The sequence below is a fragment of the Sphingomonas sp. HMP6 genome (assembly GCF_013374095.1).
GTDB lineage: Bacteria > Pseudomonadota > Alphaproteobacteria > Sphingomonadales > Sphingomonadaceae > Sphingomonas.
The window spans coordinates 2117576-2175246 of the sequence record NZ_AP022672.1 but is presented as its reverse complement, the minus strand read 5'-3'; the positions used below and the strand labels follow the sequence as shown (position 1 = coordinate 2175246).

Sequence of the window (57671 nt, the reverse complement as noted above, 5' to 3'; positions counted from 1 at the left end):
GCGATCCAGTCGACCCCCTGGTCGACTGCGAAGGCGAGATCGCTGCGGTCTTTCTCGGTGAGCGCCGCCATCGGCAGCACGACATCGGGCACGTTCAGCCCCTTGCTGTTCGACAGCGCGCCGCCGACCACGACTTCGGTGGTGATCGTCGTCGCGTCGTGCGCGGTCACGCGCAGCACGAGCTTGCCATCGTCGAGCAACAGCCGCGCGCCGACTTCGATCGCCTCGAAAATCTCGCGGTGCGGCAATTCGACGCGGGTGGCGTCGCCGGGCGTCGTGTCGCGGTCGAGCGTGAAGGTCGCGCCTTTTTCCAGCACGGTGCGTCCGCCGTCGAACTTGCCGACGCGCAGCTTCGGCCCCTGCAGATCGGCCAGGATCGTGGTCGGACGACGGTAGATCCTTTCGAGATCGCGGATCGCCGCGATCACCGCGACCTTTGATTGCTGATCACCGTGGCTCATGTTGACGCGAAACGCATCGGCACCGGCTTCGAACAGCATGGCGATCATCTCGGGGCTGCTGCTCGCGGGGCCGAGCGTCGCCAGAATGCGTACCTTGCGCGAACGCGGAACAAACGCCTTTGTCGGGGAAGTTTCGATCATGGGGAGGTCCTGGCTTGTGCCTGCCTGCCTCTAACCCCTATCTCCGCGCGATCAACTGCGGAGCGCTACCATGGCCGATTTGGATACACTCGACGATGCGGTCGCCGCCGCCGCCTTCCGTCGGCTGGTGCGGCATTTGCGCCACCGCGACGATGCGCAGAATGTCGATCTGATGGGGCTGGCCGGGTTTTGCCGCAACTGCCTGTCGGATTGGGTGCAGGAGGCGGATGGTGGCCTGTCTAAGGACGCCGCGCGCGAGATCGTCTACGGGATGCCCTATGCGCAGTGGAAGGCCGAGCATCAGGGCGAGGCGAGCCCCGAGCAACTTCGCCGTATGACCGAGAGTGTTGCGAAGAATGCGTGACGGCGGCGCTTCGCTGCCCTAAAGCGCCCGCCTTTCACTGATTCACATGCGGGGAGCATTACCGTGAGCGAGATCATCGCCGCCGACCAATTACGCCTTCTGATCGAACGCATCGAGCGGCTCGAAGAGGAAAAGAAGGGCATCGCCGACGACATTAAGGATGTCTATGGCGAAGCGAAATCGACCGGTTTCGACACCAAGACGATCCGCCAGATCGTGCGGCTCCGGAAGATGGAAAAGCACCACCGCGACGAAGCGGAAATGCTGCTCGAAACCTACAAGCAGGCGCTCGGGCTCGTCTGAGCGTCGCCCTCTTCCGTTCGTCCTGAGCTTGTCGAAGGACTGCTTCTTCTTCTAACTGCGCCGCAGGAGAAGGGCAGGGCTTCGACAAGCTCAGCCCGAACGGCAGTTTTCAGGACCACACATGGCAGGCCATTCCAAATATAAGAACATCATGTACCGCAAGGGCGCGCAGGATAAGAAGCGCTCGGGCATGTTCTCCAAGCTCAGCCGCGAAATCACCGTCGCGGCGAAGATGGGCTTGCCCGATCCCGACATGAACCCGCGCCTGCGCATGGCGATCAACGCCGCCAAGGCGCAGTCGATGCCCAAGGACAATATCCAGCGCGCAGTCGACAAGGCAGCGAAGGGCGATACCGAGAATTACGAGGAAATCCGCTACGAAGGCTTCGGCCCCGGCGGCGTTTCGCTGATTATCGAGGCGCTGAGCGACAATCGCAACCGCACCGCCACCAACGTCCGCATCGCGATGACGCGCAACGGCGGAAACATGGGCGCATCGGGCGCGGTCAGCCATGCGTTCGACCGGATGGGCCTGATCAACTATCCGATTAGCGCAGGCGATGCCGAGAAGGTGTTCGAGGCAGCGCTCGATGCGGGCGCGGAGGACGTGTCGTCGAGCGACGACGGCCATGAAATCTGGACCGCCAACGATGCGCTTCACGAAGTCGTCACCGCGCTCACGCCGGTGCTCGGCGAACCCGAAGGCGCGAAGCTCGCCTGGCGCCCGCAAACGATGGTCGAAGTTGGCGAGGAGGATGCGATCACGCTGTTCAAGCTGATCGACGCGCTCGACGATGATGACGACGTGCAGACCGTATGGGGCAATTACGACGTGCCCGATGCTATTTTGGAAAAGCTGGGGTGACTGAAAATTCCCCTCCCGCTTGCGGGAGGGGTTAGGGGAGGGCATGTCGCGGGGGTGCCAAAACATTCCCTCTCCCAGCCCCTCCCGCAAGCGGGAGGGGAGAAGCGCCCATGCTGATCCTCGGCCTCGATCCCGGCCTTGGCACCACCGGCTGGGGCCTGATCCGCGCCGAGGGCAACCGCCTGAGCCATGTCGCCAACGGCAAGCTCAAGACCGACACCGCCGCCACGCTCCCGCGCCGCCTCGCGCATCTCGATGCGATGCTGAACGCGCTGCTGATCGATCACGCGCCCGAGGCGTGCGCGGTCGAGGAAGTGTTCGTCAACGCCAACCCGCAATCGACATTGAAGCTCGGCCAGGCGCGCGGCGTGGTGCTCTGCGCGGCCGCGCGCACGGGGCTCGAGGTTGGCGAATATGCCGCGCGGCTGGTCAAAAAGGCGGTGGTCGGCGTCGGTAATGCCGAGAAAGCGCAAGTCCACGCGATGGTGTCGCGCCTGCTGCCCGGTGTGAAAATCGACGGACCCGACGCCGCAGACGCGCTCGCGGTGGCAATTTGCCACGCGCATCATCTGGCGAGCGCGCGCGCGCTTCGTTGATTCCGGTCGTCACCCCGGACTTGTTCCGGGGCCCACCGTGCCGCATAGAAATACCCGCGGCGCTTGCGGCCCGGTGGATGCCGGAACAAGCCCGGCATGACGAATGGTGGCTGGGTTGATCGCGCATCTCAAAGGCAGGCTGGACGCGACGGGGCTCGATCATGCTGTGATCGATGTCGGCGGGGTCGGCTATCTCGTCGGCTGCTCGTCGCGCACGCTGTCCGCCATCGGCCCGGTCGGCGAAGCGGTGATGCTCCACACCGAAATGCTGGTGGCGGAGGATTTCATCCGCCTGGTCGGCTTCGCGAGCGCGTCCGAGCGCGACTGGTTCCGCTTGCTCACCGGCGTGCAGGGGGTGGGTGCGCGCGTCGCGCTGGCGATCCTCTCCGCGCTCGAACCCAACGACCTCGCCCGCGCGATCGCGGCGCAGGACAAGGCGATGGTCGCCCGCGCCAACGGCGTCGGGCCAAAGCTGGCCGAGCGCATCGTGCGCGAGTTGAAGGACAAGATCGGTGGCGTCGAAATCGGTGGCGCGAGCATCTCGGTCGCCCCGACCGGCGCGGGCGCGGATGCGGTGTCCGCCATGCTCAACCTCGGCTTCCGCCCCGCCGAAGCCAGCGGCGCGGTCGCGGCGGCGGAGGAGGAACTGGGGGCAGGCGCGAGCCTCGACGCGCTGGTGCGGCTGGCGCTGCGCAAGGCGGCGAAGTGAGCTCGCTGGACCAGCATGAAGCGAAGGGCTATAACGAGAACATGACCCTTAACGTCGCCTTGTCGCCCGATCTTCAGAGCTACGTCGATGCGCGTGTTGCGCAGGAAGGTTTCGCCGATCCAGCGGATTTCTTGCGCGATCTCGTCCGCCGCGACCAAGACGCGTATGAAGCCGACGTCCAGCGCGTACGGGCACTGATCCAAGAAGGCGTGGATTCCGGCATCGTCGATGCAGAACCCGAAGATATTCTCGATGAAATAATCGCTGGTATCCATCATCGGCATGGCTGAGCTGCGCGTTAGCGCGAAGGCGCGTCGCGATCTCGAACAGATTGGCGATGCGGGCGCGACAGAGTATGGCGCGGTCGCCTCTGCTCGTTATGTCGAGGGCTTTCGTCGGCTATTCCGTTTGTTGCAGGCGCAGCCGCTCGCTGGCCGCCAGCGTCCGGAACTCGGGAAGGATGTTCGGTCGCTATCGCACCGGCCCCATGCGATTCTGTACCGTGTCATCGGCGACACCGTCATCACCGACCGCATCCTTCATCAGGCGCGCGATGTCGGCCGAGCGCTGCGGGACGACCAATGACCGATAACCCCCTCCTAACCCCATCCCGCACGCCCGAGGACGTCGACGCCGCACTCCGCCCGAAATCGCTCGACGATTTCATCGGGCAGAAGGCGGCGCGCGAGAATCTGCGCATCTTCATCGCCGCTGCCAAGGCGCGCGGCGATGCGCTTGACCATGTCCTGTTCTTTGGGCCGCCGGGGCTCGGCAAGACGACGCTCGCGCAGATCGTCGCGCGCGAGATGGGGGTCGGGTTCCGGGCGACCTCCGGCCCGGTCATCGCCAAGTCGGGTGATCTTGCCGCACTCCTCACCAATCTCGAGGATGGCGACGTGCTGTTCATCGACGAGATCCACCGGCTGCAACCGGCGGTGGAGGAAGTGCTCTACCCGGCGATGGAGGATCGCGCGCTCGATCTGATGATCGGCGAAGGGCCGTCGGCGCGCAGCGTACGGATCGATTTGCCGCGCTTCACCCTCGTTGGCGCGACGACGCGGCAGGGGCTGCTCACCACACCGTTGCGCGATCGCTTCGGCATCCCGGTACGCCTCACCTTCTACACGGTCGAGGAACTGACCAGCGTCGTCACCCGCGCCGCCGGGCTGCTCGGCCTCGCCATCTCGCCCGAAGGTGCCAGCGAAGTCGCCCGCCGCTCCCGCGGCACGCCGCGCATCGCCGGGCGGCTGCTGCGCCGGGTGCGCGATTTTGCGCATGCCGCCGGGCATGATCTGGTGGATGCCCACGCCGCCGATTCCGCACTCAACCGGCTCGAAGTCGACAAGCTCGGCCTAGACGCGATGGACCGGCGCTATCTGATGATGATCGCCGACATCTACCGCGGTGGCCCGGTCGGGGTCGAGACGCTCGCGGCGGGTCTCAGCGAACCGCGCGACACAGTCGAGGAAGTAATCGAACCCTATCTCATCCAATTGGGCCTTATTGCGCGCACCGCGCGCGGACGCTGCCTCAATGCCGGCGGGTGGAAGCATCTCGGGCTCAACCCGCCGGCGGGGAGCCAGGACGGACTGTTCGATTAAAGCCGCCTGGCTAACCCGAATTTAACTTTGTTTTGCTAGCGTTCTGAGATCATGGCCTCGGATCGCTGCAGCCTCTGTAACAAGTCCGCCGAGCGCGCCGCGCTGGTGCGCTGTTCCGATGCGCGCTGCCCGCTTGCCAGGACGCCGCAACGCGTTTCGATCAAGACCCTGGTCGGGATGGGCGTGGCCGGGCTGCTTGCGGTTGCGGCGGTCGGCGGCATTGGCATGATGGCGACGGGAAGCACGGCGGACGGTGTGGCTTCGGCTGCGGAACCAGCCGTCGATAGCACAACGTCAAACGCCAGCGAACCGCTCCACGCGACGGCACAGACCGACGATGGCTCGTCCTTTACCTGGCTGGCGACACTGTTCGAGGCGCCCAAGCCGGCTGCGGTGGAAATACCGGTCGATATACCCGATCCCGGCAGGCCCGATCCACGCGCGGGAACGCGGGTGCAGAGCTTCTCCTGCGATGGTGCTTTGACGGCGAGCCGCTCACTGATGTGCACGCGCTGGGATCTGGCGACGGCCGACTACAATCTGGCGCTATCTTACAAGAACGCGCTGGTCCATGCCCGCAACCCGCGGGCGCTGCGGCGGGCACGCGCGCTGTGGCTGCAGCAGCTCGACGCCCTCGGCAGTGATGCCGTGCGTATCCAGAAGCATATCGAAGCCTTCCAGCGGACGATCACCACGGCCTGATCCGCGCCGTCTCGGCCACGGCTATCAGCGCCCCCAAGCAAATCTTGTGCGCCGCACGATAGCCAAGGGCCGCCACAATCTGTTAGCCCGAGGCAATGCCCTCCGCCGCCGCCTCCGCCCGTGAAATCCTCCGTCGCCTTCACGACGTGATGGCATCGCGCACCGCACCGCAAGCCAAGCTCAATGCCGTCGTCGGCATCGTCGGCGAAGCGATGGTGAGCGAGGTCTGCTCGATCTATCTGCTGCGCGAAGGCGTGCTCGAACTCTACGCCACGCGCGGCCTCGCGCAGGAGGCGGTGCACGTCACCAAGCTCGCGCTCGGCGAGGGGCTGGTCGGCACGATCGCCGCGCAAGTCGAGACGCTCAACCTCGACGAAGCCGCCTCGCACCCCGATTTCGCCTACAAGCCCGAGACGGGCGAAGACCGTTTCCACAGCTTCGCCGGCGTGCCGATCATCCGGCGCGAACAGGCGGTCGGCGTGCTGTGCGTCCAGCATGTCGAATCGCGCCGCTACGACGATGTCGAGATCGAGGCGCTGCAGACCGTCGCGATGGTGCTGAGCGAGCTGATCGCCAATGCCGAGCTGGTCGATGCGACCGGCGCCGCGACCGTCCGCCCGCAATCGACCGCACCGATGCGCATCGCCGGGCTCAAGCTCGTCGAGGGGATGGCGAGCGGCTATGCCGTGTTCCATCAGCCGCGCGTGCATGTCGAGCATACGGTGGCCGAGGATACCGAGGCCGAGCGCCACCGCGTCTATGCCGCGTTCGACAAGATGCGCGAACAGATCGAGCGGATCGCCGCGCAAGCCGAATTCGGCGTCGGCGGCGAGCATGAAGAGGTGCTCGAGACCTATAAGATGTTCGCCTATGACGAGGGCTGGAGCCGTCGCATCAACGAGGCGATCGACAGCGGCCTGACTGCTGAGGCGGCGATCGAGCGCGTCCAGCAACGCACGCGGATGCGGATGCGGCAGATCGACGATCCGTTGCTGGCCGACCGGATGCACGATCTGGAGGATCTGTCGAACCGGCTGCTGCGCACCGTCTCGGGCCAGATGGGCACTGCGGCGCAAATGGGTCTGCGGCAAGATACCATCCTGATCGCGCGCAATCTGGGTCCGGCGGAACTCCTCGAATATGACCGGCGGCGGCTGAAGGGGGTGATCCTCGAAGAAGGATCGCTGACCGCGCACGTGACCATCGTCGCGCGGGCGATGGGCGTGCCGGTATTGGGGCGCGTGCGCGACGTGCGGCGGCTGATCGGCGAGGGCGATCTGCTGCTGCTCGACGTGACCGCGGGCAACGTCTTCGCGCGGCCCTCGACCGCGATGGAGGAAGCGTTCGAGACCACGCTCGACCTTCGCCAGAAGCGCAAGGCGGTGTTCGCCGCGCTCAAGAGCGTGGCGCCGGTGACGAAGGACGGGCACCGCGTGACGGTAATGGTCAACGCCGGCTTGCGCGACGACGTGTCGGCGCTCGACGTGACCGGGGCCGATGGGATCGGCCTGTTCCGCACCGAATTCCAGTTCCTTGTCTCGGCAACCCTGCCGTCGCGCGATCGGCAGCAGCGGCTCTACAAGGATGTCCTCGATGCCGCAGGGGACCGCCCGGTCATCTTCCGCACGGTCGATATCGGCGGCGACAAGGCGCTGCCGTATCTCAACAAGGACGATGCCGACGAGGAAAATCCGGCGATGGGCTGGCGCGCGATCCGGCTCGCGCTCGAACGCGACGGGCTGATGAAGGTGCAGGCGCGCGCGCTGCTGGAGGCGGCCGCCGGTCGGACGCTCAACGTGATGTTCCCGATGGTCAGCGAGCCGTGGGAATTCGATGAGGCACGCGCGTTGTTCGAAGCGCAGCGGGGATGGCTGAGCGGGCGGGGCAAGAAGTTGCCCAGCGAAATCCGCTATGGCGCGATGCTCGAAGTTCCGGCGCTGGCCGAACAGCTCGACCTGTTGCTGCCCAATATTTCCTTCCTGTCGGTCGGCACCAACGACTTGACGCAATTCCTGTTCGCGGCCGATCGCGCCAACCCAAAGCTTGCCGAGCGGTATGACTGGCTGAGTGCGGCGATCCTGCGCTTCCTGCAAAAACTGGTCGAGCCGACGCGTGCGGCGGGGGTGCAACTCACGGTGTGCGGCGAAATGGGCGGACGTCCGCTCGAGGCAATGGCGTTGATCGGGCTCGGGATCGACCGGCTGTCGATCACGCCTGCCGCAGTCGGGCCGCTCAAGGCGATGCTGCGCTCGCTCGATCGCGCAGCGCTGACCGCGCACATGGCGGCGCTGCTCAAGGCACCCCCACGTGACATGCGCGGCGCGCTGCTTGCTTGGGCGACGGAAAACAATGTCGAACTGGCGTGATCGCGAGGTAGACGACGTGACGGGCCGTTGACTTGTCGCCGTCCCTTTGTGAGACACGCTGGCAGGACAGGACAATGAATGGGCCGCACCCATCCTGTCGGAGAGATTGATGACCGACCCGAATCCGCCCGAAGAGGCGACTCTGTTTCCAAAGACCGCCGGAGAAAAACTGCGCGAGGCACGCGAAGCGCAGGGCCTGTCGCTCGCCGAAATCGCGGCGCGTACGCGCGTGCCGGTGCGGCAGCTTGAGGCGATCGAGGCGGGCAATTATGCGGCGCTCCCGTCGATCACCTATTCAGTCGGTTTCGCTAAGGCCTATGCGCGCGCGGTCGATCTTGATGAGGTCGCGATCGCGCGCGAAGTCCGCGGCGCGAGCGATCAGCCAGGCGCGGCGCGCCGCACCGAATACGAAGCGTATGAGATCGACGAGCCGTCGCGCGTGCCGACGCGCGGGGTGGCGGTCGGCGCGTTGATTGTCGCGGTGCTGCTGCTGATCGGCGTCGGCCTGTTCTATGGTACCACGCTGTTCCGCGGCGAAGAAAGCGCGCCTGCGACGCCTGTGGACAATACGATGGCGGAGGCCCCAACGTCTGCCGCCGTCGCGACACCGACGGTGCCGACCGGCGCCGTCGTGCTGACCGCGACCGACGAAGTCTGGCTCAAGGTCTATGACACCGCCGGAAAAACGCTGTTCCTCGGCACGCTGAAGGCGGGTGAAGTCTATTCGCTTCCGGCCGATGCGAACGGCCCGCTGATCAACGTCGGGCGGCCCGACAAATTGCAGATCACCGTCGGCGGTACGGCGGTTGCGCCGCTCGGCACCGGCAAGGTTGCGATCAAGGATGTGCCGATCGACGCCGCGTCGCTGACCGCGCGTGGCCAACCGGCCGCCGCGACTCAGCCGATCGTGCCGGGCGCCGCGTCGACCACCGTGCCGACCGCCACTTCGGAGACGCGATCGACCCGGCCCGCCGCACGCCCCACGCCGCGCGCGACCCGTGCGGCACCGCCCGCATCTGCGCCGCTCAATATCGCGGCCCCGGTTTCTATCGCGCCCGAACCCGCCGCGCCTGCGCCGGGCCCGACGCCGACACCGTAAAGGCTGGCGCCGTCGTGCGGCGTTCCGCTATGCTTCATTCTTTCTCGCACCGGGGGGTGTACCATGCGTAACCTTGCAATGTCTGTCATCCTGCTGAGCAGCGCCGCCGTGGTCGCGCCCCCGGCGCACGCGCAAAGCGGCCAACGCGGCGCGATCGAGGGGCGGGTCGATCGGCTCGAGGGCGAGATGCGCGCGGTCCAGCGCAAGGTTTTCCCCGGCGGCAGCGGGCAATATGTTCTGCCCGAGAACCAGCCGCCCGCGTCCGAGACGATCCTGCCGGGCTCGCCGACCAGCCCGGTTGCCGATCTGACCACGCGGGTCGATTCGCTCGAAACGCAATTGCGTGGCCTGGTGGCGCAAAGCGAGACGAACCAGCACCGGCTGCAATTGCTCGACGCGCGGATCAAGGCGCTGGAAGCGAGTGCCGCCGCCGCGCCTGCGCCCGCACCGGCGCTGGGCGGTCCCGCCCCGATCGAACGCCCGCAGCCGTCCAAGCCGCCGGTTGACAAGACGCTGGTCGACAAGGCCGTGCCGCCCAAACCAACCCCGGCCAAGACGCCTGCGGCCACGCCGACCAAGCCCACCACTGCCGCCGCCGACCCGGCACGCGCGGCCAAGATCGCCGCGGTCGAGCGCCCCGAAACCGGCGATACGGCGGAGGACACCTATCTCTTCGGCTATCGCCTGTGGGCGGCGAAGCTGTATCCCGAGGCGGAGGCGCAATTCACCACCGTCACCACCAAATTCTCGACGCACAAGCGTGCGAGCTATGCGCAGAATCTGCTCGGTCGGTCCTATCTCGACGAGGGCAAGCCGTCGCTCGCCAGTCTCGCTTTCTACGACAATTACAAGAAATGGCCCGACGGCGACCGCGCGCCCGAGAGCCTCTATTATCTGGCGCAGGCGCTGGTGAAGCTCGGCAAGCCGGCGACGCAAGTGTGCAAGGTCTATACCGAGCTGACGCGCAGCTATGGCTCGAAGGTCGAGGCCGATGCGCGGATGAAGGCGGGCGTCGCCAAGGGCCGCGCGGATTCGAGCTGTTCGTGAGATGAGCGGGCTCGACCGGGCCACGGTCGAGCGGTTTCGCGCCGATTTCGCGGGCGCGCTCGGCCGACCAGTCGCGTCGAGCGAGCGCGTCGCGCTGGCGGTATCGGGCGGCCCGGACAGCATGGCGATGCTCGCGCTCGCGCACGCGGCCTTTCCGGGGCAGGTGGTTGCGGCAACGGTCGATCACCGGTTGCGCGCTGCATCCTCCGATGAAGCCGCGATGGTTGCTGCGTGGTGCGACGGCGCTGGCATTGCGCACACGATCCTAACCGTCGCCGATGAGATCGGCACCAGCGCCGTCCAAGCGCGCGCGCGCGAGCGGCGCTACCCGCTCTTGCTGCGCTGGGCGGTCGAGAGCGGCGCGAAATGCCTCGCCACCGCGCATCATGCCGACGACCAAGCCGAAACCTTCTTGATGCGCGCGGCGCGTGGGTCGGGCGTGGCGGGGCTGGCGGGTATTCGTGCGCTGCAGACACGAGAGGTGCGAAAACCTGTCGGCAGCTCCGGAATGGTGTTCGATGCCTGGGATGTAGCGCTCGTCCGGCCACTGCTGCACTGGCGCGTAGCAGAACTGCGCGCGCTCGCGGTGGCGCAGGCGCTGCCGTTCGTCGATGACCCGAGCAACGCCGACGATCATTACGACCGGACCCGCTTCCGCGCGCTCCTCCGGGATACGCCGTGGCTCGATCCGCTGCAGATCGCCAAATCCGCTGGCTATGCCGCCGAAGCCGATTCGACGCTGCGCGAGATCGAAGCGTGGCTGTGGCGCACGCGCAAGGTCGGGCCGGTCGGGGTCGATGATCCGGATGATCAAAGCTGGCTCGACATTGCCGACCTCCCGCGCGAGATGAAACGGCGAATGTGTCGCTCGGCGATCGACTGGGTCCGCACGGTCAATGGAATCGTCCGTCCGGCCTTCGGCGACTCGGCCAACATCGAGTCGCTGCTCGATGCGCTCGAAGCCGGGAAAGCCGCGACGCAGGCCGGAATCATGGTGTCGGTGAAGGGCAGCGTGTGGAGATTCGCTGAGGAACCGCCGCGTCGCTCACTGTGATCGACGAAATGCGTCGCTGTTCCATTGCCATTGATCGCGCTGTGCTTATCTTGGTGGCTCGAGAAAGGTACGTGTCCGTATGAACGACAACGACAAGCAGCCGGGTTCCGACAACAACGGGCCCAACCCCTGGATGAAATCGCTGCTCATCTGGGTCGGCATCCTCGTTGCGCTGGCGCTGTTCGTGACGTTGATCGACAATCGCTCGGCCAGCCCGGGCGCGACCCCGATCGCCTATTCGGCGTTCCTCGACCGAGTCGAGCAAGGCGGCGTCAAGGACGTCAACATCGCGGGTGAGGTCGTCACCGGCACCTTTACCGACGCGACCAAGTTCCGCACCTATGCCCCGCAGGACCCGCGCTTGACCGATCGCCTCCGCGAGAAGGGCGTGATGATCAGTGCAAAGCCTGAGGAGGGCGCGCCGATCTGGCAGGTGCTGCTGGTCAATTCGCTGCCCTTCTTCCTGTTCCTCGGCCTCGGCTATTTCGTGCTGCGCCAAATGCAGAAGAACACCGGATCGGGCGCGATGGGCTTTGGCAAGAGCCGCGCGAAGATGCTGACGCAGAAGGAGGGCCGTGTGACCTTCGACGACGTCGCCGGCATCGATGAGGCACGCGAGGAGCTGCAGGAAATCGTCGAGTTCCTGAAGGACCCGACCAAGTTTGCCCGCCTTGGCGGCAAGATCCCCAAGGGCGCGTTGCTCGTCGGTTCGCCCGGCACCGGCAAGACGCTGCTCGCCCGCGCGATTGCGGGTGAAGCGGGGGTGCCGTTCTTCACCATCTCGGGTTCGGACTTCGTCGAAATGTTCGTCGGCGTCGGCGCGAGCCGCGTACGCGACATGTTCGAACAGGCCAAGAAGTCCGCGCCGTGCATCGTCTTCATCGACGAAATCGACGCGGTCGGTCGCCATCGTGGTGCCGGTCTTGGCAATGGCAATGACGAACGCGAACAGACGCTCAACCAGTTGCTGGTCGAGATGGACGGGTTCGAGGCGTCGGAAGGCATCATCATCGTCGCCGCGACCAACCGCCCCGACGTGCTCGATCCCGCATTGCTGCGTCCGGGCCGCTTCGATCGCCGCGTGACGGTGCCGCTGCCCGATATCGAGGGTCGCGTGAAGATCCTCGAAGTCCATATGAAGAAGGTGCCGCTCGCACCCGACGTCGATGCACGCACGCTCGCGCGCGGCACGCCGGGCATGTCGGGTGCCGATCTCGCCAACCTCGTCAACGAAGCGGCGCTGATGGCGGCGCGGTTGGGCAAGCGGCTGGTCGCGATGGCGCAGTTCGAGACCGCCAAGGACCGTGTCATCATGGGCACCGAATGGCGCTCGCTGGTGATGACGCCCGAGGAAAAGCGCATGACCGCCTATCATGAAGCTGGCCACGCTCTGGTCCGCATTCATGAGCCGGCGTCGGATCCGATCCACAAGGCGACGATCATCCCGCGCGGTGGTGCTTTGGGCATGGTCGTGTCGATGCCGGAGCGCGACAATTACTCGTATCACCGCGACAAGATGTACGCCGATATGGCGACCGTCATGGGCGGCCGCGTCGCCGAGGAACTGATCTTCGGGTACGACAAGGTGTCGAGCGGCGCTTCGGGCGACATCAAGCAGGCGACCAAGCTCGCCCGCGCGATGGTGTCGCAATGGGGCATGTCCGATGCGCTCGGCCCGCTGCAATATGAAGAGCAGCAGGGCGAGACGTTTCTGGGCTATTCGCAGACGCAGCGGCAGAACATGTCGAACGAGACCGCGCTGATGATCGACAGCGAAATCCGCAAGCTGGTCGACGGCGGTCTTGCGCGGGCGCGCGAGGTGCTGACCGAGCATATCGACCAGCTCCACCGCATTGCGGGTGCGCTGCTCGAATATGAGACGCTGACCGGTGATGAGATCAAGCGGCTGGCGTTCGATGGCGACATCGGTCGCGAGGATCCCGACGCATCCGCGCCGAGCGTGCCCGGTGCGGGGACGTCAATTCCCAAGACGCGCCGCCCCAAGGGGGGTGGTCCCTTCGGCAACCCGGCGCCCGCGGGAGCCTGATCGCCGCAAACGACATGAAAAGACCGCGTCCGATCTTGATCGGGCGCGGTTTTTTTATGACTGTCCGGGGTAGAACACGGTTAAGTTTCGGTTCACGCGCATAGGTGACAAAGCGCACGGGCTTTTTCGGGGAGGCGATGATGCGGATCGGGTTGCGGATTTTGGTGCTCACGGGCGTGCTGCTGCCGGTCGTGGCGCAGGCGATGACCGTCGAGACCTTCCTGGCCAAGGCCAAGGCGTTGCAGGCCAAGGGGCCGTTCGCGCTGGCTTCGTCTGATCTGTCGCTGCTGCGTGCCGAAGTGAAGGATGCCGGAGCCGCCTACCGCGCGCAGATCGAGGCGGATCGCCTTGCCGGCAAGCGGCCCCGCGCTTGCCCGCCGCCGGTCGGCCAGGCGAAGATTGATTCCACGGTCGTGATGACCGAATTCGAAGCGCTCGCGCCGGCCAAGCGCAAGGTCAGCGTCCAGAGCGCGTTCTACGCGATGATGGACCGGCGTTACCCGTGCAGATGAGGGCTACCCCATCAATCCCAAAACAATCAGCAGCAGTGCGAACATAATCAGGGCGACCCAGGCAAGGCTCAGGAGCGCAATGGTGCGCCACAATGCCGACCGTTTGCGCAGCGCATAGGCGCCCCGCAATTGGGCGAACATGTGGACCGGGGGCACCAGCAGTAACAACGTGCCGAACAGCCACGCTGGCGCCCCCGCCGTCTCGGCCAGGCTCAACACCACGACCAGAAACATCATGAACGACAGGGAGTAGGTCACGAAAATCGCGTGATCGTATAATTTATATTGCCGTCGCCACAGGAAGAGCAAAGCGACCAGCGGGATTGATATCGGAATCAGCGCCCAGCTGTATTTATACGCACTCGATTGCAGTTTATACAGCATCAGGCCGGGATTAGCGTTTATCTTGTCGATGCCTTTGTCGAGCAACGGCCATTTGGTGTAGAATTGGGCGTTCCCCTTGGCCGGTGCGACGAGGCCGCGCGCCTTGTCGAGCATCCGCACCTGACTGCGCGCCTCCACCGTCCGCGCCGTGTCGCTGCGGGCCTGGCGTTTCTGCTCGGCTTCGGCCGCCGCGAGTTCGACCTTTGCGGTCGCGATTTGCTCGTCGATATTCTTGACCGCCAGCAATTGCTGCTTCGGCGTTAGCCCGATTCCTTCGACCTCGCCGCTGAACGTGTGGATCGTCGCGAACATGAGGAAGACCGAGAACAGGAACAAAGCGAGCGGCGACACGAAACGCGCCCGCTCTCCTGCAATGTAGCGCCGGGTCAAGCGGCCGGGCTGCAGCATCAGCATCGGCAAGGTGCGCCAGATCTTGCCCTCGAAATGGAAGACGCCGTGCAGCAGATCGTGCCCAATCGAGGCCAGCGTGCGGTGGACATGCCCGTTCTGGCCGCAGGCATGGCAAAACTCGCCGTGCAGCGTGGTCCCGCAATTCAGGCACAGGCCGTGGTCGTGATGGCCGTGCGCGGGCGCGGCCTCCCCGGCTCGCGGCTCGATTGCACGACCGATCAAGGCCCCCGTGGCGATATCGCCGACTGCTGCCATTTCCCCCGACATGACCGGATGCATAGCATCTGCCGCAGCAGAAGCGATAGTTTTTGCTGCAATGCACACGCTCGTGATACCGCGCCCGCAATGACCGACGCCGCCGCCCTGATCGCCGATGTGACCACGCGCGCCCGCACAGCGGCACGCGTGCTCGCAACGCTGCCCACCGATGCCAAGGCACGCGCGCTATACGCGGCAGCCGAAGCGTTGCGCGCTGCCGAACCGGCGATCCTGGCCGCCAATGCGATCGACATGGGCAAGGCAGCAGCGGCAGGCCTGTCGGGCGCGATGCTCGATCGTTTGCAGCTCGATCCCGGGCGTGTCTCCGCAATGGCTGATGGGGTCGCGGCGGTGGCGGGGCTGGCCGATCCGGTCGGCGGGATGATCGATGAGACGACCCGCCCCAACGGCCTCATCCTGCGCCGCATCCGCGTACCGATCGGGGTGATCGGCATCATTTACGAAAGCCGTCCCAACGTCACCGCCGATGCCGCCGCACTCGCGGTGATGGCGGGCAATGCCGTGATCCTGCGGGGCGGGTCCGAAGCGATTGAGAGCAACCGTGCGATCCATATGGCGATGGTGTCTGGCCTGGCCGCCTGCGGGGTGCCGATCGATGCGGCGCAGCTCGTTCCGACGACCGACCGCGCGGCGGTTGGCGCGATGTTGACGGCCGACGGATCGAACGGGGCAGGGGCGATCGACCTGATCGTGCCGCGCGGCGGCAAGGGCCTCGTGGCGCGCGTCCAGGCCGAGGCGCGCGTACCGGTGCTCGCACATCTCGACGGGATCAACCATGTCTATGTCGATGGATCGGCCGATCCCGCGATGGCGGCGGCGATCGTCATCGATGCCAAATTGCGCCGCACCGGCGTGTGCGGTTCGATGGAAACGCTGCTGATCGACCGCGCCTTCGCCGGTGCGGCGGCGTTGGTCGACCAACTGGTCGCGGCGGGATGCGAGGTTCGCGTCGGGCCTGGTCTGTCGGATACGCTGCCCGCCGCGGTCGATGCGGATTGGGACACGGAATATCTCGACGCGATTGCGAGCGTGGCGCTGGTCGACGGCGTCGATGGCGCGATCGCGCACATCGCGCGCCACGGATCGCACCACACCGATGCGATCGTCGCGGCGGATGAAGCTGTGGCCACGCGTTTTTTGGCGGAAGTCGATAGCGCGATCGTGCTGTGGAACGCCTCGACGCAATTCGCCGACGGTGGCGAGTTCGGGCTGGGCGCCGAAATCGGCATCGCGACAGGCCGCCTCCACGCCCGCGGCCCGGTCGCGCTGGAAGGGCTGACGACCTACAAATGGGTGGGGTACGGGACCGGGCAGGTGCGGGGTTGACGGGGTGCATCGGATGTATACATTCGATGCATGAGCAAGAGCGCCGTTATCACCGCACGCCTCGATGTTGAAACGCTGGCGTTGGTCGACCGTATTGCCAGCGCACAGGGGCGTAGCCGCTCTTGGTTCGCGGCCGAAGCCATCCGCCGTGTCGCTGAAAGCGAAGCGGATTTCATGGCTTTCGTACAAGCCGGAATTGACTCGGCCGATCGTGGGGAATTGACGCCGCAGGACCGGGTGTTTGCCGATCTGCGGACGCGTAGGGCGCAACGCGTCGCCGGATGACCAGCCCGGTGAGCGCGGTCGAATGGACCGATCCTGCGATCGCCGATCTCCGTGACATCGACGATTATTGGTCGGCCTATGACACAGCCTCGGCGGAACGCGTCGCCGATCTGATCGAGGCGGCATCGGCGTTCCTCGCCACCATGCCTCGCGCCGGCCCGGCGTTGCGGCGCAGCGATGCCCGCAAATGGCTGGTGGGCGCGACCCCCTATCTGCTGATCTACCGCGTACTTGACGACAGTATTCAAATTCTGCGTGTTCACCACGGCCGCCAAGATTGGGACGCCCCTTGACCCGCATCGGCATCCTGGGCGGGTCGTTCAACCCGGCGCATGGCGGGCACCGTGCGATCAGTCTGGCGGCGCTCGATGCGCTCGGGCTCGATGAAGTGTGGTGGCTGGTCTCGCCCGGCAATCCGCTAAAGGAGAAGAGCGGCGACATGGCCCCGTTCGCCGCGCGCTTCGCGTCGGCGGTGCGTGTCGCGCGGCATGCGCCGATCCGGGTGAGCGCGATCGAGCATAAGCTCGGCACGCGCTACACGGTCGACACCGTCACCAAATTGCGGCGGCTCTACCCTAAAAAGCAGTTCATCTGGCTGATGGGATCGGACAATTTGGCGCAGTTCGACCAGTGGAAAGGGTGGCGGCGGATCGCGCGTGAGGTTCCGATTGCGGTTATCGCGCGTCCAGGCTATGAACGGGCGGCTCTCGCGGCTCCCGCGATGGGTTGGTTGCGGCGCGCAGTTCGGCCCGCATACCAGGCGAAGAACTGGACGCAGTGGAGATTGCCGGCACTTGTGCTGTTGCGCTTCCGCCCCGACCCGCGCTCCGCGACACAGCTTCGTGCTGCCGATCCCGCCTGGCAGCGGCATTTCCTGCCAGCTGCTTCGTCTTCATCCTTTCCCCCAGATATCAACTAGGTAAACATCTTGGCCTCATCCTCTCCTGCGTATCGCGCGACCGACCCCGATGAGGTCGAAGCGCTGCATCGGTTGATTCTCACCTCGCTCGATGACGATCAGGCGGTCGACACGATCTCGATCCCGCTCGCCGGCAAATCGAGCATCGCCGATTATATGGTGATCGCCAGCGGTCGCTCGACCCGGCAAGTCGCGTCGATGGCGCAGAAGCTCGCCGAGAAGATCAAGGCCGAACTCGGCCGCCAGACGCGGATCGAAGGCTTGCCCACAGCGGATTGGGTCCTGCTCGACGCGGGCGACGTGATCGTCCATCTGTTCCGGCCGGAAGTGCGCAGCTTCTACAATCTGGAGCGGATGTGGGCGTTCGGCGATGCGCCGACCCCGCCGGCGGTGCCGGTGCTGAGCGACGATTAAGAGCCGGCCTTGCTGCTCCACATCGTCGCGCGCGGGCGGATCGGGCGCGGGCCGGAGGCGGAGCTGGTCGAGCGCTACGTCAAGCGGCTCGCCTGGCCGTACAAACTGACCGAATTGCCCGATACTGGCGGCAAGATGCCTGCGGTCGAACCCGGCTGCCGCATCGTCATGCTCGATGAGACAGGCCAAGTCCTGCCCTCGCGCGATTTCGCCGCAACGCTCGAGAAATGGCGCGATGCGGGCGTGCGCGAGGCGCGTTTTTTGATTGGCGCGGCCGACGGGTTCGACGATGCGCAACGCGCGACCGCCGATCTGCTGCTGAGTTTCGGGCGGGCGACCTGGCCGCATTTGCTGGCGCGCGCGATGCTCGCCGAACAATTGTGGCGCGCGACCAGCATCCTTGCCAACCACCCCTATCACCGCGAAGGGTAAGCCATGCGGGGGCGGCTTCTGCTGTTGGCAATAACGGTGGGGGCGGCGTGCGCGAGCGTAGCGCTTGCCCAGGCACCCGACGATCAGCGCGCACGCCTGGCCGAGGCGAAGGCGCAATCTGCGGCCGCGGCGGCACGCTCCGCCAAACTCGAACAACAAGCCGTCAGCGAGCGCGATCAGGCACAGCAAGCGCGCGCGCAGGAAGCCGCCGTCGCCGCCCGCATCCAGCAGGCCGAGGCCGACATCGCCGCGGGACAAGCGCGCCTCGCGATCATCGATCGCTTGCTTGGCGAACAGCGCGGGCGGCTTGCTGCGAAGCAGGCCCCGGTCGTGCGGTTGATGGCGGCGCTGCAATCGCTCGCGCGGCGCCCGGCGATTATCAGCGTGGTGCAGCCCGGATCGGTCGATGATCTGGTGCACGTCCGCGCGGTCCTTGCCAATACCATGCCGGTGATCCGTGCGCGCACCGCCGACGTCCGCGCCGATCTCGCGCGGACGCGTGCATTGCAGCGGCAAGCTGGTGTCGCGACCACGGCGCTCGCCGAAAGCCGCACACGGCTCGTGGCGCAGCGGCTCGCGCTCACGCGGCTGGAGGCGGCGCATCGGCTGCGCTCCCGCGCGCTCGGGCGTGACGCCTTGTTCGAATCCGATCGCGCGATCGCGCTGGGGGAAAAGGCGCGCGACATCGTCGATCTGATGGGGACGATCGGCAATCAGGCGACGACGCGCGAGGCGCTCGAATCGCTTCCCGCACCGCTCCCGCGTCCGCTGCGCCCGGGCGAGGTCGCCGCGCCGATCGACCGGGTCGCCTGGTCGCGCGCCACGCCGCCCTACCGGCTGCCGGTGCAGGGCAAGATCGTCACCGGTCTCGGTGAAGTGTCCGATGCCGGTGTCCGCTCGCGCGGGGTCACGATCGCGCCACTTGCCGGCGCCGAGGTCGTCGCACCCGCCGCCGGACGGATCGCCTTCGCCGGCCCGTTCCGCGCCTATGGGAGCATCGTCATCATCGATCATGGCGGGGGCTGGACGTCGCTCGTCTCCGGGCTGGGCAGCGTCTCGACCCGGATCGGCGATACCGTCGGGCAGGGCGCGCCAATCGGGCAGGCTGGCGGCGGGGCGAGCCCGCGCGTCACCGTCGAGCTCAGGCGGCGCGACCGGGCGATCGACCTGACCGCGCTGGTCGGATGAGACTGGCTGAAAGTCAGCGGCGGTTCATGCCCGCCGCGCTTTGATCCGCGCACAAACCCCGCTACAGTCCGCCGAACACCACCCCGCTGTCACGAGTATCCGACGATGTCGCGCTTCACCACTTCGCTGCTCCAGGCATCCGCAATCGCGGCGGTGCTCGCGATCGTGCCCATCGGGACGAGTGCGATGGCAGCGGTCGATACCGGCACGTACCGCGAGATGTCGGTGTTCCTTGACGTGTTCAACCGGGTGAAGGCCGAATATGTCGACAAGGTCGACGACAAGGTGCTGGTCAAGGGCGCGATCGAGGGGATGCTCGCCGCGCTCGATCCGCACAGCGCCTATGAGACCGGGCTCGATTACGAGAATCTGCGCATTCAAACGCTCGGCAGCTATGGCGGGCTTGGCCTGACCGTCACGATGGAAGACGGCGCGGTCAAGGTGATCGCGCCGCAGGAGGATTCGCCGGGCTGGCGCGCCGGGATCAAATCGGGCGACTATATCACGCACATCAACGGCAAGCTCATCTTCGGCCAGGCACTCGACGAAGCGATCGGCGCAATGCGCGGCGAGCCCGGTACCCGGATCACGCTCACGCTGCTGCGCCCCGGCCGTCCCAAGCCGATCGAGGTGGCGCTGGTGCGCGAGAAGATCGTGCAGAAGCCGGTCAAATGGAGCGTCAAGGACGGCATTGGCGTCATCAACATCAACGCCTTCTCCGAACATACTGGCGAGGCGGTGACGGCAGCAATCAAGGGTATCCAGAAGCAGCTTGGTCGCGATCCGATCGGGTATATCATCGACCTGCGCGACAATGGCGGCGGCTTGCGCGATGAATCGATCGCGGTTGCCGACAATTTCCTGTCCTCGGGCGAAATCGTTTCGCAGCGCGGGCGCGACAAGGCCGATATCGAGCCATTCTATGCCGAATCCTATGTGAAGGGCGATCTTGCGCACGGCTTGCCGATCATCGTGCTGACCAACGCCGGAACCGCTTCGGCATCGGAAATCGTCGCGGGCGCGCTGCAGGACCACCACCGCGCGCTGGTGATGGGTGAGCGGTCGTTCGGCAAGGGATCGGTGCAGACGGTCATCGATCTGGGCGACAATGCCGCGCTGCGCCTCACCACCTCGCGTTACTACACGCCATCGGGCCGTTCGGTGCAGGAAGGCGGGATCGAACCCGATATCGCCGTCCCGCAAATCTCCGACCCCGATTACAAGTCGCGCCCGGTGTTCCGCGAGGACGATCTGCGCCGCCATCTGATCAACGAGGTCAAGTCCGATAACGCCGCGATCGAGGAGGATTCGAAGCCCGATCCGCGCTTTGCCGCGACGGCCGATGAACTGAAAGCCAAAGGCGTGGATGATTTCCAGTTGAGCTATGCGCTGAAGACGATCGGTCGCTTGTCGGGCGCGGCGCAAGCGGTCGCGGCGAAGTAGGTTGCCGCGCGATCGATTCGAGACCGCACGATGGCTCGCGCTCGGCGTGCCGCTGGCGCTGCTCGGCGGGGCGTTGATCTCGCAATATGTCGGGCACCTCTACCCGTGTGAGCTATGCTGGTATCAGCGCTATCCGCATATTGCGGCAATCGTGCTGGCGGCACTTGCCTTCGTGGTTCCGGGGCGTCCCGCGCGTGGCGTCCTCGTGGCGCTGGCGGCAGTCGCGATCCTGCTCAGCGGTGTGATCGGCGTGCATCATGCTGGTGTCGAATATCATTGGTGGCAGGGCTTCACGGCATGCACCTCGACCATGTCGGGGCCGGTCACGCTGGAGAGCATCATGAACGCGCCGATCGTGCGCTGTGACGTTGCGCAGTGGCGCCTGTTCGGAATTTCGCTCGCCGGGTTCAACGCGCTCTTTTCGATCGGCGGCGCAATCGCCATCTTTGCGATATTGCAAAGGAACCGCGCATGAGTGGATGGAAGCCAGGGGACGCCAAGCGGCTGACCGATTCGATGGTCCGGGTGGATCAAGCGGGTGAATTTGGCGCGACGCGGATTTACGCGGGGCAGCTTGCCGTACTGGGCGATCGCAGCCCGGTCGCGCGGTCGATTGCCGGCATGGCCAATCAGGAAGAGCGCCACCGCGCGTTCTTCGATGCGATGATGGCGCGGCGCGGCGTGCGGCCAACGCTGCTGCAGCCGATTTGGAACGTCGCTGGTTTCGCGCTCGGCGCGGTGACGGCGGCGCTGGGGCCGGAGGCGGCGATGGCGTGTACCGCTGCGGTCGAGACCGAGATCGACAAACATTATGCCGAGCAGCTCGAAGCGCTGGGCGATAGCGATCCCGAACTGTCGGACGCGATTCGTGATTTCCAGGCCGAAGAGGTCGAACATCGCGAAACCGCGCTGGCGGCGGGGGCGGAGAATACGCCGGGCTACCCGGTGTTGAGCGGCTTGATCCGCCTGGGATGCAAGGTCGCAATCGCGACGGCGAAACGGATTTGACGGGAGACGGGATGATGAAAAGCCTGACGACAAAGGCCGTTTCGGCGGCAGCGGGATTGATCGCTGTATTTGGCGGCGTGGCGGCTGCCCCTGCGGTCGCGCAGGGCGTGACGGCCCCGCCGCTGGTGATCTATGGTAGCCAGAAATGCCCGACCGACGCCGATGGCAATGAAATCGTGGTGTGCGTCCGCCGCCCGCCGGGTGAGCAATTCCGCATCCCCAAGGAGCTGCGCGAGCTGAAGGTTACGCCCGAAAACGAAAGCTGGGCCGCCAAGTCTGCGGCGAATGATCGGGTCGGTCAGGACGGAATCGGGAGCTGCACGAACGTCGGCGCAGGCGGCGCGTCGGGCTGCTTCGTGCAGGCGGGCCGCGCCTACAAAAAGCAGAAGCAGGAAAACAAAGCCGAGCAGCGCGCGGTCGACGCCGCAATCGTTCCTTGAACTGATGCGCTGAGGGGGGCGGCATGGCGACATTGGCAGCAGCGGGGCGGCCGGCAAAGGCCAAATCGCTCGCGCCCGATGCCTATGAACGGTGTCTGGCGGTTGCCGCGGCGTTGTTATTCGCGACGATCGTGATTGCGCTGGCCAAGGGGCAGTCGCACTGGATCCAAGTGCCGCCCGTCGTGTGGGCGCATCTTGTCACCGTCATGATCGCGCTGGCGCTCACCCCGGTTATGCTGCTGCGGCGGCGGGGCGATTCGACGCATCGTCTGCTCGGGCGGGTGTGGGTCGTGGCGATGTTCCTGACCGCCGCCGAGTCTTTCTTCGTACGCTCAAGCAACCAGGGGCACTTCAGTTTCATCCATTTCATCTCGGCCTATGTCGTGATCGTCACGCCGCTGCTGTGGTGGAGCGCGCGCAGCCACCAGATCGGCGCACACCGCCGCCATGTGCGCGGGATGGTGACCGGGGCGTTGTTGATCGCCGGGTTCTTCACTCTGCCTTTCGGGCGCATGCTCGGCCGGTGGTTGTTCGCCTGATTGCATGAAGAACCAGGACGGGAAGGTTCGCGGGCCGCACGGCGTCGCTTTGCTGCTGTTCGCATTGGTGTGGCTGTCGTGCGTGTGGTTCGGTTCGTTCGAGCTCAACCCCAACAATGCCACGCGGTTGTTCAGCGCGCTGTCGCTGGTCGAACGCGGCGAGGCGACGATCGATCGCTATCAGACGCTCACGATCGACAAAGCGCAATTCACCCGCAAATCGGGCACGCATTATTACATGGACAAGGCGCCCGGCGTGACGCTGATGGCCGCACCCGTGGTGTGGGCGACCAATTGGATCACCGGCGGCAATTCCTATGATCAGGTGATCGACATCACCAATCCTAAGCTCGCCGATTTCCTGCGCTTGCGCCTCGCGCTGTGCGTCGCATTCGGCGCGGCGCTGCTCACGGCATTCGCGGCGGCGCTGCTGCTCGATCTCGGCACCGGCATCACCTGCAGCCCGGCGGCGGGGCTGTTCGCGGCCTTGGGCTATTCGCTCGGCTCGATCGTGTGGGGCTGGTCTACGACCTTGTTCGGCCATGCGCCGGTCGCCGCGCTGTTGCTGATCGCGACCTGGGCGATCTGGCGGGGCACGTCGGGGACGCGCGAAATCGGCCGATGGCGCTATCCGCTGATGGCGGGCGCGGCGCTCGGCTGGGCGGTGGCGATCGAATTTCCCTCGGCCTTGGGCGGCATCGCGATCGGGCTATGGGCGCTGTGGCGCAGCCGCGAGGCGGCGTGGCCGGTGCGGCGGCGGCTCTATCTAATCGCGGTCGGCACGGCGGTGGTCGCGGTGCTGCCGCTCGCCGCCTATAATCAATTCGCCTTCGGCACGCCGTTCATGACCGGCTATCAGGGTGTGGTCGGCTTCGGCGGGATGAATGAGGGATTGTTCGGTCTCACATACCCCAAGCCCTATGTCTTGTGGGAGATCCTGTTCGGAACCCGGCGCGGGATGCTATGGGTGGCGCCGGTGCTCGTGCTCGGTGCGCTCGGCGTGGCGCGGATGATCCGCAACCCCGCGACCAAGGATCTGGGCGTGCTGGCGCTGTCGGTCATCCTGATCGTCCTCGCGGTCAACGCCTCTTATGCGTATTGGGACGGCGGCGCCTCGGTCGGCCCGCGCCATTCGGTGCCGGCGATCCCGTTCCTTGCGCTTGGGCTCGCCCCGGTCTGGGCATCGCTCCGCACGCTAGCAGCGAAAATTGCGGCGGCGTCATTGCTCGGCGCATCGATGCTGCTCAATCTGGTCGTGGCCGCGACCGACATCTTCGCGCCGGAAACAATGGTCACGCCAGTGTGGACGCGCAATTTCGCCGGCCTGTTCGCGCACGCCCGGTTGAATACCGTGCCCAATCTCTATTGGGGCTGGCAACCGTATTGGGGTTTTGCGCTGTATCTCGATATCGCGCTGCCGATATTGGTATTGCTGCTGTGGTGGACGCGCCGGGCCGATCGCGCCCGCTCAGAATAGCCGCCCGCCATTGGGCACCGCGCGGTTCGGCTCGATCAGGACGACCTCGCCCTCTGCATCGGGAAAGCCGAGCGTCAGTACTTCGGACATCACTTTCCCGATCTGGCGGGGTGGGAAATTGACGACAGCGGCCACCTGCCGCCCGGGCAGTTCCGCGATCGTGTAGCGCGCGGTGATCTGCGCCGAGGATTTCTTTACGCCGATCACCGGCCCGAAATCGATCAGCAGCCGGTAGGCGGGCTTGCGCGCCTCGGGAAAGGGCAGGGCTTCGATGATCGTGCCGACGCGGATGTCGACCTTCAGGAAATCATCGAACCCGATCGTAGCGGCCGCTTCGGCGGCGGGGTCATGCGTCGCGTGCATTGCCGCTCCCTGTTAAAAATCCACGTCGTCATAATGTTTGGGCGGCGCGATCCCCTCCATCCGCTCGGACAAGAGCGGGCGGAAGCTCGGGCGGCTCTTGAACCCGCGATACCATTTCGCGGTCTGTTCGTGATGCTTCCAGTCGATCCCACCGAGATAATCCGCGACCGAGATTTGCGCGGCGGCGGCCAGATCGGCCAGGCTCATCGTCGCACCCGCCATCCAATTGTGCCGGTCGAGCAGGAAATCGGTATATTCCAGATGCCGCACTGCCGCCTTCATCGCCGCGCGCAGCTTGCCCGAATCGGGTGGCGCCTTGGTGACGATCCGCTTCTCCATGCGCTCGTGCAGCAGCGGGGCCACGATATCGGCGAAGAATTGCGTGTCGAACCACGCGACCAGCCGCCGGATCTCGGCGCGGTTGACGGCGGTGCCGCTGATCATCGCATTCTTGTCGACCGTTTCCTCGAGATATTCGCAGATCGCCATCGAATCCATCAGCCGCAGGCCACGCGCCTTGTCCGTCATAACCGGCACCTGCCCCGCGGGATTCATGTCGAGGAATTCGTCGCGCTGCTCCCACGGATATTCGCGCACGAGTTCGCAACCCTCGCCCTTTTCACCGAGCAATAAGCGGACCTTGCGCGAGAACGGGCAGAGCGGGAATTGATGAAGTTGCCACATCCCGCGACGTTAGCCGCGTCGGCCACGCGACGGAAGACGCTCGCGATGATTATCGCAACGCGCTCATTCCGCCGCGATCTGCACCTCCCGGTCATCGATCGGATGGCTCAGCCGAGTCAGCATTTCCTTCGGCACGACTTGCCAGAAATGCTCGACCACCCGGCCCCAATCGTCGAGCAATGCGCCCGACCATTTCGAATCGGTCGCGGCATGATGCGCGCGAACCAGGCCTAGCAAGGTCGCCTCCCAATGCAGCGACGACAGCCGGTTCCAGGTGATGTTCTCGGGGTTGGCACGGCGCGGAAAGCGGCCTTCGGGATCGTAGACGAACGCCATCCCCCCGGTCATGCCCGCCCCGAAATTCGCGCCGACCGTGCCGAGCACGACCGCGATGCCGCCGGTCATATACTCACAGCCGTTCGCACCACAGCCCTCGACCACGACGGTCGCGCCCGAATTGCGCACCGCGAAGCGCTCGCCCGCCTGGCCAGCCGCATAGAGGCTGCCCGAGGTCGCGCCGTAGAGCACGGTATTGCCGATGATCGTATTGTCCTGGCTCGCGAGCGGCGACGAGACGACCGGGCGCACCGCGATGATGCCGCCGGAGAGGCCCTTGCCGACATAGTCATTGGCATCACCGAACACTTCGAGCGTCACGCCCTTGCACAGGAATGCGCCGAGGCTCTGCCCCGCGGAGCCACGCAGCCGGACATGGACATGCCCGTCGGCCAGTGCCGACATGCCGAAGGTCCGGGTGATCTCGCTCGACAAACGCGTGCCGACCGCACGGTGCGTGTTGCGCACCGAATAGGTGAGCTGCATCTTCTCGCGCCGGCTGAACACTGCGGCGGCATCCTTAAGAATCTGCGCGTCGAGGCTGTCGGGGACTTCGTTGCGGCGCCCGGTCAGGCTGAAGCGGCGCTGATCGTCGGGCGCATCGACCTTGGCGAGGATCGGGTTGAGGTCGAGATCGTCGAGATGCTCCGCCCCGCGGCTGACCTGACGCAGCAATTCGGTGCGACCGATCACTTCGTCGAGGCTGCGGAAGCCCAGCCGGGCGAGGATGTCGCGCACTTCCTCGGCGATGAAGGTCATCAAATTGATGACCTTTTCGGGCGTGCCGGTGAATTTCGCGCGCAGCGCCTCATTCTGCGTGCAGACGCCGACCGGGCAGGTGTTCGAATGGCATTGCCGCACCATGATGCAGCCCATCGCCACCAGGCTGAGCGTGCCGATGCCGAACTCCTCCGCCCCCAGGATCGCGGCGATAACGATGTCGCGCCCGGTCTTGAGCCCGCCATCGGTGCGCAGCTTGATCCGCCCGCGCAAGCCATTGAGCGTCAGCGTCTGGTTGACCTCCGACAGACCCATTTCCCACGGCGTCCCGGCATATTTGATGCTGGTTTGCGGCGAGGCACCCGTGCCGCCGACATGCCCGGCGATCAGGATGACGTCGGCATGCGCCTTCGCCACACCCGCCGCGACCGTGCCGATGCCCGCGGAGGACACCAGCTTCACGCACACCCGCGCGACCGGGTTGATCTGCTTCAGGTCATAGATGAGCTGCGCCAGATCCTCGATCGAGTAAATATCGTGATGCGGCGGCGGGGAGATCAGCGTCACCCCCGGCGTTGCATGGCGCAGCTTGGCGATGAACTCGGTCACCTTGAAGCCGGGCAATTGCCCACCCTCGCCGGGCTTTGCCCCTTGCGCGACCTTGATCTCGATCTCGTCGCACGCGTTGAGATATTCCGCCGTCACGCCGAAGCGGCCGCTGGCGATTTGCTTCACCCCCGAATTGGCGTTGTCGCCATTGGCATAGGGCTGATAGCGCGCGCTGTCCTCGCCGCCTTCGCCCGACACGGCCTTCGCGCCGATCCGGTTCATCGCGATCGCCAGCGTCTCATGCGCCTCGGGGCTTAGCGCGCCGAGCGACATGCCCGGCGTCACGAAGCGCTTGCGGATCTCGGTGATCGCCTCGACCTGATCGACCGCGACGCCCTCTGCCGGGAAATTGAACTGCAGCAAATCGCGCAGATAGACGGGCGGCAAACTCTCCACGCCGCGCGAGAATTGCAGATAGGTCGAGTAGCTGTCGGTCGCGACCGCGTTCTGCAACAAGTGCATCAACTGCGCCGAATAAGCATGCGTCTCGCCAGTATGCCGCTGGCGATAGAAGCCGCCGATCGGCAGCGTCGCGACGGCCTCGTCATACGCCTTGTCGTGCCGCAACTGCGCGTTGAGGTGGAGCGAGGCATAGCCCTCGCCCGAAATCTTCGCGGGCATCCCCGGGAACAGATCGTTGACCAGCGCGCGCGAGAGGCCAACCGCCTCGAAATTATAGCCGCCGCGGTACGAGGAGATCACCGCGATCCCCATCTTCGAGATGATCTTGAGCAGACCCTCTTCCACCGCGGTGCGATGCCGCGAAAGGCACTGGTCGAGCGTCAGATCGCCGAACAACCCCCGCGCCTGCCGATCGGCGATCGAGGCCTCGGCGAGGTAGGCGTGCACCGTCGTCGCGCCGACGCCGATCAGCACCGCATAATAATGCGTGTCGAGGCATTCGGCGGTCTGCACGTTGATGCTGGCGTAGGAGCGCAAGCCCATCCGAACGAGGTGCGTGTGCACGGCCGCTGCCGCCAGCACACCGGCAATGCCGATCCGCTCGGGGCCGATCGTGCGGTCGGTCAGGAACAATTCGGTCCGCCCCTCGCGCACCGCCGTCACCGCTTCGGCGCGGATTCGCGCGATCGCGGCGCGCAGCGTTTCCGGCCCGCCACCGGCTTCGAAGGTGCAGTCGATCACCGCCGCCTGCGTGCCGAAATGCCCCTTCAGCCGCGCCCAGTCGGACCCGGTCAGGACGGGGGATTCGAGCACCAGCACGCCGTCGCGCCGATCCTCGGTATCGAGGATGTTGGCGAGATTGCCGAAGCGCGTCTTGAGCGACATCACGTGGCGTTCGCGCAACGGGTCGATCGGCGGGTTGGTGACTTGGCTGAAATTCTGCCGGAAGAACTGGCTGATCAGCCGTGGCTTGTCGGAAATGACCGCGAGCGGCGTATCGTCGCCCATCGATCCGATCGCTTCCTTCGCCCCCTCGACCATTGGCGACAGGATCAACTCCATATCCTCGATCGTCTGCCCGGCGGCGACCTGACGGCGGGTGAGTTCGGCGCGCTCGAAGCGGACGATCGTCTCGCCCGCTGGCATCGGCAAATCGTCGATCGTCGTGAACGCACCGATCATCGCGGTATAATCGGCCTCGCCCGCGATCCGGTCCTTCACCGCGCGGTCGTGCAGCAACACGCCTTCGTCGAGGTCCACCGCGATCATCTCGCCCGGCCCTAAGCGGCCCTTCTCGATGATCGTCGATTCAGGGACGACGACCATCCCGCTTTCCGACCCGACGATCAGCAACCCGTCGATCGTGCGGACGTAGCGCAGCGGGCGGAGCGCATTGCGGTCCATGCCCGCAACGGCCCAGCGGCCATCGGTCATCGCGAGGGCAGCGGGGCCGTCCCACGGCTCCATCACGCTCGCCAGATATTGATACATCGCAAGATGCTCGGCCGGCATGTCGCTATTGGGTGCCATCGCTTCGGGCACCAGCATCAGCTTGGCGGTCGGCGCATCGCGGCCCGATCGGCAAATCGCCTCGAACACCGCGTCGAGCGCGGCGGTGTCGGATGCACCCGCCGGGATCACCGGCTTGATGTCCTCAGAATGCTCGCCGAACGACAGGCTCGCCATCTTGATCTCATGGCTGAGCATCCAGTTCTTGTTGCCGCGGATCGTGTTGATCTCGCCATTGTGCGCCAGGCAGCGGAACGGCTGCGCCAGCCACCATTGCGGGAAGGTGTTGGTCGAATAGCGCTGGTGAAAGATCGCCACGCGGCTTTCAAACCGCATGTCGCGCAGATCGGGATAGAAAACCGACAGGCTCTCGGCCAGGAACAGCCCCTTGTAGATGATCGACACGCACGACAGGCTGCAAATGTAGAAGCCCTGGATCTGCGCCGCGATCACGCGCTTCTCGATCCGGCGGCGGACAAGATAGAGGTTCTTCTCGAACTCGGCGGCGCTGGCATCGTCGGGCAGGGGGCCGGCGATCATGATCTGCTCGATCTCGGGACGGGTGGCGAGGCCCTTCTGCCCGATTACCGAGACATCGACCGGCACTTGCCGCCAGCCATAGATGGTATAGCCCTCGTCGATGATCACGCTCTCGATGATCGTCCGGCACGCTTCCTGCGCGCCAAGATCGGTACGCGGCAGGAAGATCATCCCGACCGCGAGCCGGTTGGGCAGCGGCTTGTGGCCCGATGCGGCGATCGCATCGTCGAAGAATTTGAGCGGGAGGTCGATGTGGAGCCCGGCGCCGTCGCCGGTCTTGCCATCGGCATCGACCGCGCCACGGTGCCACACGGCCTTCAGCGCATCGATCGCGGATTGCACGACACGGCGCGACGGCGTGCCATCGGTCGCGGCGACGAGGCCAACGCCACACGCATCGCCCTCGAATTCTGGACGGTACATGCCGTGTTCGGCAAGGCGGAGGCGTTCGGTTTCGGTGGTCATCGCTTGGCCTTTTTGGCATGCGCATCGGAAGCGTTCAGGAACGGAGCCATCGCCGCCGCAGTTGCGTCCGCGATACGTTTCTCGGCCGTAGTATCGCGCTCATTGCTCCAATCGGCCGCGATCTTCAGCATTTCCGGGTTCAGTTCACGAACCTTCAGTCCGAGCGGCGTGAAGGTGAAATTGGAGAGCGCTGTGCGGTCTTCCGATGTCGCATTGGCGGCAGCCTTTGTTGCCGAGGCCGAGAGTGTCGCGCTTAACTCGCCCGCCTCGATCTTGCGATCCGGCTCCGCGATCTGCTTATCTACGAGTGCAGAAGGATCGATCCCTTTAAGAGTCGCCTGGACGAGCCGCTGCCCGGCCGCACTCTGATAAAACTCTAATGTCTGGCGCAATTCTGCCACTGAAAGTCGGCGAGCATATGCCGCGCCCATTCGTGACCAAAGGATCGGCAACCGCTCTCGCATGATCGTCATTGTGGTCGATCGAATCGCTTCTGACCCCGCAGTGGTAAAGCCGGGATGGTCCTTTTCCATCGCCGCGATGTTTGGGTCGGCGGCAAGCATCTTTTGAAGCATTGTGCGGACAACGGTGTCTAGGCCCGCTAACGTTTCCTTTTCCGGATTGAGCATCTTTGCGATTTCTATCCCGCTCGCGAGCCCTTCTGGTGACGCATCGGCCAGGGCGCGGGCTGCCGGAATCGCGGTGGAAGGTACCGCTCCCGGATCGCTCAGCGACGCTAGCACGACGAGCAGAAGATAGACACTCACGCCGCTTTCCTTCCAGCCTTCGCCTTCGCCTTCAGATACTTGTGCATCGTCGCCGCGACATCACGCCCGTCGCGGATTGCCCACACCACAAGCGAGGCACCACGTACAATGTCGCCCGCCGCGAACACGCCGTCGAGGCTCGTCATCAGCGTCTTATTGTCGACCAGCACGGTGCCCCAGCGCGTGACGCCAAGCTCGCGCGCGCCGAACAGCGTCGGCAGATCCTCGGCATCAAAGCCGAGCGCCTTGATCACCAGATCGGCGGGCACGTCGAACCCGCCAGCCGGATCGATCTCGGGCGCGCGGCGGCCGCTCGCATCGGGCGCGCCGAGCCGCATTGCGCTCGCCTTGACGCCCGTCACCGTCTCGCCGCCGACGAAGCTTTCGGGGGCGGAAAGCCAGACGAATTCGACGCCTTCCTCCTCGGCATTGTTCACTTCACGCTGTGATCCCGGCATGTTCGCGCGGTCGCGGCGGTAGAGGCATTTTACCGAAGCCGCGCCTTGGCGGACGGCGGTGCGGACGCAATCCATCGCGGTATCGCCGCCGCCGATCACCACGACATGCTTGCCCTCGGCATTCAAACTGCCGTCGTCGAACGCGGGGACGGCGTCGCCAAAGCCCTTGCGGTTGGACGCGGTCAGGAAGTCGAGCGCGTCGATCACGCCTTCGGCCTCGACGCCCGGCGCCTTGATCGCGCGCGCGCGGTACACGCCGGTCGCGATCAGCACCGCATCGTGGCGCTGGCGCAACTCGTCCATGCTCGCATCGCGCCCGACTTCGAAGCTGTGGTGGAACACGATCCCGCCCGCCTTCAACCGCTCGACGCGGCGCATGACGACGGGCTTTTCCAGCTTGAAACCGGGGATGCCATAGGTCAGCAGCCCGCCCGCCCGATCGTAGCGATCGTAGACATGCACGTCATAGCCGTTGACGCGCAGATATTCCGCCGCGCTCAGGCCCGCCGGGCCCGCGCCGATCACCGCGACCGACTGGCCCCGCGCCGCGCCGGGGACAAGTGGCTCGACCCAGCCTTCTTCCCACGCGGTGTCGGTGATGAATTTCTCGACCGCGCCGATCGTCACCGCGCCGTGGCCGGAGAATTCGATCACGCAATTGCCTTCGCACAGCCGGTCCTGCGGGCAGATGCGGCCGCAAATCTCGGGCATGGTCGAGGTTGAATTGCTGAGTTCGTACGCCTCGCGCAGACGGCCTTCGGCGGTCAGCCGCAGCCAGTCGGGGATGTGGTTGTGCAGCGGGCAATGGACCGAGCAATAGGGCACGCCGCATTGCGAGCAGCGACCGGCCTGGTCCTCCGCGTCGGGTGCCGCATAGCGGTCAGCGATCTCGCGAAAATCCTCCGCGCGCAACTCGGGCTCGCGCTTCGCCGGATAGGCTTGCTCGCGATCGACGAACTTCAAGAGCGACGTATCAGCCATGAGGACCCTTTCGGGAGCGCCGATACCGTCAATATTTGGCGCTGTCACGCACAAAACGTATTTCTAGTCAGTAATGCTGACCTATTTGAGCAGGTCGCTTACCCCGGCGGCGGTCGCGGCGATCATCTCTATCATTAATAGGTCCGAAATGAGACTATAATGTAGCAAGCCAGATCAGTGCTGCGGTTCCGGCGACGATGCGGTACCAGGCGAACGGCACGAAGCCGTAGCGCGTGACCACGCCGACGAACCCCTTCACGACGATCACCGCGACAAGGAAGGCGACCGCAAAGCCGAGCGCGATCGCGCCGAAGCCAACCCCGCTCCCGCTCATCAACGCCTCGCGATTCTTGACCAGTTCGAGCGTGGTCGCGCCGAGCATCGTCGGGATCGCGAGGAAAAAGCTGAATTCCGCCGCCGTCCGCCGCTCGACCCCCAATGCGAGCGCACCCAGGATCGTCGCGCCCGACCGGCTCACCCCCGGCACCATCGCCATACATTGCAGAAAGCCGATCCCGACGACCTTGCCGAGCGGGATATCGGCGACCCCGACGATGTCGCTCTTGGGCGCAAAGCGCTCGACCGCGATGATCGCGAAACCGCCGACGATCAGCGCGATCGACACGACCTCGGCGTTCCCGAGCAGGGCTTCGATATATTTGTGGATCGCGAGGCCAATCACGGCGGCGGGCACGAACGCCACCAGCACGTTGCGCACGAAACGGATCGATACCGGGTCGCGCTTCAACAGCCCCAGACCAACCGCCCAGAACGTCCGCCAATACAGCACGACGATCGCCAGGATCGACCCCAATTGGATCACGATGTTGAACACCGCCCATTTCTCGGCATCGTAACCCAGCAATTTGGTCGCGAGAATCAAATGCCCGGTCGAGGAGACCGGCAGGAATTCCGTCACCCCCTCGACGATGCCGAGCAGGATGATGCTGATGATGTCGATCACGAAAGTCCCCTATCGAGCCTTGCTCATTCGGCCGTCGGTGCCGCGAAGCGGCCACCCTTGCGGTAGCGTACGAGCCAGCCGCTTGCGACCGCATCGAGCGGGGTCGGTGTGATGCCGAGCGACTTTAGCCCATCGGTGCCCGCAACGACATTGTCGTTTGCCAACATCTTCCACTGGTCCGCCGTGATCGGCGCACCGGGCAGAAAGCCCAAGGTGGCAATTGCCGCACCGATCGCGTCGGGCAATTCGATGATCGCCCGCTTGCGACCGGTAGCCTTGGCGATCCAGCGCACAAGCGCACCCATCGACAAGATATCCGGGCCGCCGAGCTCGAGCGTCTTGCCCGCTGCCAGCTCAGGGTACGCCAACGCCGCCACCACCGCCTCGGCCACATCCCCGACATAAACCGGCTGGAATTTGGTGCCGGCGCGTAGCACCGGCACGACCGGCGCGCTCGCGATCATCGCGGCGAAGCGATTGACGAACTGATCTTCGCGCCCGAAAACAATCGACGGCCGCAGGATCGTCGCCGCCGGGAATGCCGCGCGCACCGCCGCCTCGCCTTCGCCCTTGGAGCGGCCATAGGCCGAGTCCGACGCTGGATCTGCCCCGATCGCGGAGACATGGACCAACGCGCCGACACTGGCCTGCGCTGCGGCCTCGGCAACGATTCGTGCACCCTCGACCTGAATCTTCTGGAAATTTCCGTTCAGGATTCCGACCAGATTGACCACGGCGTCCGACCCCGCGACCGCATGAGCGATCGATTCGGGCTTTGACAGGTCGGCCGCGACGAATTGCGTCTGACCAAGGCCACCCAGCGGCTTCAGGAAAAAGGCCCGCCGCGGATCACGTTGCGCGATTCGCACCCGTGCCCCGCGCGCGAGCAACGCCTGCGCGACGTAACGGCCGAGAAACCCCCCGCCGCCGATCAGCGTAACCAATCTGTCCTTCATGTGCGCTGTACCCTTGGCGTAAAAAATCCCGGTCGCGGACCCTTGCCCCAGCACGCCACGTGTTGACAAGGCCAAGTCCGCGGCCTTAAGGGCCGCTCCCTACCGGATGTTTACGGCCTTCGTGCCTCGACACTCTCGTGCCCGGATGGCGGAATTGGTAGACGCACCAGCTTCAGGTGCTGGCGCTCGCAAGGGCGTGGAGGTTCGAGTCCTCTTCCGGGCACCATTTCCCTATTCGTCGATGCCCGCGAAAGGTTGAAAAAACCGCAGAAATCCACTAGTTTATCCCTCGCATTGACCGCTCCCGGTTGCTGGCGTTCGCCGACAATCGCGGAAAAGTGGGGGCCTTTTTGGGGGCCTTTCGCCAGCGGCCATTCGCACCGATGCGAAAGGGACGAACATGGCGTTGACCGACACGGCGATCCGGCTGGTGAAAGCAGGGGAAAGCGACCGCAAGCTGGCCGATGAAAAGGGCCTCTACCTTCTCGTAACCACCACCGGGTCAAAGCTCTGGCGGCTGAAGTACCGGATCGGCGGCAAGGAAAAGAAGCTTGCGCTAGGGTCCTATCCCGAAGTCAGTTTGAAGGACGCGCGGACGAAACGCGACGAAGCACGCAAAGCGGCGCAAGCGGGCAGCGACCCGGCGCTGGCAAAGCGAGAGGCGCGAATCGCGCAACGGGTCGCAACCGCGAACACCTTTGCCGCAATTGCCGACGAGTATATCGACAAGCTGGAGGCCGAAGGGCGGGCCGAAGTGACGGTCGCGAAAACGCGGTGGCTGTTGTCGAAGCTTTCCCCGTCGCTGGGCACGCGCCCCATTGCTGAGATCACACCGCACGAATTGCTGGCGGTCCTGCGCAAATCGGAGCGCGCGGGACAGCGCGAGACGGCGCGGCGGTTACGATCCTTTTCCAGCCGCGTGTTTCGTTACGCGGTGGCCACCGCCCGCGCTACCAGCGACCCCGCGCAGCCGCTTCAGGGTGCGCTAGTCTCGCCAGTTGCAAAGCACCATGCCGCCATTATTGATCCGATCGCATTCGGTGGGTTGCTGCGCGCGATAATTGATTATTCCGGCCAGCCGATCACAACGCTGGCGATGCGCTTCACCGCCAACGTGTTCCAGCGTCCCGGCGAAGTGCGGCAAGCCGAGTGGAGCGAAATCGACTTCGACGCGGCGGTCTGGACGATCCCGGCGGCGCGGATGAAGCAACGCCAGCCGCACCGCGTGCCGTTGTCGCGCCAAGCCGTCACTATATTGCGTGAAGCCGCCGCACTTTCAGCGAACAGTAAATACGTATTCCCGAAGCTCGGGTCGCCGCTCAAACCAATGTGCGAAAACGCGATCAACCAAGCGTTGCGGCGGATGGGGTTTGGCGCGGACGTGATGACTGCGCACGGCTTCCGCTCCACCGCATCGACGCTCTTGAATGAAAGCGGCAAGTGGAATCCCGACACGATCGAACGCGCGTTGTCACATGCCGAGGCCAATCAAGTCCGCGCTGCGTATCACCGGGGCGCGCACTGGGCGGAACGGGTTGAGATGGCGCAATGGTGGAGCGATCATCTAGACACATTGCGAGACGGCGCGACTGTTCTACGCCTTCCGGATCGCGCAAACGGCGGGAATGTCCGGTAGTGGTTGGGAAAGCGGACCGGCGGCTGCCGCCCAGTTTTCGCCGCTCAGAATGATCTAATTTGCACCCGATTGCGGACGTTTTAGATTGCCTTATTTTTTCACAAACCTGTAGTCGGTGAAATCGCTGACCCCAAAAAGATGCAATGCCTCTGCGTTATGAATGGCTGGTCGTGCTTCGCTATTGTTGTTGAATGGCACATAATCTGCGTATCCGGACAAGGTAATCTCAGAGTCCTTCACGCCTATTTTGCGATCCACAGATATAAAGTAGCCTGTATCATTGTAATAGACTCTGTAATGAGCCTTATTATTCCCCGAGACTAAAAGTCCATTTTGCAGCACTACAGGCGGACAACAGGCGTTTACATAGGTGCCATTTGCCCACGCTTGAGAAGTCGGCTCGCGTCGCGGCGATACTATATAGATCAGGCCAAAGATTATGAGGCCTGCCGGTATAAATACTAACGCCAGAGCCTTCCCCATGGCCTGCCTCGTCGCCTCGTCCTCCGGGGTGTTTTTCCAGCGCATCCGCGCGATTTACCTGTGATCGATGACGTCGGCAACGTCCGCTAAAGGTGATCGAATTTCGGAAAGCCGCCGGACCGTTTCCCACCATTCCCGGACGTTTGTGATCGCTTTCCCTGACACGCGATTTGCCCGCCTTCCGTAGGACGCGCTTGCGGTCAGTGACCCGCGCTGGTTACTTAACTGGATGACGGAACATTGGGTCAGTGCGGCGCAGGCGCTTGAACTAGCAGGATCAAGCATGGCGCTTTGCGGGCGGCTTCGAGCGGGGCTAATCAAATCTCGCGCCCGCTTATTGATGGTCGATGATGATCGGCATGACGATGCGCTAGTACCGCAAGATTTTTGGTGGGCGGATGGGCACGAGGCGCTCGAACAAGATTGGGTATCGGGCGACTTTGCGACGTGGATCGACCACTCGGCGCATTGGCGAGCGTTCGGAGTGACATTCGGCTTGTCGGAGGTACTGGAGATGCTGCCATTCGAGCGTCGCGGTGTCGTGGCACGCTCCTTGTCAGTTGCCGGAAATGCGAATTGGGTCTCGGCTAAAGCCGCCCGACAATTTGCTTATAATGAAGCGGGAGTAAATCCTGCGAAAGCCGGAATGGCGCTAATTCAACAAGCTCGGCTCGGTTTCCTAATCGCTCGCGCGGTCCGCGCTGAGGCGTTCAAAGGCGACCGATATGAAGTGCAATGTATTTGGGAGCGACGCGAATGGGATATCCCTGTCTGGTTTTGGGAAGGCTTCACATCGGGCGGGTCGAGCGCGCAAGATTGGGAGATCGGTCAGTTTTCCGGGCGGGGTCGATCGCCCGATGGAATACGCTCGATCACCCTCACAAATGTGTATTTCCACCACGAATCGCTCAACGCCATGGTGCCGCCACGCTTTCAGACGCCCCCCGCCGATGCCGCGCCACTGCAAGTTAAGTTGGCGTTAGCGGAAGCGTCGCTGAAGGACTGGTGGGAGAAAAAATCCAAAGTTCGCGAGTCGTTGAGCGAGGCTGAATTGCTAACACTGGTGAGGGCCGCATATCCCAGCAATCACATTTCGCGCGACCGGGTGCGAGATTTGATGGGACCAAGAAAAACAGGGCCAAAGTAATTTCGCCGAAATCTGCCGCGCAATCGCCGCGAAACTAGCCGCGAAACTTCGCATGGCAGAAATGATCCGTCGCGTCCGCTGGTGTTCATGCGGGCAATGGAGCGACAATCATGGAACCTTTGGCAGTCTCAATTAACGACACCGCAAAAGCGCTTAGCCTTGGGCGAACGTCGATTTACGCGCTTATTGCGGAGGGCAAGCTCGAAGCGTTCAAGCTAGGTCGCCGGACTCTGGTTAAAGCCGAGTCAATCCGCCGACTGATCGACGGGCAGGGTTGAAGGGCACCGCGATGGCGACCCGCCGTGCAAACCCTTATCGCGTGAAGCTCCACCGTAGCTACAGCGTGCCGGAATTGTCGGCGTGCCTGAAGGTTCACGCCAACACAGTCCGCGAATGGCAGCGCGCTGGCCTTAAGCCGATCGATAAGGCCAATCCGATGCTGTTCCAAGGGGCCGCTGTCCGCGCGTTCCTAAGCAAGAGAAATGCTGATCGTAAGCGACCGTGCGGGTCAGGTTTGATATACTGTTTCCGATGCCGCGTACCTTGCGCGCCCGCGCTGGGAATGGTCGATTATGTCCCGCTTACTACCGCCAGCGGCAACCTCCGCGCGCTGTGTGAGACGTGCGGGGGGATGATGCACCGCCGCGCCCGCCGTGCCGATCTGCACCGGATCATGCCCGCGATCGACATTCGGATTCTGGAGGTAACGCCACGCTTAACCCGGATTATTCATCGGGAGCGATAATCGGTGGTGGCGATCGTGGTCTAAGTCTTTGGTTTGGAGTAGAGAAAGGGTGCTTACGCCATCCCTCTGCTCCAGACAGAAAGTGCCACGACCGCCATGGCCGACGATAGTGGGTTCTCCTTCACCTTCCCAGCCATTCGTGGTCGAAAAATCACCGCCGCGTTCGACGGCGGTCGGCTGACGTCGGACGGCGGCGTGCTACTGCTCGCACAGGCCGAGCGGCGGTTGGGGATCGCGGATCGGCTCGCCGCCTGCATCGCTGATCCGCGCGATCAGGGTCGGGTGATCCACCGGGTCGCCGACATCTTGCGCGCCCGCATGCTCGCGATCTCGTGTGGGTATGAAGACGCCAATGATCTCGACGCCCTGCGGCATGATCCAGGGTTCAAGCTGGCGCTCGGCAAACTGCCGGGTGATCCGTTCGGGCTGGCCAGCCAGCCGACGATGAGCCGGTGGGAAAACGCGCCGACTACGCGCGAGTTGATCCGTCTGACCGGTACGCTGGTCGACCTTTATTGCGCGAGCTACCCCGTGCCACCTGCGGCGGTGACGCTCGACATCGATGATACCGTCGACGTCGTACACGGCGCGCAGCAGCTCTCTTTCTGGAACGGCCACTACGGCGAGCGCTGCTTCCTGCCGATCCATGTCTACGACACCGCTACCGGGCGGCCGGTTGCGATGCTGCTGCGCACCGGCAAAACGCCGTCGGGCAAGGAAGTCGCCGGCCATGTTCGCCGGCTCGTGCGACGTATCCGTCGCCACTGGCCCGATACCCGGATCACGCTGCGCGGCGATGGTCATTACGGTCGGCCAGAGCCGATGGCCTGGTGCGAGGCGAACGGAATCGACTACATCTTCGGGCTGCCCGGCAACCGCACGCTCCACGCCGATCCCGTCATCGTTCGGGAAGGCGATGCCTGCGCGACCGACCGGGCATTGCAGGGACTGGTCGAACTAAGGCGTTACGCAGAGACGCGCTACGCTGCGAAAACCTGGGGGAATACCGAACGTCGCGTCGTTGCTCGCATCGAGGCGAGCAGCCTCGGCCTCGACATCCGCCTCGTTGTCACCTCGCTTGCCGAGGGCAGCGCTGAACGGATCTATGACACGCTTTACTGCGCCCGCGGCCAGGCGGAAAACTTGATCAAGCTGCATAAAACGCAGCTGAAGAGCGACCGAACCTCCTGCTGCTCGGCCAACGCCAATCAGATGCGGCTCATCCTTCACACCGCCGCCTACTGGCTGATGTGGGCCGTGCGGCACGCTATGCCCGCAACCGCCACGCTCCGCACCGCCGAGTTCGCGACCATCCGCCTGCGGCTGCTCAAGGTCGCCGCGCGCGTCGTCGAAACCACCAGCCGCATCCGCATCGCCTTCGCAAGCGCCTGTCCCGATGCCGCGCTGTTCCGATCCATCGCGCTCAACTTGCGCACCACGGGACCATGATCGATGCGGCAGTGGCCGCCAAACGAACCCCGCCCATCAACTCCGCCCCAAACTGTGAACCCGCGATGAGACAGGCGCTTGGGACCCATGCGCCCTGCCTGCGGCTACACGACGCCTGCGCTGACCCATCGGCTGAGAAACGCTGCCGGTGAATAGATCAGGTTAAAGGGGAGCGCTCCGCCCTCCCTAAACAGTGAAGTGGAAAGGCAACCGACGACATGATGAAACACAACGCGGCAAATGAGCGGATCAAGCGCGATTACTTCCGTTACCTGGTGGACGCAAAACGACAGGACGAAGCCACGATCGATGGCGTCGCCAAGTCCCTTGCGCGGTTCGAGGAATCGACCAAGGCGCGCGACTTCAAACGATTTCACCGCGAACAGGCGATGGCGTTCAAGGCCAAGCTTGCCGATGCCGCCAACGCGCGGACTGGCGAACGACTGAGCAAGGCGACGCTCAATTCCACCATGCGCGACTTGCGGGCTTTCTTCTTTTGGCTGGCGCACGTTCCCGGTTTCAAGTCGCATATCCAATATGCCGATGCCGATTATTTCAACCTCAGTCACAAGGATGTGGCGGTCGCCACGGCGGTGCGCGAAAAGCCGGTGCCGACGCTGGAACAGGTTCACCATGTCTTGTCCGCGATGCCGGTCGCTACCGATCTGCAACGGCGCGACCGGGCGCTATTGGCGTTCACCGCATTGACCGGCGCACGAGTACGGGCGCTTTCATCGTTCCAGCTCCGGCACGTCGATCTGGCGGGCGGCTATGTCGAACAGGATGCACGAGCGGTTCGGACCAAATTCGCGAAGACGTTCCGAACCTATTTCAAACCCATCGGCGGCGACGCGCTCGCGATCCTTGCGGCATGGTGCGAGGAACTGACCCGCGATCATTTATGGAGTGCCAGCGATCCGCTGTTCCCGGCGTCGCACGTGGGGCTGGACGAAAGCGGGAGCTTTATTGCGACCAAACTATCCCGAAATGGCTGGACCACGACATCGCCGATTCGCGACATATTCCGGCGTGCGTTCGCGGCGGCGGGGTTGCCCTACTTCAATCCGCATAGCTTTCGCGACATGCTGGTGCGTTTCGGCATGTCGCTCGACCTATCAGCGGAGGCCATGAAGGCATGGTCGCAAAATCTTGGCCATGCCGACGTGCTGACCACCTTTACCAGCTACGGCACCGTCCCGACGCATCGACAAGGCGAACTGATCCGCGCGGCGGGAAGGTCGCACTCAGCAAATGATCTTATGGACGATCCGACTGTCCGCGCCCTGATCGTGGCAATTCAGCGAAAGGCCTGACCCACCTTGCCCGCGTGGTATGGCCCCCGCTAAGCTGTCCGTTGAAATCGGGGGGATTCATGGCGATCACCGGTCAACATTGGTGCGCGTATGAATGATCCTAGCCTGTTCACGTCCGGTGCGCTGTTTACGCAAGACTATTTGTCTAAGGGCATAACGGACACCGGGCAGTATCGCGCGGTCGATCCCGCCGCCACCCGATCGGCGCTCGCCAAGATTCTGTCGGGCTTCCCGCATGCCAGCAAACCGAACGAAGCGACCACCGAAGGCGATTTGATCTGGCCAATCCTCGGGTTGCTGGGCTGGACCGAATATCTCACGCAACAGAACCTGTCTGCCACCGGGCGGCTGGACGTGCCGGACGGCTTGCTGTTCATCGACGCGGCGGCGAAGGCCAATGCGAACGGGCATCCGCAAGAGTGGCTGCGTTACCAATTCGGCGCAGCGATCATCGAAAGCAAGCGGTGGGGCCGCGCGCTCGACCGGGCCGAAGGCAAGACCGAAAAGGACACACCTTCAACCCAATTGCTGCGCTACCTTCGCCGGATCGACGATCTGACCAATGGCGATCTGCGCTGGGGGATTTTGACCAATGGCAGCAAGTGGCGGCTGTATTTTTCGGGCGCGCGCTCGACGATCGACGATTATCTGGAGCTGGACCTTGCGCGCATCATGCGGCTGGACGGCGATTTGCTCGATACCGGCGTCACCGACGGGGAGCGCGACCATTGGCTGGCGGTGTTCGTCGCCATGTTTTCGCGGACGGCGTTCGAGCGAGCGAGCGCGAAGGCCCCTAGCTTTCACGACACAGCCCGCCGCGAAGCCGCTTTCTATGAGGAGCGGGTCGCCAAAAGCTTGTCGGACCTTGTGTTTACGCGGCTGTACCCGGCGCTGGGCAAGGCGGTGGCCCGCGCCGCGCCCGCCGCGACCGATCTGGACGACGTGCGCCAAGCGACGCTGATCCTGCTCTATCGATTGCTGTTCGTTCTGTATGCCGAAGACCGGGGCCTGTTGCCGGTGCGTGACAAGCGCTTCGACGATTATGCGCTGCGCGACCGGCGGCTGGAAATCGGGCGGCGCAAGGATGAAGGCGACGTGTTTTCGTCGGTCGCGAAGAATATTTGGAATCACTTCGCCAATCTTGCCGAGATGATCGACCTTGGCGACGCATCGGTCGGCTTGCCGCCGTACAATGGCGGGCTGTTCAACGCCGAAAAGACGCCGTTATTGAAGGCGATTGCGCTTGGCGATGACGTGATGGCCGAAGCGATCGATATTCTGTCGTTCGAGCAACACGGTGGGCGGCGGCGCTACATCAATTATCGCGATTTGTCGGTGCAGCAACTCGGTTCGATCTATGAGCGATTGCTGGAATTCGAGCTGATCCGCGACGAAGCGGGCGCGGTCGATATCCGGCCCAATATCTTCGCGCGGAAAAATTCGGGCAGCTATTACACGCCCGACGACCTCGTGCTGTTGATCCTGGACGAAACGCTCGAACCGCTGATCACCGACGCGCTGACCGCCTTCAAAGCCGAATTAGGTCGGTTGAAGGCGGCGGACAGCGAAGATTATCGCATCGCGCAATTGCAGAAGGTCGATCCGGCCAAGGCAATCACCCGGCTTCGAATCTGCGACCCGGCAATGGGGTCCGGCCATTTCCTCGTTAGCCTTGTCGATAGGCTGACCAATCACACGCTGGACGCGATCGACGAAGCGCGCACGCTTGCCCGCGACACGGCTGGGCTGGATTACGAATCGCCCGTTGCCGAGGAAATCCGCAAGGTCCGCGCGACCATCCGCCACAATGCCGAGGATGCCCGCTGGACCGTTAGCGAAGAGCAATTGGACGACCCACAGCTGGTCAAGCGGATGGTGCTCAAACGCTGCGTCTATGGGGCCGACAAGAACCCGATGGCGGTCGAACTCGCCAAGGTGTCACTGTGGCTGCACACCTTCACGGTGGGCGCTCCGCTCAGCTTTATCGACCATCACTTGGCGGCGGGGGATAGCCTGTTCGGGTTGTGGGTGCGCGATGCGATCGACAAAGCGGGCAAGGGTGGCGAATTGCTTTACGTGGAAGAGCTGCGCAACGCCGAACGCCAAGCCGCCGTCATGCAACGAATCGAAGCGTTGACCGACGCCGAAATCGCCGAAGCCAAGACCTCCGCCGATATGTGGCATGAAGTCGAAGCGCAAACCGGGCCGCTGGACGGTTTTGTCAGCTTCATGCACGCGCTCGATTGGCTGGACCTGAAGGGGGCGGACAAGGCGCTGATCAGCCTATGGCTGGACGGCCAATTCGGCGAACCGATTCCAATTGCACGCGGGCGAAAGGCCCCTGAAGCGTACCGCGCCAAGCCCGCCGAAGCCGAACGCTTTCACGCGATCTGGACAGCGGCGCGCGCGCTGATCGGCGAAGAGCGTTTCCTGAACTGGCAAATCACCTTTCCCGGGGTGTGGAGCAATTGGGCAAGTAAGGGGCGGGAAGGGGGCTTCGACGCCGTTGTCGGCAACCCGCCGTGGGACCGGATCAAGCTGCAACAGGTCGAATGGTTTGCGGCACGGCGACCGGAAATCGCGCGATCACAAAAAGCGTCCGATCGTACCAAGATGATTCTGAGGCTAAAGACGGATGGCGATCCGCTGTTCGTCGATTTCGCAAAGGCGGATCGGCGCGCCGCCGACACGCTGCGCGTCGCGCGCAAGTCCGGCCATTACCCCCTGCTAAGCCGGGGCGATATCAACCTGTACAGCCTGTTCGTCGAACGTGCCCATTCGCTAGTGCGACCGGGTGGGATGATAGGACTGTTGACGCCGAGCGGCATCGCGTCGGACCTGTCGGCGTCCGAATTCTTCCGCAAGGTGGCAACCGGCGGTCACTTGAAAGCGCTTTTCGATTTCGAGAACCGGCGCACCCGATACGCGTTGGAGGCTTTCTTTCCGGACGTTGACAGCCGTTTCAAATTCGCCGCGATGATCGCCAGCCCCGATCGAACTTTCCAGGCGGCACAATGCGGCTTTTTCCTTCAGTCGGTGGAGGAACGGAAAAACCCCGATCAAGCCTTCCCTATCGCGGCGGCGGATTTTGCGCGCGTCAACCCGAACACCGGCACCGCACCGATTTTTCGAACGCGGCGCGACATGACGCTGACCACCGCGATCTATGATCGACTGCCAGTACTGGTCGATAAATCCGGACCTTCGCGGGTTCAGGCTTGGCCGGTAATGTACGCGACTATGTTTCATATGACCAATGACAGCCACCTGTTCCGAACGAAGCTAGAATTGGAGGAACAGGAAGGTGCGTGGCCGATCGGCGGTAACCGCTGGCAATCTAAGGATGGCGAGTGGGTGCCCCTGTACGTCGGGCGAATGATTCACCAATTTGATCATCGTGCCGCTTCGGTGACGGTGAACGAAGAAAACCTGCACAATGCCGCGCTGAGTGGCGACGTGACCGCCGACATGAAGGCCGATCACACCTTTTCGCCTTTGCCGCAATTTTGGATTGTGGCGACCAATGACACGGCGAAAGGCCCCACGATTGCCTATCGGGACATTGCTCGCGCAACCGATGCCCGAACCTTTATCGCATCATTTGTCCCAAATCGCGCGGCTGGTAATACGGCACCCTTGGTGTTGAGTGACGCCCCGGTAGAGGATCAGGCCCTCTTGCTCGCGAATTTTAACGCCTTGGTTTTAGATTATGTGACGAGGCAAAAGGCGCAAAGCACGCATCTCAATTGGTATCTCGTCGAACAACTCCCCGTCATCCCGCCCGCAGACTACGCCCGCCCGTTCGGCCCCAAAAGCGCCGCCGATATCGTGAAGGCGGCGGTACTGGAGCTGACCTATACCGCGCACGACATGGCCCACTTCGCTCGCTATATGAGCTATGTGGACGCGGCGGGCGACGTGCTGCCGCCGTTCGTATGGGACGAAGACCGCCGCTTGCATTTGCGCGCCAAGCTCGATGCGCTCTATTTCATCCTCTACGGCGTCTATGATCCGGCGAACCCAGCCGCCAGCCGCGACGATATCCGCTATATCTATTCCACCTTCCCGATCGTGGAGCGCCAAGAAATGGCAGCGTATGGCCGATATCGCAGCCGCGATCTCGCACTTGCCTACATCAACACGCTTATGGGCGGGCAACCCGACGCCGTGGTCGCGGGATGACGCGGCGGCGCAATCTGACCGCCAAGCTTTCGCCGGTCCGGTTCGACGGTGCGGAGCATTGGTTTAGCATCGAGCGCGCCGCCGCGTTGATCGGCACCACCACTGCCAAGCTCGACACGCGCGCCCGCGCCGGGGAATTTGCGTTCGAGGCCGATGATCACGGCAACCCCTGCTGGTTTCGCCAAAGCGATATCACCCCGCTGCACCTCGCCAAGCTCCAAGCCGCGCGCGAGAAGGCGAAGCGACCACCGCGACCGAAAACGCCAGCACAGCTAGAAGCAGAGTGGGCGCGTATCTCGGAAGCAAACAAACGACCGGCGCACGACGGACTTTTCGTTGACCATCATTTGCGAACGACGCTTCGGAATTCGACAAAAAAGGTCGAATGATCGACTACGACCTAGAGCGATTTTCGGATCGTCGGCGGCGCGACAATCGAAATAAATTTTCGCGGTGGGGGCCTATTTGGGGGCCTTTTTGAGCGGTCTATAGATAATTTCTAATTTAATCAGTTACTTGTTGGTCACCTTTGGTGCCTCTTCCGGCACCATTTTCTACCGTGAACTCGTCCAGAGGCATCCAGCAAGCGGCTGTTTTCCAAGAAAATCTGTATCCATAGTCGCCGGTAATCGGTCGGGTTGATCCAGCTGTTCCCAGAAAGCGCGACACAAAAAATGTCTGAATTTGTGTCTGCTGGGCCAACCCGGAGAAATCCTGGATCAACGCCGTGCTGACGCAACTCCAGATCACTCCGCAATAGTTGCGATATCCCCTTTCCCGACGGGCAGGTGCGGGGGTTGAGCCGATCGCCTCATGGGACGCATCATTCGCCGCGCGATGCCACGCGCCTGAGATGCCTACCCGATGGTCACAGCTTTGCCCGGTTCAGTCGCAGCGCGTTGGTCACAACGGTGAAACTCGACAGCGCCATCGCCGCCCCCGCGATCATCGGAGACAGGAGCAAGCCCGTCACCGGATAAAGCACGCCGGCCGCGATCGGGACACCGATGCCGTTGAACACGAACGAGAAGAACAGGTTCTGACGTATATTGCGCATCGTCGCGCGGGCCAGTCGACGTGCGCGGACCATCGCCGCCAGATCGCCCTTGGTCAGCGTCATCCCGGCGCTTTCGATCGCGACATCGGTTCCTGTGCCCATCGCCACACCGACATCTGCGGCGGCGAGCGCGGGCGCGTCGTTGATGCCATCGCCCGCCATCGCGACCTTGGCACCCTGTGCCTTCAATTCGCCGATGATCCGCGCTTTGTCTTCGGGTTTGAGCTCGGCATGGACCTCGTCGATCCCGCCGACGGCGTTCGCCACCGCAATCGCGGTTCCCTCGGCATCGCCGGTGAGCATGACGATCCGCAACCCTTCCGCCTTGAGGGCGGCAATGGCGTCGCGGGCGGATTCGCGCAGGGGATCGGCTACCGCGAGCAGCCCGGCGAGCTTGCCGTCGACCGCGACCAGCATCACGCCCGCGCCATCATGGCGATAGCGCTCCGCTACTTCAGCCAGCGGCGCCGCATCGACCCCAATGCGCTCCATCTGGGCGGCATTGCCGATGACCACATCCTTGCCATTGACGTGCCCGCTCACGCCCATCCCGGTTTGTGATTCGAAGTGATCGAGCGGCCCAAGGTCGAGCTCTGCCTCCTGCGCCGCAACGACAATGGCATGGGCAAGCGGATGCTCCGACTGGCCTTCCACGGCAGCCGCCGCCGCGAGCAGCGAACCCGTGTCGAAGCCGTCATAGGGCTCAATCGCCGTCACCTTCGGGCGCCCCTCGGTCAGTGTACCGGTCTTGTCGATCACCAGCGTGTCGACGTTGGCCATCATCTGCAACGCCTCGGCATCCTTGATCAACACGCCGGCGCGCGCGCCGCGCCCGGTGCCGACCATGATCGACATCGGCGTGGCGAGCCCCAGCGCACAGGGGCAGGCGATGATCAGCACCGCGATGGCGTTGAGCAAGGCATGCCCGAAGCGCGGCTCCGGCCCCACCAGATTCCAGACGATGAACGTGAGGACCGCGATCCCCACTACCAGCGGCACAAACCAGCCCGACACACGATCGGCAATCGCCTGGATCGGCGCGCGGCTGCGCTGTGCCTCCGCGACCATCGTGACGATCCGCGCCAGCACGGTGTCGGCGCCGACGGCACGCGCCTCGATCACCAGCGACCCGGTGCCGTTGATCGTCCCCCCGGTCACGGCCGCATCTTTCTCCTTGAGCACCGGTGCCGGTTCGCCGGTCAGCATCGCTTCATCGACCGACGATCGACCGTCGACCACCACGCCATCGACCGGCAATGCTTCACCGGGCCGCACGCGCAGCCTGTCGCCGGTCGCGACGTCGGAAAGCGGGACGTCTTCCTCGCTGCCATCCGTGCGCAGTCGTCGTGCTGTCTTTGGCGCCAGATCCATCAGCGCGCGGATCGCACGGCCGGTCGCGGCGCGTGCCCGCAGTTCGAGCACTTGTCCGAGCAGCACCAGCGTCACGACCACGCCTGCTGCCTCGTAATAGACGGGAATGACCCCGTGCATGCGGAACGAGGGTGGGAATACCCCCGGCGCGATCGTCGCCACCAGACTGTAGGCGAAGGCAGCCCCCACGCCGAGCGAGACCAGCGTAAACATGTTGAGGTTGCGCGTGCGGATCGACGTCCAGCCGCGCTGAAAGAACGGCGCGCCCGCCCACAGGACGATGGGTGCGGAGAGTGCGAGCTGGACCCAGGGCGAGTAGGTCGGCGGCACGAAGCTGATGCCAAGCATCTCGGCCACCATCGAAATCGCCAGCAACGGCACGCTCAACACCCCCGCCACCCAGACGCGTCGCGTGAAATCGGTGAGTTCGGGGTTTGGGCCGGTGTCGAGCGTCGGGTTTTCCGGCTCAAGCGCCATGCCGCAAATCGGGCAGGTTCCCGGACCGTCCTCCCGGATTTGAGGGTGCATTGGGCAAATCCAGACCGCTCCGGGAGCAGCATCCGGCTCGGCCCGAGGTTTGTCGCCGAGATAAGTTTCGGGCGCTGCGATGAATTTGCTCCGGCAGCCGGCACTGCAAAAATGATAGCTGTCGCCGTCATAGTCTGCGTGATGGGCAGTCTTGGCCGGGTCGACCGTCATGCCGCAGACCGGATCGGTGACCTTGCCACCTGCGCCGCCGAGATGCCGAGTGTTGCCGCTATGGGTATGAGCATGGACATTACTGGGCATCTGGGTCTCCATGCCAACTCCAATAGGGTCTGACATCATGTCAGGGTGAAGGGTTTACCCCTCGCTTGAGCAGGCATTGTACGCCGCCCTTAGCCGAACCGGCGTCCCTCATCGGGAGATTTCGCGCGTCCCCACGCGCAAGGAATCATTTTGCGTGCTCAGCGGCGGACCTTCGGTGCCAATCGTTCAACGCTGATCCGCCTAAGATCGTTGCACAGGCCGACCGCGTGCCCAAAATCAGCCAGATAAACCCCCTTCTGCCGTGACAAGGCGAGGTTGCATCATTCGGCCGGTCCGCAGAGCGCTCTACGCCACGGCTTTGCGAGACCGTGATACAATCGGTGTTTGCAGACCAAGGCCGATCCCGAATGCGCGATCAGCGCGATCGTCATCGCGATAGCGACCGAGGCGCACAGGCCGATCCGCGGATCGACTCCCGCAATCACCGAAAAGCCGATCGCCTCTGGGATCAGGGCGAGCGCGACGACGATGCCGGCAAGACGTCGCGTGACAGGCTGCCGCCACGGGGAAGCCATTGGTCTCGATAGGCAGAAAAGCTGAAGGCCATGAAAATGTCCGCACAAAGCGCACGACCCCGCGCGCTTCCGCCGCACGGGTGTGGACCTATCCGGTAGCTGCGTCGTATATCTTGAACATGAAAATACGCACCGTTCGCACTGCTCCACCGTTGCATATGCTTTTCCCGGTCATGCTGTGGGCTGGCTGCCACAGCGGTGTTGCGACTGCCGCACCTCTGCAAGCGGCACCGAGTGCCGAGACCCCTGCAACCGAGGGATCACTCCTAACCACCGCCTTGCGCGCGGCCGCCACCGATTCGGCGACCCGGCGCTTTTACGAAGCGAACGGGTGGCGGGCCGTCTGGTCTGATCCCGCAGAACGCGCGCTCAAGCGCAGCTTAGCCGAGCGCCCCCGCCACGGCCTTGATCGCCACGGCTTTATCGAGACGTCCAAGTCGTCGCCGAGCCCAGCGGGTCGCGAAATAGCCCTGACGCGAGCGGCCTTGGACTATGCGGCAGCGCTCGCGCGCGGGGCGACCGACCCGTCGAAACTGCACGCGATCTACACGCTGCCACGGCCTGATACGGATCTCGCCACGCCGCTCGCGCAAGCGATCACGGATGGCACGCTGGACACGTGGCTCGCCAGTCTCGCGCCGCAAGACGATGTGTATAAACGCCTCTCCCAAGCCTATCTCGCCGCGCGTTCTCAAAGCGATGGGGGCGATCAGGCAAAGATCGCGACCGGCATTCTCCGCGTTGGCGACACCGATATAAGAGTTCCTGCGATCGTTGCCGATCTGGTCGGCGCCGAATATTTGACGCTCGACAATGCCGAAGGCGCCTCGAAAGGAGCCCCGTCTCCGGCGCTCGACGCTAATCGCTACACAACGCGGATTGCGGACGCCGTAAAAAGCCTGCAGCGGGACTATGGTATCGCAGCAGATGGCGTCATCGGTCCCGCGACGCTCGAAATTCTCAATTTGCGGCCGGGTGATCGCGCGGTCGCACTGGCGGTGGCGCTGGAGCGCCTGCGTTGGCTCACGCGCACGCCGCCGCCAACGCGCATCGACGTGAACACCGCCGCAGCACGGCTCTTTTATTATCGGGACGGTAAGCTGGTCGACAGCCGCCGCGTCATCGTGGGTCAGCCTGGCAAGGAGACCCCCCAGTTGCTGGCTCCGATGTTCCGGCTGGTTGCCAATCCAACTTGGACGATCCCCAAGTCGATCGAGAAAGGGGAAATGGCGGGCGTCAGCGCCGCCTATCTCCGGCGGCGCAATATGGTCCGCAGGAATGGCTGGATCATTCAGCAGTCGGGGCCGAACAACGCCCTAGGGCTCGTCAAGTTCGACATGCGTGACGACTATGCGATCTACCTGCATGACACGTCCGCGCCGACGCTGTTCGATCGTAGCGCGCGCTACTTGAGCCACGGGTGCGTACGGGTCGAGAATGCGCTCGGTTTTGCGCAACGCATCGCAGAGGACGAAGGCATCGCCGATCAATGGGAGCGCGCGCATGCCAGCGGCAAATACACCCTGGTCGCCCTGCCGAAGCAAATTCCAGTGCGGTTGCTCTACCACAACGCCTTTGTCGAAACCGACGGCCATGTCGCCTTTCGAACCGATCCTTATGGCTGGAACGCCCCGATCGCCAAGGCGTTAGGGTTCGCGGAAAGTTCGTCGGTACGCAGGCGTGCAGCGGCGGAGGATGTCGGACCGTAATCGCGGTGCTTCCGCGCCTGCTACTGCTTCGCTCCGGCCGGAAGGCGCGCGTATGACCTCGCGCTGGCAATGGCTCGTGCGTCTCCTGTTTCGCCGAATTTGGTTCAGGGCTGCGCTGTTCTCGATCTTATCGGTCGGGCTTGCACTGTTGGCCGCGTTCGCCGCGCCGTTCGCGCCGTATGACATCAGCACGAAGATCGGGTCGGACGCAGTCGCCAATATCCTGGGGATCCTTGCGTCGAGCAGGCGCGAGGCGGATATTCGCGCGATAACCGCCACTGGTCATCAACTGCGCACCTCGATCGCTTCTGACGTGCTGGCAGTGACCATGCCCTATGTCAGGGCTGCCATGCTTGCTTGGCGCCGCGACGGGGAATCTGCCCCGTCTTGCCGAGCCTAGCGGCTCGCATCGAAATTGCCCGTCCTGACGGCGATCGGCTTGGCCGTGGGATAGAATTGGACGAACGTGGTTTCCGTCGCGCCATGCTGCTGGTGGCAAGAATAACAGCTTGCCGTTTGCGGCAGCGCGCGTGCGGGCTTGGCGCCGTCCACCTCGAAAAAGCCCCAGCCGCCGGAGAAGCGCTTGTCGCGGACATGGAGTTCGAGATAGGTCTTGTCGCCCGCCTGAAAGTGGCCCGAATGGTTGATCGAGCCTGTGGTCACGCCGAGCCGGCCTTCTTTTGCGAAAATCGTCCCCTCGGGCCAGTGCCCGGTCGCCTTGAAGGCGCGCCACGACGCCGGATCGACGAAGACATTGTCGAAGTCATCGTCGCCGGTGCGCGCGGCCACGCCATAATTCATGTTGAGGCCGGAACTTAGGAAGACCCAATCGCGGTAATCGGTCGGGATGATCAGCGCACCCGCCTTGTTGTAACGCGGCGCATCGTGCGGGCCGGCGGCGGCGATCAGCAGGAGCGGTGAGAGCATCATCAGTTTACGCAGCATGTGAAAATCCTTTCTGGCGTGGTTGGGCAATGGCGGCAACGCGCGGGATGCCGTCGACGAGTCGCGCCGCCATCGTGGACAGCGTTTCGCGCAGCGCGGGCACCGCAGCATGCGCCCCGACGCGGATCGCGCTCACGCGCCTACGCCGATTAACCCGGGATCCCCCACCGGTCGCGGTGCGGGGCCGTCCCAGCGGAACCGACGGTCGGCTTCGGCGATCGCGAGGTCGTTCACCGAAGCCTCGCGGCGGCGCATCAGCCCGTTTTCGGCAAACTCCCACTGCTCGTTGCCGTAACAGCGATACCATTGCCCGGCGGTGCGGCACTCATATTGGAAGCGGACGGCGATCCGGTTGTCGGTGAACGCCCACAGATCCTTGACGAGGCGATACTCCTCCTCGTGTCGCCATTTAAGGGTGAGCAGCGCGACGATCGCGTCGCGTCCGACCAGGAACGAGTCGCGGTTTCGCCATTCGCTGTCGACCGTATAGGCAAGCGCGACGCGCGCGGGATCGCGGCTGTTCCAGGCGTCCTCTGCCGCGCGGACCTTGAGCAGCGCCGTCTCGCGTGTGAAAGGGGGCAGCGGCGGGCGCGGGATTTCGGCGACGGTCATGCGGGCGGTTCCTTTTCGGCGAGGGCGGCGCGAAGTGCGGCGTTTTCGGCTTCGAGCGCTGCAAGGCGCGCGCTCACCGGAGCGAGTTCAGCCTGCGAGAAGCGCGGCGTGATGTGCTGCGGGCAATTCCAGTCGAACGCCTCCAGCCGGAGCAGGAATGCGCGCTCGACCACGCCGCGATAATCAGGAAGCGCCAGCGTCGCCGCGAGATCGGCATCGGCGGAGAGATCGCGCGCTTCGATCCGGGCGTAGAGCTTGAGCCGCCGACGGTGTGGATAATCGACCATGATGAGCGACACCCGATCGTTATCCGCGATGTTGCCAAGGCTGATATATTGCCGATTGCCGCGGAAATCGGGGAAGGCGAGCGTCGTCTCGTCGATCAGTTTGAGAAACCCCGGCGGTCCGCCGCGATGCTGAACATAGGGCCAGCCACGCTCGGAGACGCTCGCCATGTAGAAGCTGTCGCGCGCGGCGATGAACGTCGCCTCGGTCCGGGTGAACCGGTCCGATCGCCGGTGCTGACCCACCTTGTCATACATCCCGGCGCTGCCGTTCGCGGCCTGCGCGGCGCGCACGCTGGGCGTTGTGGCAATGTCGAGGAAGCCATTGGCCATGACTGGGTTCCGGGCAAAAAGGGGGGGTGTCGGCGGGCGGGGGGCGAGCCCGCCGACGGCGGGAGGCGTCAGGCGGCTTGCGCGGCTTGGACGACGGGGAAGTCGATGTCGGTTTCGGCGACATTGTTGATGTAATTGGTGAGCACGTTGACCGCGACGCTCGCGACGATCTCGATCACCTGCGCCTCGCTGAAGCCCGCAAGGCGGACTGCGGCGACGTCGGCATCGCTGACGTGCCCGCGCGCTTCGAGCACCTTGCGGGCGAACACGACGGCAGCATCGGCCTTGGCGTCGCCCGAACGGCCGGCGCGGTTGAGCGCGATCTCGGCGTCGTCGATTTTGGCGAGGTTGAGCCCGAGATAGGTGTGCGCCGACAGGCAATAATCGCAGCCATTGGCCTGGGCGATCGCCAGCGCGATCCGCTCACGGGTCTTGGCGTCGAGCGTGTGGCCGAGCGCGCCGTTCAGTCCGAGATAGCCTTCGAGCGCGGCGGGGCTCGTGCCGACGAGGCGGAAAAGGTTGGGGACGACCCCGAGCTGCTTTTCGACGGCTGCGAGCAGCGGCTGCGACTTTGCGGGGGCGTCTTCACGAGTGGGGATGGTCAGGCGGGACATGGCGCGTTCTCCGGGGCGGGCCGCTGGATGCCGCCTGCACAGTAGGAATGCGCGATTTGCCAGCCCGTGATAATCCGGTCATTTGACATATCACTCTTGCGTAGATCGGGATAATTATGGATCGGCTGGATATGCTGCGGACCTTTGTGGCGGTCGCCGACCAGGTTAGTTTCGCCGAGGCGGCGCGGCGGCTGCGAATCTCGCCCACCGCCGCAAGCCGGGCGATCGCGGCGCTTGAGCAATCCCTCGGCACCGCGCTCCTGCGCCGCACGACGCGCTCTGTGCGCCTGACCGACGAGGGTGCAGCCTATCTGGAGCGCTGTCGCGCGGCGTTAGCTGATCTCGACGACGCCGCGCTGGCGCTGCGCGGCGCCGGCGCGACGCCCGGAGGAACCCTCGTCATCACTGCGCCGGTCACGTTCGGGCGGCTCCACATCCTGCCGATCGCGACCGCGCTGCTGTGCGAGCACCCCGCACTCAAGATCGAACTGACGCTGATCGATCGTGTTGTGCGGCTGGTCGACGAGGGAATCGACGTCGCGGTCCGCATCGGCGATTTGTCGGATTCTTCGCTCCACGCGTTCAAGGTCGCGGAGGTGCGCAGGGTCCTCGTGGCGAGTCCTGCCTATCTCGCCGCGCATGGCACGCCCGCAAGCATCCCTGCGCTCCACGATCATGCGCTGATCGCGTTCACCGAACTGGATCGCGGGCATGAATGGCGGTTCGGCCCGACCGGCAAGCCCGCCATCCGGATCGAGCCGCGGCTGGCCGCAAACACCGCCGACGCGGCAATTGCAGCGGCAATCGAGGGTGTGGGGATTGCGCGTGTCCTCTCCTATCAGGCGATGGATGCGATCGGTTCCGGAAGCCTTGTGACGCTCCTCGATGGTTTCGCCCCGCCCGCAGTGCCGGTGCATCTCGTCTATCAGGCAAGCCGTCGCGCCTCGGTCAATGTCCGCGCTTTCATAGACGCGGCCCGTGCGCGTTTCGAACAACGCGACCTGAGGGGCCGTGGGGCATAACTGCCGCACACGCAGGAGCGCGGCAAATCCGTCACGCGAGTGTGTCAGTGATGCGGGACAGATGCGGGGATGGGTCGATGATCACATTGTGCCGGTTCGGCATCCGCAATACCTCCAACAAGCTCGAGCCGATCCTGCGCGAGACGCAGATCCCGTTTCGCGAGCGGACGGTCGGTCTAGGGGAACGGCCGGCTTCCTCGACGATTCGCCGCTCGGCAAGATCCCGTTCATCGCGGCTGAGGACGGATGAAGCCGCACTGGCGACAGCCGCGACGCGCACTGTCACGTGGCCGGCAAACCGTTCAAAGCAAGTCGCGCATCACGGCGTCGGTCGTTTCGCGCCGGAAGATTTCAACGCCGTCTCTATACGCTGACAATGCTTCGCTGACCTTGAAGACGTGTGCGGTCGAGGTCACCGTGAAGCCGATGCGGAGTTCGCAATTCCAGTCGCCACGGCGATACCGGCTGATGCGCGTGCCCGACCAGGAGCCGCTATTGGGCTCGCCCGCGGTGATGGTGGCGACGGTGTTTGGACCGTAGCCCGACAGGATCGTGCCGTTGGCGCAGGTGCGCGCTTTGTCCGGCCAAGTTCCCGCGACGCTGAGGCGGCCATGATCATCGGTGGTCGTCACGACGACATCGCCCCTTTCGGGGGCAATGGTGACGCTGGCGATCGGCATGACGGGGGCGACCAGCGGCGGCGTGCGCACCGGCAATGACAGCGTGCTGGCGCTCGGGTCGAGTGTCAGGGTCGGGCTGTCGGGCGAGGGCCAGACGAGCGGCCACAGTCCTTCCGAAATGGCGATGCGCAGCCGCTCTCCGGCTTTCAGGCGCTGCGCGACGAAGCCCAGATCGATTGCGATGTCGGCCATCTTGCCCGGCGACAGCGGCTTGGGGCTGGTGTGGCCATCGCGGTGCGTTAGATTGAGGATGCCATAGGCCAGCCGCCATGACGTGCCGTCGGGCAGCACCTTGCACAGCCGCACCGCGACCTGCGCAACGGGTTTGTCGGCGGCGACGCGCAACCGCACGCTGGGCACGCCAAGGAGTTCCACATCGGCCGGCAGCGGTGCCATGTCGTAGCAGAGTGACAGCGCGTCGTCGCGCCGCTGATCGCCCGGCATCTCGGCCTGGCCGAACGGAACCCATTCGGGTGTCGCCAGGCCGACCGCATTGTTCGATCGATGCGTGCGCTGCTTTCCGGGGCCCGGTCGCGGCGACAGACCGGCATCGGTCAAATGCAGCCGCTGCAGGTGGGTGTTAGCCGACGGCCACACCGTTTCGGCGCTCCACGCGCCCGGCGTCGCGCCCGGTGCGGATTGTGCGGGCGTCGCGTCGGGCAGGTAGAAGCGCAGCATTGGCTCATCCATGATTCCGGTCGCCGTCCCGCGCAGCCAGTGCGACCACCAGCGGACCTCCTCATGTGCCCAGTCGAGCGCCGGTCCGGGGCCGCCGACCCACGCATAGGTGTGGCCCCACGGCCCCACGAGCGCCTTGCGCGGGCAGTTCAGCCGCTCGAGCAAGCGCGGCACCGAATGGACATAGGCATCGGCCCAACCGCCAACGACATAGGTCGGACAGCGGATCGCGGCATAATCGAAGTGCAGCGATCCGTGCTGCCAATAGGCATCCTCACGCTGATGCCCGGTCCAGCGCGCGATGATCGGGGGCGAGGCGTCGAGCCGCTCGCGCCACATCTTCTCCCAGCCGGGGCCGGCCACCGCGGGATCGGGCGGTGCGGCCATCACGCCCTTGAAATTCGCGCCCCATTTGAAATTGGTGAGGCCCAGACACCCGCCGACAAAATGCGCATCGTCGGTGAAGCGCCGGTCGGAGCAGGCCATCGGCATGATCGCCTTCAGCGCGGGCGGATTGCGCATCGCGGTCTGCAGCGTCGAGAAGCCACCCCAGGATATGCCGCGCATGCCGACCGATCCGTTCGACCACGACTGGGCGGCGAGCCAGGCGATGATCTCAACCGCATCGTCCTGCTCCTGCGCCAAATATTCGTCGCGGAGCAAGCCGCCCGAATCGCCCGATCCGCGCAGGTCGATCCGCGCGAAGCCGATGCCGTGGCTTGCCAGCGTGTCGCCCCAATAGCCGTCGGGCGAGGAGTATGCGTCGCGCGTGCGATAGGGGATGTATTCAAGCACGACCGGGGCGGGCCGCATGTCTGCATCGGCGGGGAGCCAGATCTGGCCGCACAATTCGATCCCGTCGCGCATTTTAATCCGCACGATTTCGAGATGCTTGACCGCGCCCTTTGGGGGGAGCGCCCAGGGTGCTTTGGTGGTTGCGGCGCGCGCGGCAGTGCCGCTTAGCGCAATGCCGCCGAGCGTGGCGGCGAGAAAGTCGCGGCGTGACCCCGGCATGCTATCCCCTTATCCCTCAAACCGATCGAGAAGGGCACGGCGCCCGGCATCCTGCCAATATCATGGCATGACGCGACGATAGATTTTCGCGCCCCGCCCGCATAGAGGCTGAAGGATATGACGCGGCCCGACGATCAGCGCGATGTGGCGACCCGGATCGGGCAAGCCAAGGCGCTGCTCGGGGTCGATCCGCGCGCGGCGGCAAAGCTGGCGCGCACGTTACCGCCATCGCTGGAGGTGCGATTTCTGCTCGGGGCGGCGCTGCGGCGGAGTGGGGAAGTGGCTGGCGCGCTCGAAATTCTCGACCCGCTCGCGGCCGAACGGCCCGGCGCGTGGGGGCTGCACTATGAGCAGGGCATGGCGCTGGCGATGCTGGGGCGCTCGGACGAAGCGATAGCGGCGTTGGAGCGCGCAACCGCCGCCAATCCGCGCGCGTCGCTCGCCTGGCATGCCCTGGGCGATCTCAATGGCTTGGCCGATCCGGCGCGGGCGGCGGCGGCGCAGGCGCGATTGCTGCCGGGCAGTGTCGGCGATGCGGCGCTGGTGGCGGCCGTGCTGGCGTGGGTCGATGCGCCGGGCACTGCCACCAGCGACGCTTTGCGCGCGCGGTTTGGGCTGGACTTCAACGATCCGGCGGCGCTGCGCCTGCTCGCCGATGTTGCCGTGCGAAGCGGGTGCGATGCGGCGGCGGAGGGTCTGCTCGCGCGGGCCGTCGCGGCGGCACCAGATTACGCTCCGGCCCGCTTCCACCGCGCGATAATGCTCCTGCGGCTGGAACGCTTTGCCGAGGCGTTGGCGGAGGTGGCACCGATTTTGACGGCCAATGCGGCGGCGGGGCCGGTACGGGCGCTCCATGCCAGCATCCTGATGAACTTGGGCCGCGAGCGCGAAGCGGTGGAGGCATTC

The 57671-nt window shown here is 64.5% G+C and carries 56 protein-coding genes, 1 tRNA gene and 1 pseudogene (2 of these 58 running past the window's edge); 40 read left to right on the top strand and 18 right to left on the bottom strand.

Features of this window, described 5'->3' with window-relative positions:
• Positions 1-602, bottom strand: the 5' portion of a protein-coding gene (gene pyk, locus HMP06_RS10630) for a pyruvate kinase (protein WP_176497064.1). It extends 871 nt beyond the left edge of the window; 602 of the gene's 1473 nt are visible here — the first part of the coding sequence; it begins with the start codon at positions 600-602; its stop codon lies beyond the left edge, outside the window.
• A gap of 70 nt (positions 603-672) precedes the next feature.
• On the opposite strand from pyk, the gene HMP06_RS10625 reads away from it, so the two are divergent.
• The 15 genes from HMP06_RS10625 to HMP06_RS10555 all read left to right on the top strand — a co-directional run bounded on the left by HMP06_RS10625 (position 673) and on the right by HMP06_RS10555 (position 13867).
• On the top strand, positions 673-966 hold the full coding sequence (locus HMP06_RS10625) for a DUF1244 domain-containing protein (RefSeq protein WP_176497063.1): 294 nt from the start codon (positions 673-675) through the stop codon (positions 964-966).
• A 63-nt stretch (positions 967-1029) separates the two neighbouring features.
• Entirely contained in the window at positions 1030-1269 is a 240-nt protein-coding gene (locus HMP06_RS10620) for a DUF2312 domain-containing protein (RefSeq protein ID WP_176497062.1), read from the top strand.
• Positions 1270-1390: 121 nt separating this feature from the next.
• Positions 1391-2134 (top strand): YebC/PmpR family DNA-binding transcriptional regulator, encoded by a 744-nt coding sequence (locus HMP06_RS10615; RefSeq protein WP_176497061.1) that lies wholly within the window; start codon positions 1391-1393, stop codon positions 2132-2134.
• 110 nt (positions 2135-2244) lie between these two features.
• The gene (gene ruvC / locus HMP06_RS10610) at positions 2245-2730 is read left to right on the top strand and encodes a crossover junction endodeoxyribonuclease RuvC (RefSeq protein WP_176497060.1); all 486 of its coding nucleotides are present in this window, start codon (positions 2245-2247) and stop codon (positions 2728-2730) included.
• 115 nt (positions 2731-2845) lie between these two features.
• A complete protein-coding gene (gene ruvA / locus HMP06_RS10605) occupies positions 2846-3439 on the top strand; it encodes a Holliday junction branch migration protein RuvA (RefSeq protein ID WP_176498481.1) in 594 nt (197 codons plus the stop codon).
• Positions 3436-3729, top strand: a complete 294-nt coding sequence (locus HMP06_RS10600; protein WP_176497059.1) for a ribbon-helix-helix domain-containing protein — start codon at positions 3436-3438, stop codon at positions 3727-3729. The genes ruvA and HMP06_RS10600 overlap by 4 nt, the downstream gene beginning before the upstream one ends.
• Positions 3722-4024 (top strand): type II toxin-antitoxin system RelE/ParE family toxin, encoded by a 303-nt coding sequence (locus HMP06_RS10595; protein WP_176497058.1) that lies wholly within the window; start codon positions 3722-3724, stop codon positions 4022-4024. The genes HMP06_RS10600 and HMP06_RS10595 overlap by 8 nt, the downstream gene beginning before the upstream one ends.
• Positions 4021-5040 carry a Holliday junction branch migration DNA helicase RuvB gene (gene ruvB / locus HMP06_RS10590; protein ID WP_176497057.1) on the top strand — a complete coding sequence of 340 codons (1020 nt, stop codon included), beginning with the start codon at positions 4021-4023 and terminating at the stop codon, positions 5038-5040. The genes HMP06_RS10595 and ruvB overlap by 4 nt, the downstream gene beginning before the upstream one ends.
• 51 nt (positions 5041-5091) lie before the next feature.
• Positions 5092-5742, top strand: a complete 651-nt coding sequence (locus tag HMP06_RS10585; protein ID WP_176497056.1) for a hypothetical protein — start codon at positions 5092-5094, stop codon at positions 5740-5742.
• 95 nt (positions 5743-5837) lie between these two features.
• On the top strand, positions 5838-8108 hold the full coding sequence (gene ptsP / locus HMP06_RS10580) for a phosphoenolpyruvate--protein phosphotransferase (protein WP_176497055.1): 2271 nt from the start codon (positions 5838-5840) through the stop codon (positions 8106-8108).
• 109 nt (positions 8109-8217) lie between these two features.
• Complete coding sequence (locus HMP06_RS10575; protein ID WP_176497054.1) at positions 8218-9207, top strand: helix-turn-helix domain-containing protein; 990 nt, start codon at positions 8218-8220, stop codon at positions 9205-9207.
• A gap of 63 nt (positions 9208-9270) precedes the next feature.
• Entirely contained in the window at positions 9271-10254 is a 984-nt protein-coding gene (locus tag HMP06_RS10570; protein ID WP_176497053.1) for a tetratricopeptide repeat protein, read from the top strand.
• A 1-nt stretch (position 10255) separates the two neighbouring features.
• On the top strand, positions 10256-11308 hold the full coding sequence (gene tilS / locus HMP06_RS10565; protein WP_176497052.1) for a tRNA lysidine(34) synthetase TilS: 1053 nt from the start codon (positions 10256-10258) through the stop codon (positions 11306-11308).
• 79 nt (positions 11309-11387) lie between these two features.
• Entirely contained in the window at positions 11388-13355 is a 1968-nt protein-coding gene (gene ftsH / locus HMP06_RS10560; protein ID WP_176497051.1) for an ATP-dependent zinc metalloprotease FtsH, read from the top strand.
• Positions 13356-13459: 104 nt separating this feature from the next.
• Complete coding sequence (locus tag HMP06_RS10555) at positions 13460-13867, top strand: hypothetical protein (protein ID WP_232089599.1); 408 nt, start codon at positions 13460-13462, stop codon at positions 13865-13867.
• Positions 13868-13870: 3 nt separating this feature from the next.
• Here HMP06_RS10555 and HMP06_RS10550 read toward each other — a convergent pair whose 3' ends face one another.
• Complete coding sequence (locus HMP06_RS10550) at positions 13871-14929, bottom strand: DUF3667 domain-containing protein (RefSeq protein ID WP_176498479.1); 1059 nt, start codon at positions 14927-14929, stop codon at positions 13871-13873.
• Positions 14930-15007: 78 nt separating this feature from the next.
• Between HMP06_RS10550 and HMP06_RS10545 the strand changes: the two genes are divergently transcribed.
• The 13 genes from HMP06_RS10545 (at position 15008) to HMP06_RS10485 (ending at position 24412) form a co-directional block, all read left to right on the top strand.
• Entirely contained in the window at positions 15008-16267 is a 1260-nt protein-coding gene (locus HMP06_RS10545; protein WP_176497050.1) for a glutamate-5-semialdehyde dehydrogenase, read from the top strand.
• Between the two features lie 30 nt (positions 16268-16297).
• Positions 16298-16552, top strand: coding sequence for a CopG family ribbon-helix-helix protein (locus tag HMP06_RS10540; protein WP_176497049.1), 255 nt, complete (start codon positions 16298-16300; stop codon positions 16550-16552).
• Positions 16549-16845 (top strand): type II toxin-antitoxin system RelE/ParE family toxin, encoded by a 297-nt coding sequence (locus tag HMP06_RS10535; RefSeq protein WP_176497048.1) that lies wholly within the window; start codon positions 16549-16551, stop codon positions 16843-16845. The genes HMP06_RS10540 and HMP06_RS10535 overlap by 4 nt, the downstream gene beginning before the upstream one ends.
• Positions 16842-17471 carry a nicotinate-nucleotide adenylyltransferase gene (locus tag HMP06_RS10530; RefSeq protein ID WP_176497047.1) on the top strand — a complete coding sequence of 210 codons (630 nt, stop codon included), beginning with the start codon at positions 16842-16844 and terminating at the stop codon, positions 17469-17471. The genes HMP06_RS10535 and HMP06_RS10530 overlap by 4 nt, the downstream gene beginning before the upstream one ends.
• 9 nt (positions 17472-17480) lie before the next feature.
• Positions 17481-17885, top strand: coding sequence for a ribosome silencing factor (rsfS, locus tag HMP06_RS10525; RefSeq protein WP_176497046.1), 405 nt, complete (start codon positions 17481-17483; stop codon positions 17883-17885).
• Positions 17886-17894: 9 nt separating this feature from the next.
• Positions 17895-18317: a 23S rRNA (pseudouridine(1915)-N(3))-methyltransferase RlmH gene (locus HMP06_RS10520; RefSeq protein ID WP_176497045.1), complete on the top strand. Its 423-nt coding sequence runs from the start codon at positions 17895-17897 to the stop codon at positions 18315-18317.
• 3 nt (positions 18318-18320) lie between these two features.
• Positions 18321-19505, top strand: a complete 1185-nt coding sequence (locus HMP06_RS10515; protein WP_176497044.1) for a murein hydrolase activator EnvC family protein — start codon at positions 18321-18323, stop codon at positions 19503-19505.
• 105 nt (positions 19506-19610) lie between these two features.
• The gene (locus HMP06_RS10510) at positions 19611-20948 is read left to right on the top strand and encodes a S41 family peptidase (RefSeq protein WP_176497043.1); all 1338 of its coding nucleotides are present in this window, start codon (positions 19611-19613) and stop codon (positions 20946-20948) included.
• 1 nt (position 20949) lies between these two features.
• Positions 20950-21423, top strand: coding sequence for a disulfide bond formation protein B (locus tag HMP06_RS10505; RefSeq protein WP_176497042.1), 474 nt, complete (start codon positions 20950-20952; stop codon positions 21421-21423).
• The gene (locus HMP06_RS10500; RefSeq protein ID WP_176497041.1) at positions 21420-21956 is read left to right on the top strand and encodes a demethoxyubiquinone hydroxylase family protein; all 537 of its coding nucleotides are present in this window, start codon (positions 21420-21422) and stop codon (positions 21954-21956) included. The genes HMP06_RS10505 and HMP06_RS10500 overlap by 4 nt, the downstream gene beginning before the upstream one ends.
• Before the next feature lie 11 nt (positions 21957-21967).
• Positions 21968-22396 carry a hypothetical protein gene (locus HMP06_RS10495; protein ID WP_176497040.1) on the top strand — a complete coding sequence of 143 codons (429 nt, stop codon included), beginning with the start codon at positions 21968-21970 and terminating at the stop codon, positions 22394-22396.
• 23 nt (positions 22397-22419) lie between these two features.
• Entirely contained in the window at positions 22420-22935 is a 516-nt protein-coding gene (locus HMP06_RS10490) for a DUF2306 domain-containing protein (protein ID WP_176497039.1), read from the top strand.
• Between the two features lie 4 nt (positions 22936-22939).
• Positions 22940-24412 carry a hypothetical protein gene (locus HMP06_RS10485; RefSeq protein WP_176497038.1) on the top strand — a complete coding sequence of 491 codons (1473 nt, stop codon included), beginning with the start codon at positions 22940-22942 and terminating at the stop codon, positions 24410-24412.
• Here the strand turns inward: HMP06_RS10485 and HMP06_RS10480 are convergent.
• The 7 genes from HMP06_RS10480 to HMP06_RS10450 form a co-directional block, all read right to left on the bottom strand.
• Complete coding sequence (locus HMP06_RS10480; RefSeq protein WP_176497037.1) at positions 24404-24775, bottom strand: tRNA-binding protein; 372 nt, start codon at positions 24773-24775, stop codon at positions 24404-24406. The two genes, HMP06_RS10485 and HMP06_RS10480, sit on opposite strands and share 9 nt — an antisense overlap.
• Positions 24776-24787: 12 nt before the next feature.
• Complete coding sequence (locus HMP06_RS10475) at positions 24788-25459, bottom strand: glutathione S-transferase family protein (RefSeq protein WP_176497036.1); 672 nt, start codon at positions 25457-25459, stop codon at positions 24788-24790.
• Positions 25460-25522: 63 nt separating this feature from the next.
• Positions 25523-30040 (bottom strand): glutamate synthase large subunit, encoded by a 4518-nt coding sequence (gene gltB, locus HMP06_RS10470; RefSeq protein WP_176497035.1) that lies wholly within the window; start codon positions 30038-30040, stop codon positions 25523-25525.
• Entirely contained in the window at positions 30037-30807 is a 771-nt protein-coding gene (locus HMP06_RS10465) for a DUF2059 domain-containing protein (RefSeq protein WP_176497034.1), read from the bottom strand. The genes gltB and HMP06_RS10465 overlap by 4 nt, the downstream gene beginning before the upstream one ends.
• A complete protein-coding gene (locus HMP06_RS10460; protein ID WP_176497033.1) occupies positions 30804-32246 on the bottom strand; it encodes an NAD(P)-dependent oxidoreductase in 1443 nt (480 codons plus the stop codon). The genes HMP06_RS10465 and HMP06_RS10460 overlap by 4 nt, the downstream gene beginning before the upstream one ends.
• A gap of 154 nt (positions 32247-32400) precedes the next feature.
• A complete protein-coding gene (locus HMP06_RS10455; RefSeq protein WP_176497032.1) occupies positions 32401-33210 on the bottom strand; it encodes an undecaprenyl-diphosphate phosphatase in 810 nt (269 codons plus the stop codon).
• A 23-nt stretch (positions 33211-33233) separates the two neighbouring features.
• The gene (locus HMP06_RS10450) at positions 33234-34166 is read right to left on the bottom strand and encodes a complex I NDUFA9 subunit family protein (RefSeq protein WP_176497031.1); all 933 of its coding nucleotides are present in this window, start codon (positions 34164-34166) and stop codon (positions 33234-33236) included.
• Between the two features lie 139 nt (positions 34167-34305).
• Between HMP06_RS10450 and HMP06_RS10445 the strand changes: the two genes are divergently transcribed.
• Positions 34306-34392: transfer RNA gene (locus HMP06_RS10445), tRNA-Leu, on the top strand.
• Between the two features lie 174 nt (positions 34393-34566).
• Positions 34567-35802, top strand: coding sequence for a tyrosine-type recombinase/integrase (locus tag HMP06_RS10440; protein ID WP_176497030.1), 1236 nt, complete (start codon positions 34567-34569; stop codon positions 35800-35802).
• A 90-nt stretch (positions 35803-35892) separates the two neighbouring features.
• Here the strand turns inward: HMP06_RS10440 and HMP06_RS10435 are convergent, their stop codons facing one another.
• Positions 35893-36330 (bottom strand): hypothetical protein, encoded by a 438-nt coding sequence (locus tag HMP06_RS10435; protein ID WP_176497029.1) that lies wholly within the window; start codon positions 36328-36330, stop codon positions 35893-35895.
• 184 nt (positions 36331-36514) lie between these two features.
• Between HMP06_RS10435 and HMP06_RS10430 the strand changes: the two genes are divergently transcribed.
• From HMP06_RS10430 to HMP06_RS10405, 6 genes are all read left to right on the top strand, one after another.
• Positions 36515-37432 (top strand): hypothetical protein, encoded by a 918-nt coding sequence (locus HMP06_RS10430; protein WP_176497028.1) that lies wholly within the window; start codon positions 36515-36517, stop codon positions 37430-37432.
• A gap of 110 nt (positions 37433-37542) precedes the next feature.
• Entirely contained in the window at positions 37543-37710 is a 168-nt protein-coding gene (locus tag HMP06_RS10425; protein WP_176497027.1) for a helix-turn-helix domain-containing protein, read from the top strand.
• A 563-nt stretch (positions 37711-38273) separates the two neighbouring features.
• Entirely contained in the window at positions 38274-39626 is a 1353-nt protein-coding gene (locus HMP06_RS10420; protein WP_176495742.1) for an IS1380 family transposase, read from the top strand.
• A 218-nt stretch (positions 39627-39844) separates the two neighbouring features.
• Entirely contained in the window at positions 39845-40939 is a 1095-nt protein-coding gene (locus HMP06_RS10415; RefSeq protein ID WP_176497026.1) for a tyrosine-type recombinase/integrase, read from the top strand.
• Between the two features lie 90 nt (positions 40940-41029).
• Positions 41030-45121 carry an Eco57I restriction-modification methylase domain-containing protein gene (locus tag HMP06_RS10410; protein ID WP_176497025.1) on the top strand — a complete coding sequence of 1364 codons (4092 nt, stop codon included), beginning with the start codon at positions 41030-41032 and terminating at the stop codon, positions 45119-45121.
• A complete protein-coding gene (locus tag HMP06_RS10405; protein WP_176497024.1) occupies positions 45118-45510 on the top strand; it encodes a hypothetical protein in 393 nt (130 codons plus the stop codon). The genes HMP06_RS10410 and HMP06_RS10405 overlap by 4 nt, the downstream gene beginning before the upstream one ends.
• Positions 45511-45989: 479 nt before the next feature.
• Here HMP06_RS10405 and HMP06_RS10400 read toward each other — a convergent pair whose 3' ends face one another.
• Together HMP06_RS10400 and HMP06_RS10395 are read right to left on the bottom strand one after the other, a co-directional pair.
• Positions 45990-48350 (bottom strand): heavy metal translocating P-type ATPase, encoded by a 2361-nt coding sequence (locus HMP06_RS10400; RefSeq protein ID WP_269473364.1) that lies wholly within the window; start codon positions 48348-48350, stop codon positions 45990-45992.
• Between the two features lie 362 nt (positions 48351-48712).
• Positions 48713-48906: pseudogene (locus tag HMP06_RS10395) on the bottom strand (SulP family inorganic anion transporter); the annotation flags it as partial.
• 87 nt (positions 48907-48993) lie between these two features.
• On the opposite strand from HMP06_RS10395, the gene HMP06_RS10390 reads away from it, so the two are divergent.
• Both HMP06_RS10390 and HMP06_RS10385 read left to right on the top strand, forming a co-directional pair.
• A complete protein-coding gene (locus tag HMP06_RS10390; protein ID WP_232089598.1) occupies positions 48994-50583 on the top strand; it encodes a L,D-transpeptidase family protein in 1590 nt (529 codons plus the stop codon).
• Between the two features lie 52 nt (positions 50584-50635).
• Positions 50636-50983, top strand: a complete 348-nt coding sequence (locus HMP06_RS10385) for a hypothetical protein (protein ID WP_176497023.1) — start codon at positions 50636-50638, stop codon at positions 50981-50983.
• Here the strand turns inward: HMP06_RS10385 and HMP06_RS10380 are convergent.
• From HMP06_RS10380 to HMP06_RS10360, 5 genes are all read right to left on the bottom strand, one after another.
• The gene (locus HMP06_RS10380) at positions 50980-51528 is read right to left on the bottom strand and encodes a cytochrome P460 family protein (protein WP_176497022.1); all 549 of its coding nucleotides are present in this window, start codon (positions 51526-51528) and stop codon (positions 50980-50982) included. The two genes, HMP06_RS10385 and HMP06_RS10380, sit on opposite strands and share 4 nt — an antisense overlap.
• Complete coding sequence (locus tag HMP06_RS10375; RefSeq protein WP_176497021.1) at positions 51518-51664, bottom strand: hypothetical protein; 147 nt, start codon at positions 51662-51664, stop codon at positions 51518-51520. Before HMP06_RS10375 ends, HMP06_RS10380 begins: the two co-directional genes overlap by 11 nt.
• Positions 51661-52140, bottom strand: a complete 480-nt coding sequence (locus tag HMP06_RS10370) for a nuclear transport factor 2 family protein (RefSeq protein ID WP_197940681.1) — start codon at positions 52138-52140, stop codon at positions 51661-51663. The genes HMP06_RS10375 and HMP06_RS10370 overlap by 4 nt, the downstream gene beginning before the upstream one ends.
• Positions 52137-52757, bottom strand: a complete 621-nt coding sequence (locus HMP06_RS10365; protein ID WP_176497020.1) for a pyridoxamine 5'-phosphate oxidase family protein — start codon at positions 52755-52757, stop codon at positions 52137-52139. The genes HMP06_RS10370 and HMP06_RS10365 overlap by 4 nt, the downstream gene beginning before the upstream one ends.
• 68 nt (positions 52758-52825) lie before the next feature.
• Entirely contained in the window at positions 52826-53371 is a 546-nt protein-coding gene (locus tag HMP06_RS10360; RefSeq protein ID WP_176497019.1) for a carboxymuconolactone decarboxylase family protein, read from the bottom strand.
• A 116-nt stretch (positions 53372-53487) separates the two neighbouring features.
• On the opposite strand from HMP06_RS10360, the gene HMP06_RS10355 reads away from it, so the two are divergent.
• Positions 53488-54393 carry a LysR family transcriptional regulator gene (locus HMP06_RS10355; RefSeq protein WP_176497018.1) on the top strand — a complete coding sequence of 302 codons (906 nt, stop codon included), beginning with the start codon at positions 53488-53490 and terminating at the stop codon, positions 54391-54393.
• Positions 54394-54695: 302 nt separating this feature from the next.
• Here HMP06_RS10355 and HMP06_RS10350 read toward each other — a convergent pair whose 3' ends face one another.
• The gene (locus tag HMP06_RS10350; protein WP_176497017.1) at positions 54696-56765 is read right to left on the bottom strand and encodes a CocE/NonD family hydrolase; all 2070 of its coding nucleotides are present in this window, start codon (positions 56763-56765) and stop codon (positions 54696-54698) included.
• Between the two features lie 117 nt (positions 56766-56882).
• Between HMP06_RS10350 and HMP06_RS10345 the strand changes: the two genes are divergently transcribed.
• Positions 56883-57671 carry the 5' end (the start) of a tetratricopeptide repeat-containing sulfotransferase family protein gene (locus tag HMP06_RS10345; RefSeq protein WP_176497016.1) on the top strand. The gene runs 1188 nt beyond the window's last position, so only the first 789 of its 1977 coding nucleotides appear in the window; the start codon lies at positions 56883-56885; its stop codon lies off the right edge, out of view.

Coding starts and splice junctions, on each gene's coding strand:
- ftsH (WP_176497051.1), top strand. CDS start 11,388: ATGAACGACAACGACAAGCAGCCGGGTTCCGACAACAACGGGCCCAAC.
- HMP06_RS10430 (WP_176497028.1), top strand. CDS start 36,515: ATGACGGAACATTGGGTCAGTGCGGCGCAGGCGCTTGAACTAGCAGGA.
- HMP06_RS10515 (WP_176497044.1), top strand. CDS start 18,321: ATGCGGGGGCGGCTTCTGCTGTTGGCAATAACGGTGGGGGCGGCGTGC.
- HMP06_RS10485 (WP_176497038.1), top strand. CDS start 22,940: ATGAAGAACCAGGACGGGAAGGTTCGCGGGCCGCACGGCGTCGCTTTG.
- HMP06_RS10450 (WP_176497031.1), bottom strand. CDS start 34,166: ATGAAGGACAGATTGGTTACGCTGATCGGCGGCGGGGGGTTTCTCGGC.
- HMP06_RS10365 (WP_176497020.1), bottom strand. CDS start 52,757: ATGGCCAATGGCTTCCTCGACATTGCCACAACGCCCAGCGTGCGCGCC.
- HMP06_RS10615 (WP_176497061.1), top strand. CDS start 1,391: ATGGCAGGCCATTCCAAATATAAGAACATCATGTACCGCAAGGGCGCG.
- HMP06_RS10575 (WP_176497054.1), top strand. CDS start 8,218: ATGACCGACCCGAATCCGCCCGAAGAGGCGACTCTGTTTCCAAAGACC.
- HMP06_RS10385 (WP_176497023.1), top strand. CDS start 50,636: ATGACCTCGCGCTGGCAATGGCTCGTGCGTCTCCTGTTTCGCCGAATT.
- HMP06_RS10480 (WP_176497037.1), bottom strand. CDS start 24,775: ATGCACGCGACGCATGACCCCGCCGCCGAAGCGGCCGCTACGATCGGG.
- HMP06_RS10535 (WP_176497048.1), top strand. CDS start 16,549: ATGACCAGCCCGGTGAGCGCGGTCGAATGGACCGATCCTGCGATCGCC.
- HMP06_RS10460 (WP_176497033.1), bottom strand. CDS start 32,246: ATGGCTGATACGTCGCTCTTGAAGTTCGTCGATCGCGAGCAAGCCTAT.
- HMP06_RS10370 (WP_197940681.1), bottom strand. CDS start 52,140: ATGACCGTCGCCGAAATCCCGCGCCCGCCGCTGCCCCCTTTCACACGC.
- HMP06_RS10550 (WP_176498479.1), bottom strand. CDS start 14,929: ATGTCGGGGGAAATGGCAGCAGTCGGCGATATCGCCACGGGGGCCTTG.
- HMP06_RS10425 (WP_176497027.1), top strand. CDS start 37,543: ATGGAACCTTTGGCAGTCTCAATTAACGACACCGCAAAAGCGCTTAGC.
- ruvC (WP_176497060.1), top strand. CDS start 2,245: ATGCTGATCCTCGGCCTCGATCCCGGCCTTGGCACCACCGGCTGGGGC.
- HMP06_RS10360 (WP_176497019.1), bottom strand. CDS start 53,371: ATGTCCCGCCTGACCATCCCCACTCGTGAAGACGCCCCCGCAAAGTCG.
- HMP06_RS10585 (WP_176497056.1), top strand. CDS start 5,092: ATGGCCTCGGATCGCTGCAGCCTCTGTAACAAGTCCGCCGAGCGCGCC.
- HMP06_RS10350 (WP_176497017.1), bottom strand. CDS start 56,765: ATGCCGGGGTCACGCCGCGACTTTCTCGCCGCCACGCTCGGCGGCATT.
- ptsP (WP_176497055.1), top strand. CDS start 5,838: ATGCCCTCCGCCGCCGCCTCCGCCCGTGAAATCCTCCGTCGCCTTCAC.
- gltB (WP_176497035.1), bottom strand. CDS start 30,040: ATGACCACCGAAACCGAACGCCTCCGCCTTGCCGAACACGGCATGTAC.
- HMP06_RS10380 (WP_176497022.1), bottom strand. CDS start 51,528: ATGCTGCGTAAACTGATGATGCTCTCACCGCTCCTGCTGATCGCCGCC.
- HMP06_RS10595 (WP_176497058.1), top strand. CDS start 3,722: ATGGCTGAGCTGCGCGTTAGCGCGAAGGCGCGTCGCGATCTCGAACAG.
- HMP06_RS10625 (WP_176497063.1), top strand. CDS start 673: ATGGCCGATTTGGATACACTCGACGATGCGGTCGCCGCCGCCGCCTTC.
- HMP06_RS10500 (WP_176497041.1), top strand. CDS start 21,420: ATGAGTGGATGGAAGCCAGGGGACGCCAAGCGGCTGACCGATTCGATG.
- HMP06_RS10400 (WP_269473364.1), bottom strand. CDS start 48,350: ATGGAGACCCAGATGCCCAGTAATGTCCATGCTCATACCCATAGCGGC.
- HMP06_RS10495 (WP_176497040.1), top strand. CDS start 21,968: ATGATGAAAAGCCTGACGACAAAGGCCGTTTCGGCGGCAGCGGGATTG.
- HMP06_RS10390 (WP_232089598.1), top strand. CDS start 48,994: ATGAAAATACGCACCGTTCGCACTGCTCCACCGTTGCATATGCTTTTC.
- HMP06_RS10475 (WP_176497036.1), bottom strand. CDS start 25,459: ATGTGGCAACTTCATCAATTCCCGCTCTGCCCGTTCTCGCGCAAGGTC.
- HMP06_RS10415 (WP_176497026.1), top strand. CDS start 39,845: ATGATGAAACACAACGCGGCAAATGAGCGGATCAAGCGCGATTACTTC.
- HMP06_RS10435 (WP_176497029.1), bottom strand. CDS start 36,330: ATGCGCTGGAAAAACACCCCGGAGGACGAGGCGACGAGGCAGGCCATG.
- HMP06_RS10540 (WP_176497049.1), top strand. CDS start 16,298: ATGAGCAAGAGCGCCGTTATCACCGCACGCCTCGATGTTGAAACGCTG.
- HMP06_RS10545 (WP_176497050.1), top strand. CDS start 15,008: ATGACCGACGCCGCCGCCCTGATCGCCGATGTGACCACGCGCGCCCGC.
- HMP06_RS10420 (WP_176495742.1), top strand. CDS start 38,274: ATGGCCGACGATAGTGGGTTCTCCTTCACCTTCCCAGCCATTCGTGGT.
- HMP06_RS10570 (WP_176497053.1), top strand. CDS start 9,271: ATGCGTAACCTTGCAATGTCTGTCATCCTGCTGAGCAGCGCCGCCGTG.
- HMP06_RS10490 (WP_176497039.1), top strand. CDS start 22,420: ATGGCGACATTGGCAGCAGCGGGGCGGCCGGCAAAGGCCAAATCGCTC.
- HMP06_RS10405 (WP_176497024.1), top strand. CDS start 45,118: ATGACGCGGCGGCGCAATCTGACCGCCAAGCTTTCGCCGGTCCGGTTC.
- tilS (WP_176497052.1), top strand. CDS start 10,256: ATGAGCGGGCTCGACCGGGCCACGGTCGAGCGGTTTCGCGCCGATTTC.
- HMP06_RS10440 (WP_176497030.1), top strand. CDS start 34,567: ATGGCGTTGACCGACACGGCGATCCGGCTGGTGAAAGCAGGGGAAAGC.
- HMP06_RS10510 (WP_176497043.1), top strand. CDS start 19,611: ATGTCGCGCTTCACCACTTCGCTGCTCCAGGCATCCGCAATCGCGGCG.
- ruvB (WP_176497057.1), top strand. CDS start 4,021: ATGACCGATAACCCCCTCCTAACCCCATCCCGCACGCCCGAGGACGTC.
- HMP06_RS10410 (WP_176497025.1), top strand. CDS start 41,030: ATGAATGATCCTAGCCTGTTCACGTCCGGTGCGCTGTTTACGCAAGAC.
- HMP06_RS10355 (WP_176497018.1), top strand. CDS start 53,488: ATGGATCGGCTGGATATGCTGCGGACCTTTGTGGCGGTCGCCGACCAG.